This is a genomic window from Acidimicrobiales bacterium (assembly GCA_025455885.1).
In the GTDB taxonomy this organism is placed as follows: domain Bacteria; phylum Actinomycetota; class Acidimicrobiia; order Acidimicrobiales; family Acidimicrobilacustridaceae; genus Rhabdothermincola_A.
In genome coordinates this window covers 1-56,605 of sequence record JALOLR010000014.1, presented here as the reverse complement: position 1 = coordinate 56,605, position 56,605 = coordinate 1, and the positions used below count along the sequence as shown (strand labels likewise).

Annotated in this window: 57 protein-coding genes and 1 tRNA gene (1 of these 58 cut by a window edge); 35 read left to right on the top strand and 23 right to left on the bottom strand. The window is 70.5% G+C overall.

The features are described from left to right. Positions 1 to 237, top strand: the final stretch of a protein-coding gene (locus MUE36_12400; protein MCU0311727.1) for an amidohydrolase. It extends 948 nt beyond the left edge of the window; 237 of the gene's 1,185 nt are visible here — the last part of the coding sequence; the start codon falls outside the window, past its left edge; it ends in the stop codon at positions 235 to 237. 145 nt (positions 238 to 382) lie between these two features. Here MUE36_12400 and MUE36_12395 read toward each other — a convergent pair whose 3' ends face one another. Next, a complete protein-coding gene (locus tag MUE36_12395; protein MCU0311726.1) occupies positions 383 to 1,759 on the bottom strand; it encodes a PKD domain-containing protein in 1,377 nt (458 codons plus the stop codon). A 110-nt stretch (positions 1,760 to 1,869) separates the two neighbouring features. After that, entirely contained in the window at positions 1,870 to 3,444 is a 1,575-nt protein-coding gene (locus MUE36_12390) for an AMP-binding protein (GenBank protein ID MCU0311725.1), read from the bottom strand. A 71-nt stretch (positions 3,445 to 3,515) separates the two neighbouring features. Here MUE36_12390 and MUE36_12385 point away from each other — a divergent pair, with 71 nt between their 5' ends. From MUE36_12385 to MUE36_12375, 3 genes are all read left to right on the top strand, one after another. Continuing rightward, positions 3,516 to 4,331 (top strand): DUF2889 domain-containing protein, encoded by an 816-nt coding sequence (locus MUE36_12385; protein MCU0311724.1) that lies wholly within the window; start codon positions 3,516 to 3,518, stop codon positions 4,329 to 4,331. After that, positions 4,328 to 5,854, top strand: a complete 1,527-nt coding sequence (locus MUE36_12380) for a PQQ-binding-like beta-propeller repeat protein (protein MCU0311723.1) — start codon at positions 4,328 to 4,330, stop codon at positions 5,852 to 5,854. Before MUE36_12385 ends, MUE36_12380 begins: the two co-directional genes overlap by 4 nt. An 83-nt stretch (positions 5,855 to 5,937) precedes the next feature. Further along, positions 5,938 to 7,050 carry an NDMA-dependent alcohol dehydrogenase gene (locus MUE36_12375; protein ID MCU0311722.1) on the top strand — a complete coding sequence of 371 codons (1,113 nt, stop codon included), beginning with the start codon at positions 5,938 to 5,940 and terminating at the stop codon, positions 7,048 to 7,050. Here MUE36_12375 and MUE36_12370 read toward each other — a convergent pair. Beyond that, a complete protein-coding gene (locus tag MUE36_12370) occupies positions 7,037 to 9,484 on the bottom strand; it encodes an MMPL family transporter (GenBank protein MCU0311721.1) in 2,448 nt (815 codons plus the stop codon). The two genes, MUE36_12375 and MUE36_12370, sit on opposite strands and share 14 nt — an antisense overlap. A 128-nt stretch (positions 9,485 to 9,612) precedes the next feature. Here MUE36_12370 and MUE36_12365 point away from each other — a divergent pair, with 128 nt between their 5' ends. Further along, positions 9,613 to 10,584 carry a magnesium and cobalt transport protein CorA gene (locus MUE36_12365; GenBank protein ID MCU0311720.1) on the top strand — a complete coding sequence of 324 codons (972 nt, stop codon included), beginning with the start codon at positions 9,613 to 9,615 and terminating at the stop codon, positions 10,582 to 10,584. A 49-nt stretch (positions 10,585 to 10,633) separates the two neighbouring features. Next, positions 10,634 to 11,536, top strand: coding sequence for an alcohol dehydrogenase catalytic domain-containing protein (locus MUE36_12360; protein MCU0311719.1), 903 nt, complete (start codon positions 10,634 to 10,636; stop codon positions 11,534 to 11,536). Here MUE36_12360 and MUE36_12355 read toward each other — a convergent pair. The 3 genes from MUE36_12355 to MUE36_12345 are packed head-to-tail and all read right to left on the bottom strand — an operon-like array spanning position 11,514 to position 14,404. Beyond that, a complete protein-coding gene (locus tag MUE36_12355; protein ID MCU0311718.1) occupies positions 11,514 to 12,779 on the bottom strand; it encodes a glycosyltransferase family 39 protein in 1,266 nt (421 codons plus the stop codon). The genes MUE36_12360 and MUE36_12355 overlap by 23 nt on opposite strands. A 1-nt stretch (position 12,780) precedes the next feature. Continuing rightward, positions 12,781 to 13,185 (bottom strand): cupin domain-containing protein, encoded by a 405-nt coding sequence (locus MUE36_12350; protein ID MCU0311717.1) that lies wholly within the window; start codon positions 13,183 to 13,185, stop codon positions 12,781 to 12,783. Between the two features lie 40 nt (positions 13,186 to 13,225). Beyond that, entirely contained in the window at positions 13,226 to 14,404 is a 1,179-nt protein-coding gene (locus MUE36_12345) for an RDD family protein (protein ID MCU0311716.1), read from the bottom strand. 105 nt (positions 14,405 to 14,509) lie between these two features. On the opposite strand from MUE36_12345, the gene MUE36_12340 reads away from it, so the two are divergent. Then, complete coding sequence (locus MUE36_12340) at positions 14,510 to 15,757, top strand: phytanoyl-CoA dioxygenase family protein (GenBank protein ID MCU0311715.1); 1,248 nt, start codon at positions 14,510 to 14,512, stop codon at positions 15,755 to 15,757. Positions 15,758 to 15,762: 5 nt separating this feature from the next. Here MUE36_12340 and MUE36_12335 read toward each other — a convergent pair whose 3' ends face one another. Together MUE36_12335 and MUE36_12330 are read right to left on the bottom strand one after the other, a co-directional pair. Then, positions 15,763 to 16,323 (bottom strand): flavodoxin domain-containing protein, encoded by a 561-nt coding sequence (locus MUE36_12335; protein ID MCU0311714.1) that lies wholly within the window; start codon positions 16,321 to 16,323, stop codon positions 15,763 to 15,765. A gap of 74 nt (positions 16,324 to 16,397) precedes the next feature. Further along, positions 16,398 to 17,558, bottom strand: a complete 1,161-nt coding sequence (locus tag MUE36_12330) for an aminotransferase class I/II-fold pyridoxal phosphate-dependent enzyme (GenBank protein ID MCU0311713.1) — start codon at positions 17,556 to 17,558, stop codon at positions 16,398 to 16,400. Positions 17,559 to 17,771: 213 nt separating this feature from the next. On the opposite strand from MUE36_12330, the gene MUE36_12325 reads away from it, so the two are divergent. The 3 genes from MUE36_12325 (at position 17,772) to MUE36_12315 (ending at position 21,319) form a co-directional block, all read left to right on the top strand. Further along, positions 17,772 to 18,200 carry a transcriptional repressor gene (locus MUE36_12325; protein ID MCU0311712.1) on the top strand — a complete coding sequence of 143 codons (429 nt, stop codon included), beginning with the start codon at positions 17,772 to 17,774 and terminating at the stop codon, positions 18,198 to 18,200. Between the two features lie 74 nt (positions 18,201 to 18,274). Continuing rightward, positions 18,275 to 20,506 (top strand): catalase/peroxidase HPI, encoded by a 2,232-nt coding sequence (gene katG / locus MUE36_12320; protein MCU0311711.1) that lies wholly within the window; start codon positions 18,275 to 18,277, stop codon positions 20,504 to 20,506. Between the two features lie 138 nt (positions 20,507 to 20,644). Further along, positions 20,645 to 21,319 (top strand): hypothetical protein, encoded by a 675-nt coding sequence (locus MUE36_12315; protein ID MCU0311710.1) that lies wholly within the window; start codon positions 20,645 to 20,647, stop codon positions 21,317 to 21,319. A gap of 16 nt (positions 21,320 to 21,335) precedes the next feature. Here MUE36_12315 and MUE36_12310 read toward each other — a convergent pair whose 3' ends face one another. Beyond that, positions 21,336 to 21,515, bottom strand: a complete 180-nt coding sequence (locus MUE36_12310; protein ID MCU0311709.1) for a hypothetical protein — start codon at positions 21,513 to 21,515, stop codon at positions 21,336 to 21,338. Positions 21,516 to 21,534: 19 nt separating this feature from the next. Here MUE36_12310 and MUE36_12305 point away from each other — a divergent pair, with 19 nt between their 5' ends. The 4 genes from MUE36_12305 to MUE36_12290 all read left to right on the top strand — a co-directional run bounded on the left by MUE36_12305 (position 21,535) and on the right by MUE36_12290 (position 24,451). After that, positions 21,535 to 22,149 carry a hypothetical protein gene (locus MUE36_12305; GenBank protein MCU0311708.1) on the top strand — a complete coding sequence of 205 codons (615 nt, stop codon included), beginning with the start codon at positions 21,535 to 21,537 and terminating at the stop codon, positions 22,147 to 22,149. A gap of 103 nt (positions 22,150 to 22,252) precedes the next feature. Continuing rightward, complete coding sequence (locus MUE36_12300; protein ID MCU0311707.1) at positions 22,253 to 23,425, top strand: acyl-CoA dehydrogenase family protein; 1,173 nt, start codon at positions 22,253 to 22,255, stop codon at positions 23,423 to 23,425. Positions 23,426 to 23,537: 112 nt separating this feature from the next. After that, positions 23,538 to 23,879: a PadR family transcriptional regulator gene (locus MUE36_12295; protein ID MCU0311706.1), complete on the top strand. Its 342-nt coding sequence runs from the start codon at positions 23,538 to 23,540 to the stop codon at positions 23,877 to 23,879. Continuing rightward, entirely contained in the window at positions 23,876 to 24,451 is a 576-nt protein-coding gene (locus MUE36_12290) for a hypothetical protein (protein MCU0311705.1), read from the top strand. The genes MUE36_12295 and MUE36_12290 overlap by 4 nt, the downstream gene beginning before the upstream one ends. 425 nt (positions 24,452 to 24,876) lie before the next feature. Here the strand turns inward: MUE36_12290 and MUE36_12285 are convergent, their stop codons facing one another. Together MUE36_12285 and MUE36_12280 are read right to left on the bottom strand one after the other, a co-directional pair. Next, entirely contained in the window at positions 24,877 to 25,137 is a 261-nt protein-coding gene (locus tag MUE36_12285; protein ID MCU0311704.1) for a hypothetical protein, read from the bottom strand. Positions 25,138 to 25,243: 106 nt separating this feature from the next. After that, positions 25,244 to 27,670, bottom strand: a complete 2,427-nt coding sequence (locus MUE36_12280; GenBank protein MCU0311703.1) for a hypothetical protein — start codon at positions 27,668 to 27,670, stop codon at positions 25,244 to 25,246. A gap of 294 nt (positions 27,671 to 27,964) precedes the next feature. Here MUE36_12280 and MUE36_12275 point away from each other — a divergent pair, with 294 nt between their 5' ends. Together MUE36_12275 and MUE36_12270 are read left to right on the top strand one after the other, a co-directional pair. After that, a complete protein-coding gene (locus tag MUE36_12275; GenBank protein MCU0311702.1) occupies positions 27,965 to 28,144 on the top strand; it encodes a hypothetical protein in 180 nt (59 codons plus the stop codon). 46 nt (positions 28,145 to 28,190) lie between these two features. After that, entirely contained in the window at positions 28,191 to 28,478 is a 288-nt protein-coding gene (locus MUE36_12270) for a hypothetical protein (protein ID MCU0311701.1), read from the top strand. 741 nt (positions 28,479 to 29,219) lie between these two features. Here the strand turns inward: MUE36_12270 and MUE36_12265 are convergent. Beyond that, the gene (locus MUE36_12265) at positions 29,220 to 29,891 is read right to left on the bottom strand and encodes a hypothetical protein (protein ID MCU0311700.1); all 672 of its coding nucleotides are present in this window, start codon (positions 29,889 to 29,891) and stop codon (positions 29,220 to 29,222) included. A 495-nt stretch (positions 29,892 to 30,386) separates the two neighbouring features. Then, positions 30,387 to 30,839, bottom strand: coding sequence for a hypothetical protein (locus MUE36_12260; protein ID MCU0311699.1), 453 nt, complete (start codon positions 30,837 to 30,839; stop codon positions 30,387 to 30,389). Positions 30,840 to 31,029: 190 nt separating this feature from the next. Here MUE36_12260 and MUE36_12255 point away from each other — a divergent pair, with 190 nt between their 5' ends. The 3 genes from MUE36_12255 (at position 31,030) to MUE36_12245 (ending at position 33,117) form a co-directional block, all read left to right on the top strand. Then, complete coding sequence (locus MUE36_12255; protein ID MCU0311698.1) at positions 31,030 to 31,641, top strand: hypothetical protein; 612 nt, start codon at positions 31,030 to 31,032, stop codon at positions 31,639 to 31,641. 267 nt (positions 31,642 to 31,908) lie between these two features. Beyond that, complete coding sequence (locus MUE36_12250; GenBank protein MCU0311697.1) at positions 31,909 to 32,517, top strand: GNAT family N-acetyltransferase; 609 nt, start codon at positions 31,909 to 31,911, stop codon at positions 32,515 to 32,517. 72 nt (positions 32,518 to 32,589) lie between these two features. Next, a complete protein-coding gene (locus MUE36_12245) occupies positions 32,590 to 33,117 on the top strand; it encodes a hypothetical protein (protein ID MCU0311696.1) in 528 nt (175 codons plus the stop codon). Between the two features lie 24 nt (positions 33,118 to 33,141). On the opposite strand, the gene MUE36_12240 is transcribed toward MUE36_12245, so the two are convergent. Together MUE36_12240 and MUE36_12235 are read right to left on the bottom strand one after the other, a co-directional pair. Beyond that, positions 33,142 to 33,456 (bottom strand): permease-like cell division protein FtsX, encoded by a 315-nt coding sequence (locus tag MUE36_12240; GenBank protein ID MCU0311695.1) that lies wholly within the window; start codon positions 33,454 to 33,456, stop codon positions 33,142 to 33,144. A 300-nt stretch (positions 33,457 to 33,756) separates the two neighbouring features. Further along, complete coding sequence (locus MUE36_12235; GenBank protein MCU0311694.1) at positions 33,757 to 34,059, bottom strand: hypothetical protein; 303 nt, start codon at positions 34,057 to 34,059, stop codon at positions 33,757 to 33,759. 136 nt (positions 34,060 to 34,195) lie between these two features. Here MUE36_12235 and MUE36_12230 point away from each other — a divergent pair, with 136 nt between their 5' ends. After that, entirely contained in the window at positions 34,196 to 34,672 is a 477-nt protein-coding gene (locus MUE36_12230; GenBank protein MCU0311693.1) for a hypothetical protein, read from the top strand. 84 nt (positions 34,673 to 34,756) lie between these two features. After that, on the top strand, positions 34,757 to 35,143 hold the full coding sequence (locus MUE36_12225) for a hypothetical protein (protein MCU0311692.1): 387 nt from the start codon (positions 34,757 to 34,759) through the stop codon (positions 35,141 to 35,143). Positions 35,144 to 35,210: 67 nt separating this feature from the next. Here MUE36_12225 and MUE36_12220 read toward each other — a convergent pair whose 3' ends face one another. Then, positions 35,211 to 35,435, bottom strand: a complete 225-nt coding sequence (locus tag MUE36_12220; GenBank protein ID MCU0311691.1) for a hypothetical protein — start codon at positions 35,433 to 35,435, stop codon at positions 35,211 to 35,213. 97 nt (positions 35,436 to 35,532) lie between these two features. Here MUE36_12220 and MUE36_12215 point away from each other — a divergent pair, with 97 nt between their 5' ends. The 5 genes from MUE36_12215 to MUE36_12195 all read left to right on the top strand — a co-directional run bounded on the left by MUE36_12215 (position 35,533) and on the right by MUE36_12195 (position 40,120). After that, positions 35,533 to 36,054, top strand: a complete 522-nt coding sequence (locus tag MUE36_12215) for a hypothetical protein (GenBank protein ID MCU0311690.1) — start codon at positions 35,533 to 35,535, stop codon at positions 36,052 to 36,054. A gap of 107 nt (positions 36,055 to 36,161) precedes the next feature. After that, entirely contained in the window at positions 36,162 to 37,067 is a 906-nt protein-coding gene (locus tag MUE36_12210; GenBank protein ID MCU0311689.1) for a toll/interleukin-1 receptor domain-containing protein, read from the top strand. Positions 37,068 to 37,497: 430 nt separating this feature from the next. Then, positions 37,498 to 38,028: a hypothetical protein gene (locus tag MUE36_12205; protein ID MCU0311688.1), complete on the top strand. Its 531-nt coding sequence runs from the start codon at positions 37,498 to 37,500 to the stop codon at positions 38,026 to 38,028. Between the two features lie 935 nt (positions 38,029 to 38,963). After that, on the top strand, positions 38,964 to 39,629 hold the full coding sequence (locus tag MUE36_12200) for a hypothetical protein (GenBank protein ID MCU0311687.1): 666 nt from the start codon (positions 38,964 to 38,966) through the stop codon (positions 39,627 to 39,629). A gap of 260 nt (positions 39,630 to 39,889) precedes the next feature. After that, positions 39,890 to 40,120: a helix-turn-helix domain-containing protein gene (locus tag MUE36_12195; GenBank protein ID MCU0311686.1), complete on the top strand. Its 231-nt coding sequence runs from the start codon at positions 39,890 to 39,892 to the stop codon at positions 40,118 to 40,120. Positions 40,121 to 40,128: 8 nt separating this feature from the next. Here the strand turns inward: MUE36_12195 and MUE36_12190 are convergent, their stop codons facing one another. The 4 genes from MUE36_12190 to MUE36_12175 all read right to left on the bottom strand — a co-directional run bounded on the left by MUE36_12190 (position 40,129) and on the right by MUE36_12175 (position 44,022). Further along, positions 40,129 to 41,295, bottom strand: a complete 1,167-nt coding sequence (locus MUE36_12190; GenBank protein ID MCU0311685.1) for a site-specific integrase — start codon at positions 41,293 to 41,295, stop codon at positions 40,129 to 40,131. A 99-nt stretch (positions 41,296 to 41,394) separates the two neighbouring features. Further along, a tRNA-Ala gene (locus MUE36_12185) sits at positions 41,395 to 41,471 on the bottom strand. Positions 41,472 to 41,566: 95 nt separating this feature from the next. Then, on the bottom strand, positions 41,567 to 43,075 hold the full coding sequence (locus MUE36_12180) for an HNH endonuclease (GenBank protein ID MCU0311684.1): 1,509 nt from the start codon (positions 43,073 to 43,075) through the stop codon (positions 41,567 to 41,569). A gap of 119 nt (positions 43,076 to 43,194) precedes the next feature. Beyond that, positions 43,195 to 44,022, bottom strand: coding sequence for a methyltransferase domain-containing protein (locus tag MUE36_12175; protein MCU0311683.1), 828 nt, complete (start codon positions 44,020 to 44,022; stop codon positions 43,195 to 43,197). Between the two features lie 122 nt (positions 44,023 to 44,144). Between MUE36_12175 and MUE36_12170 the strand changes: the two genes are divergently transcribed. From MUE36_12170 to MUE36_12160, 3 genes are read left to right on the top strand one after another with little or no spacing between them, the layout of a single operon-like run. Further along, positions 44,145 to 45,608 (top strand): class II fumarate hydratase, encoded by a 1,464-nt coding sequence (locus tag MUE36_12170; GenBank protein ID MCU0311682.1) that lies wholly within the window; start codon positions 44,145 to 44,147, stop codon positions 45,606 to 45,608. Positions 45,609 to 45,630: 22 nt separating this feature from the next. Next, entirely contained in the window at positions 45,631 to 46,566 is a 936-nt protein-coding gene (locus MUE36_12165; GenBank protein ID MCU0311681.1) for an SDR family NAD(P)-dependent oxidoreductase, read from the top strand. Between the two features lie 21 nt (positions 46,567 to 46,587). Beyond that, on the top strand, positions 46,588 to 47,382 hold the full coding sequence (locus MUE36_12160) for an alpha/beta hydrolase (GenBank protein MCU0311680.1): 795 nt from the start codon (positions 46,588 to 46,590) through the stop codon (positions 47,380 to 47,382). A gap of 37 nt (positions 47,383 to 47,419) precedes the next feature. Here the strand turns inward: MUE36_12160 and MUE36_12155 are convergent, their stop codons facing one another. Continuing rightward, positions 47,420 to 47,812 (bottom strand): nuclear transport factor 2 family protein, encoded by a 393-nt coding sequence (locus MUE36_12155; protein ID MCU0311679.1) that lies wholly within the window; start codon positions 47,810 to 47,812, stop codon positions 47,420 to 47,422. Between the two features lie 148 nt (positions 47,813 to 47,960). Here MUE36_12155 and MUE36_12150 point away from each other — a divergent pair, with 148 nt between their 5' ends. Next, entirely contained in the window at positions 47,961 to 49,082 is a 1,122-nt protein-coding gene (locus tag MUE36_12150; GenBank protein ID MCU0311678.1) for a hypothetical protein, read from the top strand. A gap of 7 nt (positions 49,083 to 49,089) precedes the next feature. Here MUE36_12150 and MUE36_12145 read toward each other — a convergent pair whose 3' ends face one another. Beyond that, the gene (locus tag MUE36_12145; GenBank protein MCU0311677.1) at positions 49,090 to 50,049 is read right to left on the bottom strand and encodes an FKBP-type peptidyl-prolyl cis-trans isomerase; all 960 of its coding nucleotides are present in this window, start codon (positions 50,047 to 50,049) and stop codon (positions 49,090 to 49,092) included. A gap of 88 nt (positions 50,050 to 50,137) precedes the next feature. Between MUE36_12145 and MUE36_12140 the strand changes: the two genes are divergently transcribed. The 5 genes from MUE36_12140 (at position 50,138) to MUE36_12120 (ending at position 54,915) form a co-directional block, all read left to right on the top strand. Next, entirely contained in the window at positions 50,138 to 50,821 is a 684-nt protein-coding gene (locus MUE36_12140) for a response regulator transcription factor (GenBank protein MCU0311676.1), read from the top strand. Then, positions 50,818 to 52,158, top strand: a complete 1,341-nt coding sequence (locus MUE36_12135) for an ATP-binding protein (GenBank protein MCU0311675.1) — start codon at positions 50,818 to 50,820, stop codon at positions 52,156 to 52,158. The genes MUE36_12140 and MUE36_12135 overlap by 4 nt, the downstream gene beginning before the upstream one ends. A gap of 201 nt (positions 52,159 to 52,359) precedes the next feature. After that, positions 52,360 to 52,698: a P-II family nitrogen regulator gene (locus tag MUE36_12130; GenBank protein MCU0311674.1), complete on the top strand. Its 339-nt coding sequence runs from the start codon at positions 52,360 to 52,362 to the stop codon at positions 52,696 to 52,698. Beyond that, positions 52,698 to 54,314 carry an ammonium transporter gene (locus tag MUE36_12125; protein ID MCU0311673.1) on the top strand — a complete coding sequence of 539 codons (1,617 nt, stop codon included), beginning with the start codon at positions 52,698 to 52,700 and terminating at the stop codon, positions 54,312 to 54,314. The genes MUE36_12130 and MUE36_12125 overlap by 1 nt, the downstream gene beginning before the upstream one ends. Before the next feature lie 199 nt (positions 54,315 to 54,513). Further along, positions 54,514 to 54,915 (top strand): hypothetical protein, encoded by a 402-nt coding sequence (locus tag MUE36_12120; protein ID MCU0311672.1) that lies wholly within the window; start codon positions 54,514 to 54,516, stop codon positions 54,913 to 54,915. Here MUE36_12120 and MUE36_12115 read toward each other — a convergent pair. Beyond that, positions 54,881 to 56,605, bottom strand: a 1,725-nt coding sequence (locus MUE36_12115; protein MCU0311671.1) for a sodium/proton-translocating pyrophosphatase, incomplete at its 5' end; no start/stop codon positions are given. The two genes, MUE36_12120 and MUE36_12115, sit on opposite strands and share 35 nt — an antisense overlap.

Sequence of the window (56,605 nt, the reverse complement as noted above, 5' to 3'; positions counted from 1 at the left end):
GAGGTGTTCAAGCGCAACGTCTGGGTGTCGCCGTTCTACGAGAACGACCTCGCCGGCCTTCGCGACATCATGGGCGCCGACCACCTCCTCCTGGGCTCCGACTGGCCCCACACCGAGGGCCTGGTCGACCCGCTGTCGTTCACCGTCGACCTCACCGAGGCGGGCTACACCGAGGACGAGCAGCGGCTGATCATGCACGACAACTGCAAGCTGCTGGTGCAGCGCCAGCCGCACTAGACGAAGCGCCACGGCGGCGCTGAGCGCGCTCGGCTCTTCGGTTCACCGATTCGGGGCGATCCTCGACCGGCGGCTCGCTGGTCGCATCCCGCCGGTCGCGAGACGCCGACCAAAGGGGTTCACTTCAGCGGTTCGGAGGCCGATCTCAACCGGTGAAGGCAGGGATTGCGTTGATGGCGCCCGCCGGAGGCGTCTCGGCGGGTGGCACCGCGACGGCGATCGCGGTCTGGGCCTCAGGGCCTCCGTTTCTGTTCATCGCTCGTCCGGTGAACACCTTGGTGGTCGACGTGCCCGCGGTGTTGGTGACCCGGAGAGTGGCCGTGTAGTCGCCGCCGGCGGCGTAGGTGTGTTCGACGATCGCTGCGGTGGTCGTCATCACCTCGCTCCCGTCACCGAAGTCCCAGGAGTAGCTGGCGATCTCACCGCACGGGGTGGTGGAGCTCGAGGCGTCGAACGTCGTCGGCTGACCGGCAGCGGACGGATCGGCCGAGGCGGCGGCGACCGGCGCCTGGTCAGCGCTCAACGCCCCCACCCCGAGGGGAGTGCTCGGCAGCGAGATGGGCTCAGCCGACGCACCGGTCGTCACGTCGATCGAGGTGAGTGCGTCGGGGCTCTGCGACACCACGAGAGCGGTTCGGCCGCTCGGGGTGAGGACCTGCCAGAGTGGCAGCGACGGCCCTGTCGGACCGGTCACCACGCCCGAGGAGATGTCGAGCTGCAGCATGCCGATCCCAGAACTCATCACCGCAAAGGCGCCGTCGGGGTCCAGCTCGATCCCGTAGGGGCCGAAGGGCAGCGGGATGGGTGCACCAGCCGTCTGGGTGGTCAGGTCGAAGGGCGTCACGATGCGGCCGAGGTTGCTCGTGATGTAGGCAACCCTGCCGTCGGGTGCCACGGCTGAGGTGTAGGCCGGTACGGAGATCGTCGGTCCGAGCGACCCCGTCGGGAGGTCGACCAGGAGGAGTCCGTTGAACTCGGAGGTGAGGAGGGCCGTGCGCCCGTCCGGTGTCAGGGAAGTCCCGTACGCCCCGGGGAACGGGAGGTCGATCGTCCGCTCGACGGTGCTGGTCGTGGGATCGATCACGTCGAGGAACCCGCCGCTGCCCAACAGGAGCCTCGATCCGTCCGGGGTGACGACGGGGCCACTCACCGGGCCGCCCTGCGGAATCCGGTCGAGCGACATCTCCCGCTGGATCTCGCCCGAGGGGAGGGCCAGTGTCGTGAGCGTCCAATAGGGCGCCGCTGCTCGGTTGCCGAGCACGTAGGCCGTCCGCGCATCCGGCGAGATCGTCACCGAGTAGGCGCCCTCCACGGTGATCGGCGTCCCGAACTCCCGCGTCACCACGTCGACGGGGAGGACCTGATCGATGGACGGAAGGGCCACGAGAGCCGTGTTGCAACCGATCTCGAGGCCTGCCGCGCCGACCGGCCCGACCGGAGCGAGGGCGACCGCTGAGCTGGCCCAGAGGAGGGCGGCGGTGGATGCGACGTAGAGGTGCTTCGTCCCGATCCGGCCTCGCATGGTCTCGCCCTCGTTCGTCGCCGCTGACTACAGAGATCGGCTGGAGGTGGTCGGACTTGAGTGGATCGATCCGCCCGGCTTTCGGGGAGGGAGCGCTACGCCGAGCGCGGTCAGATCGCGAGCAGCGACCGCCGCAGGTCCTGGGTGAGCACCTTGCCCATGGCGTTGCGGGGGATCGAGGCCCGCACCTCGACCCGCTCCGGGCAGGCGTAGCGGGCCAGGCCGGCGCCGGTGCAGTGCGCTCCCAGCGCGGCAACGGTGGGCAGGTCCGCACCGGGCGCCATGACCAGGACCGCGCAGACCTGCTCGCCGGTGCGCGGGTGAGGGAGGCCGACGACGGCGGCGTCGACCACCCCGGGGTGGGTGCGGACCACGTCCTCGACCGCCTTGGCCGAGATGTTCTCGGCGTTGCGCACGATCAGGTCCTTCAGCCGCCCGGTGATCTCGACGTGCCCGGTGGGCCACTGCACACCCAGGTCGCCGCTGCGGAACCAGCCCTCGTCGTCGAAGGCGGCGGCGTCGAGCGAGGCATCGGCGTAGCCGAGGAACATCGGCGCGCCCTTGAGGCGCAGCTCGCCCTCCTCGCCGGGCGCGCACACCGAGCCGTCGGCGGCCACGACCCTGATCTCGGTGCCGGGAGCGGGGCGGCCCTCGGTCCGACCGAGCTGTTCGTCGGTGTCGTCGAGCGACGCCTGCGTGGCCAGCGGGAACTCGGTGAGACCCCACGCCGACACCGTCCCGGCCCCACCGAGCGCGGCCTTCACCCGCTCGTGGTGCCCGGCGGGCTTGGCCGCCCCACCGCTCGTGCAGGCCTTCAGGTGGGGGTAGAGCGGCTCCGGGCCGTGGCGCTCCTGGGCCGCCATGTACGCCAGGTGGAAGGGCAGCGCCGAGCCCAACAGGGTGGCGCCGGCCTCGGCCATCACCTCCGGGCTCGTCGCCGGGTCGAAGGCGTCGAGCAGCACGAGGCGGCACCCCGAGTGCAGCGCCATGGCCAGCATCACCGGGCCGCCGATGTGGGCGATGGGGAAGGCGATCGGGTACACGTCGTGGCGGTCCATCCGCAGGCGGGGGACCATCCCGTTGCACCCCGCCATCACGGACGCGTCGCTGTGGCGCACCCCCTTCGGGCCGCCGGTGCTCCCCGAGGTGGAGAAGACCCACCGGGTCTCGTCCGTGGTCGGCGGCACCGCCGGGGGCAGGGTGGCCGGGTCGCCCGTCGCCAGGGCCAGGCCGCCGGTGGAGGCCGCCGACCGGTGGTCGACGATCCGCACCGCGGCCTGCGGGGCCAGGTGTCGGACCATCGCCTCGTGGTCGAAGTCACGCCACACGCCGGGGACGACCACGAGGTCGGGGTGCACCTGGTCGAGGACGCTGGAGACCTCGCGCTCGCGGAGCATCGCGATGATCGGGTTCTGCACCACGCCGAGGCGGGTCAGCGCGACGCTGAGCACCAGCGCCTCCAGGCACGTCGGGAGCTGCCAGCTGACCGAGGAGCCGTCGCCGATCCCGTCGCCGTGGAGTGCGGCCGCCACCGCCAGCGCGGTGTCGCGGAGACCCTCGGCGGTGAGCTCGCGGCCCAGGTCGTCGGCCAGCACCACGTGCTCCGGCGTGCTGGCCGCACGGCGCTCGACGAGCTGCCAGAAGCTGTCGGGGTGCGCCGGGGCCCGGTCGGCGGTGTCGTCCATCGCCTCAGACAACCACGTCGCGGACCCGGAGGCGCTCGTCGTGCCAGGCTGGCGGCCCGGGAGGGGGAGCGGTGGACGAGGGCGCAGGCCACGAGGAGCTGGGGGTCGGGTTCAACGACGGGCCGGCGACGTACCGGCGGCGCATCGAGGTCGTCCCCGGCGCAGGCCGCGTCGTCGCGGCGATGGAGGACTACATCCACCACTTCCGGGTGGCGCTCACCCACGACGGCACGACCATCACGGCCGCGGAGGCCACCCCGGTGCGGGTGCCCTGGTCCACCTGCCCGACCGGCGCCGCCGGCCTCGCCGCGCTGGCGGGGACGTCGCTCGACGCCGCCGTCCGCCCCGACCGCTGGGTCGACGACCGCCGGACGCAGTGCGTCCACACCCTCGACCTGGCGTCGCTGGCCGCCGCCCACGCCCACGACACCGAGCCGACCGTCTACGAGGTCCGCCTCGACCTCGCGTCCTTCACCGAGCGTCGGGGGGTCCTGGAGCGCAACGGTGAGACCGTCCTCGACGTGCGGATGGAGGGCCAGTCCGTCGTGAGCCCCGATCGCTTCGTCGGCTTCGGTCTGGACCGCCCGCGGTTCTCGGCGTGGTTGGCGGCGACGGACCCTCCCGATCGCGAACCGCTCTTCGTCATGCGCCGCGCCTGCTCGATCGGCATCGGTCGCCTCATGGAGATGGATGTCATCGCCGTGGCCGGCGACGTCCGGGGAGCCGACGACTCCTGCCACACCTACCGGGTCGGGATCCCCGAGGTCGCCCACCGCTGCGTCGGCACCGCCCGCGAGACCGAGGTCGACCCGCCCGGCACGCCGATCCCGGGTGGGCCCCTGGAGGCCGTCGGCCCTCCCCCGTCCGGCTCCGTGTCGGCGACGTGAGGGGCCGCTCGACGTTCCTCGTCGCGCTCGCGCTGGTCCTCCTCGGTGCGTCCTGCACCGACGGTGACGACGGGGACCGAGGCGGTGCCGCGACCACCACGACGTTCCCGGCGGGTGCACCGGCGGAGGTGGTCGCCCATCCGGGCGACTGGGTGCTGCCCGGTCGCGACTACGACAACAGCCGCACGGCCGCGTCGTCGAGCATCGACGCGTCCAACGTGCGGCGGCTGGAGGTGGCCTGGCGCCACGAGATGGACGGGGCGCTCTCCACGGTGCCGCTGATCGTCGGCGACTCGGTCTACGTCCAGGACGGGCGGGGCGCCGTCAGCGCCCTCGACCGCGCGACCGGCGAACCCCGCTGGGAGCGGGAGGGGACCGGCTTCAACATCGGGCCCTTCGGAGCGGCGGTGGCCGACGGGCGCGTGTTCGGCCTGCGGGGATCGACGGGAGTCGTGGCCCTCGACGCCGACACCGGGGCGGAGCTCTGGGCTCGCGACATCACCGCCACCCCCACCGCGGGCATCGACATCCAACCTGTCGTCGTCGACGGGAAGGTGCTGGTCAGCACCGTCCCGATCTCCATCGGGGGCATCTACGCCGGAGGGGATCGGGGTGTCATCCACGCCCTGGACGCGGCGACCGGGGCCACCCTCTGGCAGTTCGACACCGTCGTGTCGCCCGACCTGTGGGGCGACCCGACGGTCAACTCCGGCGGTGGGGCCTGGTACCCGCCGGCCGTCGACCCGGGCCGTTCGGTCGTCTACTGGGGCGTGGCCAACCCCGCCCCCTTCCCCGGCACGGCGGAGTTCCCGAACGGGACGAGCCGGCCGGGACCGAACCTGTACACGAACTCGGTGGTGGCCCTCGACCTCGCCACCGGCGCGCTGCGGTGGTACGACCAGGTCCACCCCCACGACCTCTTCGACCGGGACCTCGTCCACACCCTGATCGCCCGCCCCGCCGGCCGCGGCGAGGTGGTCGTCGGCGCCGGGAAGGGGGCGGTGGTCGTCGGGATCGACCCCGAGAGCGGCACCCGGCTCTGGACCACCCCGGTCGGCGTGCACCGCAACGACGACCTCGAGGCACTGCCGGGACCCACCGAGGTCACCCCCGGCACCTTCGGCGGCATCCTCACCCCGCCGGCCACCGCCGACGGGGTCGTCTACGCCGCCGTCCTCCACGCCCCGACCGTGCTGCGACCCGACGAGACGGCGTACTTCGGGGCCGACCTGGGCGTCAACGACGGACAGGTCGTCGCGGTCGACGCCGCCACCGGAGAGCTGCGGTGGTCGACCGACGTGCCCGGCGACCCCCTCGGCGGGGTGACCGTGGTCAACGACCTCGTCCTGACCGCGTTGCTCGACGGCCGGCTGGTGGCGCTGAGCCGGGCCGACGGCGAGATCGTGTGGATCGAGGACACCGGGGGTGGGATCAACGGGTGGATGTCCGTGGCCGGGGATCTCCTCGTCGTGCCCGTCGGCAACGCCCAGCCTCCCCAGCTCGTGGCCTATCGCCTCGGCTAGGGACGCGCCGAGGCGACGGGGTGGCGGCCGCCGCTAGATTGCGGCGGAGCCGGCGCCAGCCCGGCAGGATCGAGGGGGACCCGATGAAGAGCCGCGCGGCCATGCTGTGGAGCAACGAGGACACCGGGTGGTCGGTGGAGGAGATCGAGGTCGACCCGCCGCAGGGCCGCGAGGTCCTCGTGCGCAACGTGGCCTCCGGCCTGTGCCACAGCGACGAGCACTTCATCACCGGCGACTTCCCTCTGGCCGCCGTGCCCTACATCGGGGGCCACGAGGGGGCGGGCATCGTCGAGGCCGTCGGTCCCGACGTCCAGGGCGTCGTCCCCGGCGACCACGTCGTCTACTCCTTCATCGCCGCCTGCGGGCAGTGCCCGAGCTGCGCCGAGGGGCACTCCAACCTCTGCGACAACGGCGCGCTGATCATGGGCGGCAAGATGCTCGACGGGACGTCGCGCATCCACGCCCGAGGCGAGGACGCCTCGGTGATGGCCGGGCTGGGCACCTTCGCCGAGCACTGCGTCGTCCACGAGTGGTCGGTCGTGAAGGTCCTCGACGACCTGCCGCTCGACAAGCTCTGCCTGCTCGGTTGCGGCGCCACCACGGGCTGGGGATCGGCGGTCTACGCCGCCGAGGTGCGTCCCGGCGACAACGTGGCCGTCGTCGGCGTGGGCGGGCTCGGATCGGCCGCCGTGCAGGGTGCGGCGCTGGCCGGCGCCGAGCGGATCTTCGCCATCGACCCCGTCGAGTTCAAGCGGGAGACGGCGCAGAAGTTCGGTGCCACCCACACCGCCACCTCCGTGGAGGAGGCGTTCGAGCTCATCCAGCAGGAGACCTGGGGCCGGATGTGCAACAAGGTGATCCTCACCAAGGGTGTCGGACGCGGCGACGAGATGGCCGCGGTGATGGGCATCACGTCGAAGCGGGGCAAGGTCGTCGTCACCAACATCCATCCGTGGGACGAGGCCACCAACAACATCCCCCTGACCGACCTGACCCTCTCGGAGAAGTCGGTGGTCGGCTCCATCTACGGCTCGGCCAACCCCCGGGCCGACATCCCCCGCCTCGCCGAGCTGTTCCGCAAGGGCCAGCTCGACCTGGAGGGGATGATCACCAAGACCTACACCCTCGACGGCATCAACGACGGCTACCAGGCCATGCGCGACGGGGAGAACATCCGGGGCGTCATCCTCTACTGACGGCCGACGGGGCCTCCTCGCGGCGCTCGGGCGTCGCCACGTCCGGAGCGTCGCGGCCGGTCGGACCCTCGACGTCCAGCTTCGGCAGCCACCCCAGCCACGACGGGAACCACCACGCCCGCCGGCCGAGGAGCTCCATCACCGCGGGGACGAGCACCATGCGCACGATCGTCGAGTCGATGAGCACGGCCACGGCCATGCCGAAGCCGATGAGCTTCACGGTGGGGCTCGGGTTGGTGATGAACGACGCGAACACGGCGATCATGATGAGCGCCGCCGTGGTGATCACCCTCGCCGTCTTGGCGACGCCGAGCACCACCGACGCCCGGGGCTCGCCGCTGCGGTCCCACTCCTCCCGGATGCGGGACATGAGGAAGACCTCGTAGTCCATCGACAGGCCGAAGAGGATCACGAACATCACGAGCGGTACGAACGACACGATCGGGATCGTCTCGGAGAGCCCCACCGCCCCCTTGGCCCAGCCGAGCTGGAAGACCGCCACCACCACCCCGTAGGCGGCACCGATGGACAGCAGGTTCATGACCGCCGCCTTCAGTGGCACCAGGATCGACCGGAACACGAGCGTCAACAGGAGGAACGATCCGGCCACCACGGCCAGGATCACGAGGGGCAGGTACCTCACCACGATGGCGGTGAGGTCGATCACGGTGGCGGTCGCCCCGCCGACGTGGGCGGTGAGCCCGGTCCCGGCGGTGGCCTTCTCGAGGTCGGTGCGCAGGGTCTCGACGAGGGCGCGCGTCGCCGCGCTGTCGGGCCCGCTGGTCGGGGTGATCTGGTAGATCACCGCCGTCGTGGCGTCGGCGTCGTTGGGGATCGGGCCCACGGAGGACTCGATCCCCGGGATCGTGCCCGGAGGCTGCAGCGCCGCCACGGCCGTGCTCACCGGTTCGAGGGTCGTCAGGGCGGACTCGAAGTTCCCCGGGTTCTCGGTCGGCAGGCCGACCGCCACGACGAGCGGCCCGTTCGTGCCGGGCCCGAACGCATCGCTCACCGCGACGAAGGCGTCGCGTTGGGAGAGCCCCGACGGCAGCGACGAGTCGTCGGGGATGCCGAACTGCACCCGCAGGAAGGGCGTCGCCAGGAGGAGCAGGAGCAGCGTCCCGGCGCCTACCGCCAGCCACGGACGGCTCGACATGCGCCGGGCGAAGCGACCCCAGAAGGTGGTGGTGGGGTCGACGGTCGGGTCCTCCCTGCCGAAGGGCAGGCGGATCCGGTCGATCTTGCCCCCTGCGAAGCCGAGCAGCATCGGCAGCATCGTCGTGGCGGCCACGATCATCGTGGCCACGCCGATCGCCGCCGCCAGCCCGAGGGTCTGCACCAGGGGGATCGGCACGAGCACGAGGCCCAGGAGCGCCACGCACACGGTGAGACCGGCGAACAGCGAGGCCTTGCCCGCCGATGCCATGGCCAGGCCGACGGCGTCGTGGGGCTCATGGCCCTCGGCGACGAAGGCCCGGTAGCGGGTGACGATCAACAGCGAGTAGTCGAGGCCCACCCCGATCGAGATCATCAACGTCACCGGGGGCGCCGCCGACGACACGGTGGTCACGTCGGCCAGGAGGTACACGAGCCCGCTGGCGGTCACCGCACCGAGCAGCGCCGTGGCGATGGGGATGGCCATCCCCCAGAGCGAGCCGAAGGCGACCAGCAGGAGGATCGCCCCGATCCCGAGACCGACCTCGTCGGCGTGGTTCGCCCACCACGACACCGGGGCGTTCCACGTGTCGGCGACGGTGCCGCCGATGGCGACGCGCACGTCGCCCGTGTCCACGCTGCGCACCGCGTCGCGCAGCGCCGAGTACGGGTTGGGGTAGGCGTCGCCCTCGTCCTCGGGCTTCGGGGGGAAGGCCTTCATGAGCTCGGGCAGCGCGTCGGTGAACGTGACCGTGGCGTAGGCGGTCCGCCCGTCGGCGGAGATGGACGGGGGGAGGTTCCGGGCGATCTCGCTCGCCGCCTGCGCCTCGTTCGCCGGGAGCTGCCCGGCGATGCGGGCGAGGGCGGTCTCGGGGTTCGAGCTGAGCGGATCGGGGGCGGATGCCACGCCGTCGACCTTCCCGAGGGCGGTGGTGACCGCGTCGACGATCTCGGCGTCGATGGTGTCGGTGAGCTGTCCCTCCTGGACGGTGAAGACCACCGTGGCGGTGGCGCCGTTCTGGGAGTCGAAGCGCTGTTCGAGCAGCTCGTAGGCGGCCTGGGAGTCGGTTCCGGGGATCCGGAAGTTGTCCGAGAGGCTCTTGGCGTAGGCCCCGTTCAGGTAGCCGGCCGCGACGATGGCCACCAGCCACACCAGCGCCACCCACCGGTGGTGCCGGGCGATCCATCGGCCGAGCCGCCCGAGCGCGCCGAGGGCGGGTGTCGAAGGGGAGGGGGCGGGGGTCGAGGAGGAGGGAGTGGGGTTGTCCGGGGCGCGCACGGTGTCCTTCTCGTCGGTTGCGGAGGAGACCGCTACGGGCGCGGTCGGAGGGGTCGGGGGAGGTCGTCGCGCCGGGTGAGGGCCGGGGGGACCTCGGTCCTGCGGGGCTGCCCGGGTACGCTCGGCTCGTGATCGTCGACTGCGCCGCGTACGAGCACGGGAAGCGGGTCACCGATCGCCTGCATCTCTCTGAGATCGGCGAGTGGTTGTCCCGGCCTGAGACATTCGTGTGGCTCGGCCTGCGCATGCCGTCGGTGGAGGAGCTCGCCGAGGGCTTCGCCCAGTGCGGCGTGCAGGACCTCGAGGTCGACGAGGTGCTCGCCCCGCACGAACGGCCCGTCTTCGCGGTGGACGGCGACCAGTCCACGCTGGTGCTGCGCACCGCGCACTACAACACCGCCCTCGGCGAGGTGAAGCTGGGGGAGCTGTCGGTGATCACCGGACCGTCGTTCGTCCTGTCCGTCCGCCACGGCCAGGCCAGCCCCTTGTCGGGCACGCGCCGGGAGCTCGAGAACGACCCCGACCAGCTGGCGCTCGGCCCGCCGGCGGTGCTCGCCGCCATCGTGAGCCGGGTCGTCGAGGACTACCGGCCGGTGCTCGACGCCTTCGAGCGGGCCGCCCTCGAGATCGAGAAGGAGGTGTTCGCCGAATCCCTGCGCCGCCCGGTGCAGCGGGTGTACCAGTTGAAGCGCCAGGTGCGTGAGCTGTCCGTCGCCACCGACGCCCTCGACGAGCCCCTCGACCGTCTCATCCGGCGGCGCCGGGTGTTCTGGCCGCCCGACGCGGTGGCCGAGCTCGAGGAAGCCGCCGACCTGCTCGACCGCAGCGTCAACCGGGCCCGCACGCTCTCCGACCTCCTCGCCAGCGCCCTCGATGCTTCCCTCGCCACCATCTCGGTGCAGCAGAACGAGGACATGCGCAAGATCTCGGCCTGGGTCGCCATCGCCGCCGTGCCCACGATGATCGCCGGCATCTACGGCATGAACTTCGACAACCTCCCTGAGCTCGAGTACGAGTACGGGTACTTCGTCGTGATCGCCTTCATGCTCTTCGTGTGCGGGTTCATGTACCGGCGGTTCCGCAAGGCCGGATGGCTCTGAGCGGCGGCGCGGCGTGAGGGCGGTGCGGTGCCCTGCGGGGGTCCCCACCGTGGTCGACGTCCCCGCGCCGGAGCGGACCGACGACGAGGTGGTCGTCACGGTGGCGTCGGCGGGCATCTGCGGCTCCGACCTGCACATGCTCGGGTTCGGGCTCCCGTTCACCTTCGGCCACGAGCTGGCTGGTGTGCTGAGCGACGGGACGCCCGTCGCCGTCGAGCCGCTCGCCCCGTGCGGTACGTGCCCGGCGTGCCTGGCCGGCGAGCTGCCGCGGTGCGTGCTCGGCCCGTCGATCGTGCTCGGTGTCGGGCGGGACGGCGGGATGGCCGAGCAGTGCCTCGTCCCGGTGGGCTCGCTGGCTCCGTTGCCGGCCGGCGTCGACCCGCGTGACGCCAGCCTGGTCGAGCCCCTCGCGGTCGCCGTGCACGGCGTCCGGCGGGTCGGGATCACCGCCGCCGACCGCGTCGCCGTGGTGGGCGGCGGGAGCATCGGCCAGACCGCGCTCCTGGCCGCCCAGGCCACGGGCGCCCCGGTCGACCTCGAGGCCCGCCACGACCGCCAGCGCGAGGCCGCCCACCGCCTCGGCGCCGGCGAGGTGGCGGGGTCCTACGACGTCGTGGTCGAGGCCGCCGGGACGGCGTCGGCGCTGGCCCGTGCCGTCGACCTGGCCCGCCCCGGCGGGCGGGTCCTGCTGCTCGGCAGCTACTGGGACGGCGACGTCACCATGCCGGGCCTCGCGGTGACGATGAAGGAGGTCACCCTGGTGCCGGCCACCATGTACAGCCGGGTGGGGCCCTCCCGTGACGTCGATGTCGCGGCGGCGCTGCTCGCCGCCCGCCCCGAGTTCGTCGACGCGGTGGTCACCCACCGGTTCCCCCTCGACGCCGCCGTCGAGGCGTTCGCCGTGGCCCAGGATCGCGCCGCCGGTGCCATCAAGGTCGTGCTGGAGCCGTGACCTCCGGGGCGGGGTCGTCGGCCGGCTGCTCCCGTTCCCCTCGTTCCCGCCACCACGCCCACGCCAGGCCCACCCCGATGCAACAGATCAGGTCGAACGGGGCGCGCAGCCGTGGGGGCGCGACGAACACGATGCTCGACAGCATGAAGTACAGAGCCACGCCGATGAGCAGCACCACATCGGGCCGGCGGCGCCGGACGACGAGGCCGAACCAGCCCACGGCGGTCACGAGGTAGAACAGCGGCAGGGTGGCCCGCCGGAACTCGAGGTTCCGCCCGTCGAGCCCCTCGGCGAACTCGTTGTGCCACGGCGTCAGCTCCAGGTAGTGCAGGATGTTGCGCCCCACCACCTTGGCGACGTAGGTCGGGTTGTCGCGGATGCCCTGGAGCCCGCGGTTCCGTAGCTCGTCGGTCCAGACCACCTCGTCGCTGCGCATCAGTCGCAGCTCGTAGGTGTCGAACAGGGGGCTGTTGGCCGGGTCGACGAACCTGTCCGCCTGCTGGGCTTCGCTCGAGTACATCGCCGCGAGGTTGAAGCCGTTGGACGTGACGAGCAGCGGCGAACCCATCACCACCCAGTTGCGGGCGACCCACGGCGTGACGACGAGGACCGTCACCCCCACCAGGCCGAGGGCGCGTCGCCACCCGACCTGCCAGAGCATCCACAGCGCGAACAGCACCACCAGGAACTGCGCGGACGGCCGGGTGAGGATCAACAGCCCGGTGAGCAGCCCGGCGAGGGCCCACCGGTGGTCGGTCAGCGCCAGGAGGGCGCCGAGCAGGGCGGCCAGCGACAGGGGCTCGGTCAACAGCACGACGTCGTTGGCGATCAGCGGGGGGTAGAGCGCGACGGTGAGGCCGGCGGCCGCGGCGGCGCGCGGCCCGCCCAGGCGACGGGCCAGGAGCCAGGCGAGCGCAACGACCACGAGGCCGATGAGCAGGTTGAGGACCTGGCCGACCCTCACCGACTCGCCGAACACGCTCATCGCGCCGGCCAGGAGGTAGGGGTACGCGGGAGGGCGGAACGCGGTGGGGCCAACCGTGACCCACGAGAACGACATCGAGAACCCGAGCCCGTCGCCGATGTTGCGGGCCAGGTCGTAGTACTGGAAGGCGTCGCTGTTCGGTTGGTACGAACGGATCACGAAGGCGCCGTAGGCGGCGCGCGCCACGCCCGCGACGGCGACGACCGCGATCAGGCTCCACCAGCCCTGGAGCCGGCGGGTGACGGAGGCCGCAGTCACCTCAGCGGGGCCGGTGCTCGGTCCCGGCGCCAGGGGTGATGAACAACACGGTGCAGGGGGCGTCGACGTCGGCGGTGTGCCACACCCCGGGCGGGTTCACCACCGCGTCGCCGACGCCCAGGGTCACCGTCTGCGTGCCGCCGTCGATCTCCTGGTGCACGGTGATCGTGCCGGCGGTGCACACCACGAGCTCCTCGCCGTGGGGGTGCATCTCCCACATCGCCCAGGGCTCGTCGAAGCTGGCCATCGACACCAGCCGCCCCTCGTGGCCGTCGTCGACGGTGGCCGCGACGTAGCGGTCGTACCACTCCATCGTCCCGTCGAAGGGCTCCTGGGGGACGGCGGTGGCCCCCAGACCGAGGTGCACCGGGATCTCCGGGAGGGGGAAGGTCGGCGACTCGCTCATGGTGCCATCGTGCCAGGTGCCCCGTTCGGTGCCGCGCCGCTCACGCCGGGACGGCCGACGGGCCCGTCTCCTCCGGCGCGGGGGTGTCCTCGGCGGCCTCGGCGGCGGCCCGCCGGCGCACCCAGTCGGTGAGGGGGGCGGGCAGCTCGGCGGGCCGGTCGCCCCAGTCGTAGAGCACCTTGTCGCGGCCCGCCCAGTCGTGCAGCGCCCGACGGTGGCGACCGACCACGATGGGGAGCAGGCCCAGTCCCAGGATGAAGCTGAACGGGTAGACGAGGCCGCGCACGATCGCCCGACCGGGGCTGATGGGCGAACCGTCGAGGGCCACCACCTTCAGGCCGACGACGCCCTTGCCGACCGAGCGGCCGGTGATGATGAGGCCGACCGCGAAGTACACGAAGCTGAACCCGGCGTAGCCGCCGAGGGCCAGGAGCCCGGGGAGCGACGGGTCGGGTCGTTCGGTGAGGAACAGGGAGAGCAGGTAGCCGATCACGGCCGTGGTGATCGAGAAGCCGGTCGTGATGACGAGCACGTCGATCAGGTAGGCGGCCAGCCGGCTCACGCCTCCGGCGACCTGACCGGTCACCGACTCCCCGGTCACGATGCGGTCCTGCTCGCGGCGGCGCCGGAAGACCCGGGTCACGACACCGATGAGGAGGGCGTCGAGGCCCACGACCTGGCGGCGGATGGCGTCGATGCTCCGGGCGAACACGCCCTTGCTGGCGTCGCGGACGATGGAGTCGATGTTGGCCCTGGCCATGAGGTCCTGGACGTCGACGCGTCGCAGCATGGCGTCGAGGTCGACGCGCTCCATCAGCGCGTTGAGGTCGATGCGCTGGACGAGGGCGTCGGCGTCGATCCGGTCGAGCAGCGCGGCGACGTCCACCTTCGCCAGCAGGGCGTCGAGGTCGACCTTGCCGAGCACCTCGTCGAGGTCCACCCGGGCGAGCACCGCCTGCATGTCGACCCGCTGGATCACCTGGTCGATGTCCACCCTCCCGATCACGGTGTCCACGTCGACGCGGGCGATCACGTCGTCGACGTCGACCCGCTTGACGACCGCGTCGACGTCGACCCGCTCGATCACGGCGTTCACGTCGACCTCGGCGACGAGCTGGTCGACGTCGACCTGGCCGATGACCTCGCCCACGTCGACCGCGCCCACGACGGGGTTGACGATCGCGCCGAGGAGCCGGTCGAGGGGGTTCGGGTTGCTCACCGGCCCATTCTCGCCCGTCGCCGGGGCCGCGTGCGCCGGTTCCCCCTCTCGGCGGTGACCTGCACCCCCCGGCGTTCCGCCGCCGCCGTCGCGTACGCTGCCCGCATGGCTGTGACCGATGTCGCTCTGGGGGCCGATGCGGACTCGTTCCACCGGTTCCACACCGTCGAGCTCCCCCGACGCCTGGCGGCGGGGAACGGGGCGCTGGCGTTCGCCGACCTCGCACCGCTCGGCACGCTCGGGCTGTCCACGCCCGCAGGTTCCTACACCTACGTCCCGGTCGACGGCACCGTCGAGGTGGTCGAGGGGACGGGGCGGGCCGACACGGTGATCTCGATGGAGCTCGACGCCTGGTTCGGGCTCGTCTCCGACCTCGACACCGCGCCGGGGCTCTTCTACAGCGGCCGGGTCGAGGCCACGCACGGCAAGCCGCTGCGGTTCGTGCGCTGGGAGCCGGGCCTGCGGGCCATGTTCCACGGGCTGGCTCCGTTCGACCCGGCGAACGTCGACCTGCGCGATCGCACCGGTGAGCCGCTCGACCCGACCGCGTCCTTCACGCTCGCCGACGTCGCCGACCGACCCGAGGACGTCGCCCACTTCCTGGGGGCCGCCGGCTACGTGGTCGTGCGCGGGGTCTTCTCGCCCGAAGAGGTGGAGGCGCTGCTCGCCGACGCCGCCGTGATGCGGACCGAGGCCACGCCGGGGGACGGCCGCTCGTGGTGGGGTCGCACCGCCGACGGCGAGGAGGTCCTGTGCCGGGTCCTCGACGCCAACCGCTTCGAGCGCTACCGGGCGCTCGGCGAGGACCCTCGGATCCTGGCCCTGCGCGACCTGGTGCCCGAGCCGCTGGTCGGGCGGGACCCCGACGCCCTCGACTCGGGCACGGTGCTCTGGAAGCTCCCGAACGTGACCGAGGGCCTGGCCGACCTGCCCTGGCACCGTGATTGCGGGCTCGGTGGGCACGCCCTCAACTGTCCGACGGTCATCGTGACGACCTGCCTGACCGAGGGCACACCCGAGGCGGGCGAGCTCCGCGTCCTCCCGGGGTCGCACCGCGGCACCTACCCGTTCATCGACGGACGCCGCGACGACGCCCCGCGGGGGGTCTCGCTCGAGGTCCGGGCCGGCGATGTGTCGTTGCACTACTCCGACCTCATGCACGCCTCGCTCCCACCGACCTCGGAGGCGGGTCCCCACCGGATCAGCGTGCTGTTGGCCTTCGTGCCCCCGACCTCGGGTCACCATCTCGGGGGCCGTCACTACAACGACGTGCTCCTCGGCGCCGAGGACGGCCAGGTCGAGCACCTCGGAACGAGGTTCGAGGGATCGAGCGCGTCGCCCGAGAGCGCCTGACCCGGTCAGTCGGTGGCGTGGCGGGTGACGAAGCTCCGGGCCAGGCCGGCTCCCCAGTCACGGGCCCGGTCGAGCTCGCCGTCGAGCAGCTCGTTCTCCCCGTCGACGATGAAGCTCTCGGGCTCGGTGCTCACCGTCCAGCCGTGACGGCGGAGCCGCTTGCGGATGCCGTGCGACGCCTGCCCGGTGATCAGCTTCGAGGCGTCGAAGCGGGTGTCGAAGGCGGCCGCCTCCCCCTCGTGTCGGCCGATGCCGTCGAACCAGTGCCGCAGCGTCTCGCCGTAGGCCTGCTCGTCGACGTCGCTCCCCGCCTTCTCGGCCTGCTCGACGCCGTCGTGCTTGGTCGACGGCCGGGCCATCCCGTGCACGTGGGTGGGCCCGCCCACGACGACCAGGTCGGTGCCCTCGATCGAGGTGTCGGTGACCACGTCGGGCATCAGGACGGTCACGTCACCGATCTCCTGGCGCAGGCCCTCGGCGACGGCCTCGGCGATCCGGTGGGTGTTGCCGAACACCGACTCGTAGACGACCACTGCTCGCATGACGGCCTCCTCGGATCGTGCCATGGCGATCGTGCACTCCCCGGGGCGCGGTGTCCAGGGCCGAAGGCCTTCGCGTCGGGGCGGACCGTGCCGGACCGTCAGCCTCGGGCTCGGACGGCCGCTCCCATCGCGGTCACGATGCGCTCGAGCAGCTCGGTGGAGGTGGCGAAGTTGAGCCGGACGTGTCGTTCGGCGCCCAACCCGAACGAGGCGCCGTCGTTCACCGCCACCGCGGCGTGGTCGAGGAAGAACCGGGCCGGGTCGTCGAGGCCGAGGGCCGCGCAGTCGAGCCACGCCAGGTAGGTGCCCTCGGGGGCCCGGTAGCCGACACCGGGGAGCTCGTTCGCCACGAGGTCGACCAGGTGTCGTCGCCGGGCGTCGAGGTGGACGAGGAGGTCGGAGAGCCAGTCGCGGCCGTCGGTGTACGCGGCCACGGACGCAGCGATCCCGATCGGCGTCGGGGCGGGCACGGCGAAGGACCCGAGCGAGCGCCAGAGGGCGGCGTCGGGATGGTTGGAGGCCACGACCTGCGCGCAGCGCAGGCCGGGGATGTTCCAGGCCTTCGAGGCCGACATGACGGTCGTGGTGTGGGCGGCGGCGGTCTCGGACGTCGACGCGTAGGGCACGTGGCGGTGCCCCGGGTACACGAGTGGGGCGTGCACCTCGTCGGACACGACGCGGGCCCCGTGGCGTTCGACGACGGCGGTGAGCGCCGTCATCTCCTCGCGGGTGAACACTCGGCCGGTGGGGTTGTGGGGGTTGCACAGCACGAGCGCCCGAGCCCCGGCGGCGAAGGCCGCGTCGACGGCGTCGAGGTCGAGGGAGTGGCGACCGTCGTCGACGGCCAGGGGCACCTCGACGACCCGGTGCCCGCTGAGCGCGACGATCTCGAAGAAGGGCGGATAGGCGGGGGTGGGGACGATCACCTCGCTGCCCGGGGTGACCAGCTGCTCGAGCACCGCCCGGATCCCCGCCAGGACGTCGGCGACCGGGAAGACCCGCGTGGGCGGGACCTCCCAGCCGTGGGCATCCTGCAGGTAGCCGCAGCACGCCGTGGTGAGCTCGGAGAGATCGGCCACGAGGTAGCCGAAGTCCTCCCGGTCGATCGCCGCGAGCAGGGCGGCGCGCACCGGTGGCGCGACCCGGAAGTCCATCTCGGCGACCCAGGCCGCCAGCACCTCGTCGCCGTACAGCGTCCACTTGGCCGTGCGTCGGCGGCGCAGCCGTTCGAGGTCGACGTCCTCGAACGGGCTCGTCACGAGCCGCCTCGCGTCGCCGCCGAGGTCGTGGGCGCCGCGACGTGGGGCACGCACCGTTGGTTCAGGGACACGCTCGGCTCCTCGGCGGGCGACGTCGGCCGTGCGGATGGTACCGGCGGCCCGTCGCGCCGGCCGCGGTCGCCCTCCCTCCGAAGATTCTGGATCCTGACGTGATTTTGATCGAATCCAGAATCTTCCGGTAGTGTGACGGCCATGCCCGAACCCGTCGTCCCCGCCGAGCGGCTCCGAGCCCGCGGGCTGCAGGTCACCGCGCAGCGCCTGGCCGTCCTCGACGCCGTCTCGTCGTGCCCGCACGGCACGGCCGACGACATCGCCGACGTCGCTCGCGCCGCCCTCGGCGCCATCTCCCGCCAGGCCGTGTACGACGCGCTGGGTGTGCTCGCCGAGCGCGGCCTCGTCCGGCGCATCGAGCCCGCCGGCTCGCCGGCCCGCTACGAGGACCGCGTCGGTGACAACCACCACCACCTGGTGTGCCGGGTGTGCGGGGCGATGGTCGACGTCGACTGCGCGGTGGGCGCCCGCCCGTGCCTCACCGCCGCCGACGACGCCGGCTACGAGATCGACGAGGCCGAGGTCACCTACTGGGGCCGCTGCCCCACCTGCCTCGCCGCCGACACCTGACCCCCCGACCCGTCTCCCCACCTGACCCCCGATCCCCGACCCCGCACCACCCACGACCCGCCGAGGAGCGAGCCATGAGCAACGAAGAGCACGGCACCACGACCACCAGCGACGAACCGTCCACCGCCACCTGCCCGGTGATGCACGCCACCCACCAGGCGGTCGGCGCGACCGCCAACCAGCACTGGTGGCCCGAACAGCTCAACCTGCGCGTCCTGCGCCAGCACGACGCCGCCTCCGACCCGATGGGGGAGGACTTCGACTACGCGGAGGCGTTCGCGTCGATCGACTTCGACGAGCTGGCCGCTGACGTCGACGCGCTGATGACCCAGTCCCAGGACTGGTGGCCCGCCGACTACGGCCACTACGGCCCGTTCTTCGTGCGCATGACCTGGCACGCCGCCGGCACCTACCGGATCGCCGACGGGCGCGGTGGTGCGGGGACCGGCGCGCAGCGCTTCGCCCCGCTCAACAGCTGGCCCGACAACGCCAACCTCGACAAGGCCCGCCGGCTGCTCTGGCCGGTCAAGCAGAAGTACGGCCGGAAGCTTTCCTGGGCCGATCTGCTCGTGTTCGCCGGCAACCGGGCGATCGAGACGATGGGCCTGACCACCTTCGGCTTCGGCGGTGGGCGCCCCGACATCTGGGCCCCCGAGGACGACGTCTACTGGGGCCCCGAGCGGGTGTGGCTCGAGGACGAGCGCTACAGCGGCGACCGTGAGCTGGCCAACCCGCTCGGTGCGGTCCAGATGGGCCTGATCTACGTGAACCCCGAGGGCCCCAACGGCAACCCCGATCCGCTGGCGGCGGCCCGTGACATCCGCGAGACGTTCGGTCGGATGGCCATGAACGACGAGGAGACCGTGGCGCTGATCGCCGGCGGCCACACCTTCGGCAAGGCCCACGGCGCCGCCGACCCCGACCGCTACGTGGGCCCCGAGCCGGAGGGGGCGCCGCTCGCCGAGCAGGGCTTCGGGTGGAAGGGCACCTACGGCACCGGCAAGGGCGACGACACCATCACCAGCGGGCTGGAGGGGGCCTGGACGACCGACCCGATCCGCTGGGACAACGGCTACTTCGACCTGCTCTTCGGCTACGAGTGGGAGCTCACCCGCAGCCCGGCGGGCGCCCAGCAGTGGACCCCGAAGGACGTGCGCGACGAGGACCTGGCCCCCGACGCCCACGACCCGTCGGTACGGCGGCCCACGATGATGGCCACCACCGACCTCGCCCTCGTCGCCGACCCGGTGTACCGCGAGATCTCAGAGCGCTTCCACGCCGACCCGCAGCGCTTCGCCGACGCGTTCGCCCGGGCCTGGTTCAAGCTCCTGCACCGCGACATGGGCCCGGTCTCGCGCTACCTCGGGCCGTGGGTCCCCGACGAGGAGCTGCTCTGGCAGGACCCGGTCCCGGCGGTCGACCACGAGCTGGTCGACGCCGCCGACATCGCCGACCTCAAGGCCCGGATCCTCGACTCGGGCCTGTCCGTCGCCCAGCTCGTCGGCACCGCCTGGGCGTCGGCGTCGACCTACCGCGACACCGACAAGCGCGGTGGCGCCAACGGCGCCCGCATCCGGCTGGCCCCGCAGGCCGGCTGGGACGCCAACGTCACCGCCGGCACCGCCGAGGTGCTGGCCGTGCTCGAGCGCATCCGACAGGAGTTCGACGACGCGCAGACCGGTGCCACCCGGGTCTCGCTCGCCGACCTCATCGTGCTCGGCGGCGTCGCGGCCGTGGAGCGGGCCGCCGAGGCGGCGGGACACCCGGTGGCGGTGCCCTTCACCCCGGGGCGCACCGACGCCACCCAGGACCAGACCGACGTCGAGTCGTTCTCGGTGCTCGAACCGGTTGCCGACGGCTTCCGCAACTACCTCCAGAAGGGCGGCGGGCTCCCCGCCGAGCACCTGCTCGTCGAGAAGGCGTTCATGCTGTCGCTGTCGGTGCCCGAGATGACGGCGCTGGTGGGCGGGCTGCGGGTGCTCGGGGCCAACGTCGACGGCTCGGCCCACGGCGTGCTCACCGACCGCCCCGGCGCGTTGACGAACGACTTCTTCGTCAACCTGCTCGACATGGGTACCGAGTGGGCGCCGACCTCGGAGGCCGAGGACCTGTTCGAGGGTCGGCGCCGCGACAGCGGCGAGGTGCGCTGGACGGGCACCCGGGTCGACCTGGTCTTCGGCTCGAACTCCGAGTTGCGGGCCGTGGCCGAGGTCTACGGGAGCGCCGACGCCGAGGCGACGTTCGTGGCCGACTTCGTGTCGGCGTTCGCCAAGGTGATGGAGCTGGACCGCTTCGACCTGCGCTGAGGTCCCGTCCGGCGGCCCGGTCCCACCCGGTCCGGGCCGCCGGACGTGCTCCCCCGGGGATCGGGGACGTTCAGCCCTGGCGGGTCGGCGCCCGGGCGCCGACCATCGGGGCGTCCCTGACGACGAGGGAGGACAGCCATGAGGCGTCTCGTCACCGTTGGTCTCCTCGCCGCGGCGCTGGCGGCGGCGTGGCACCGGTTCGTGACCCCCTGGCAGCAGCGGTGGGGGGCGACCGACGACGAGGTGCACATGGCGCTGCCCGGCGACGACCTGGTGGCCGAGCCGGCCGACCAGGTGACCCGGGCGGTGACCGTCGACGCCTCGCCCGGCGACGTCTGGCCGTGGCTGCTCCAGCTCGGTGCCGACCGCGGCGGCTTCTACTCGTACGAGGCACTCGAGAACCTCTTCGGCCTGGGCATCCACAACCGCGACGTGATCGTGCCCGAGTGGCAGGAGCGGGCGGTGGGGGACCTCGTCCTCGCCGACGCCAAGGGGTCGGGCGGCTGGTACGTCGTGGAGGTGGTGCCCCGGGAGGCGCTGGTCCTGAAGGTCGCCGACGTGAAGGCCGGACGGCCGGTGCGACGCGACGAACAGCTCCGGTGGGAGTTCCAGTGGACCTTCGTCGTGCGGCCCGCGCCCGGCGGGCGGTCGCGGCTGATCGTGCGGGAGCGCACGGGCTTCGACAGCCGGCTGACCAGGGCGCTCATGGCGCCGATCGGCGTCGTGAGCTTCGTGATGACCCAGCGGATGCTGCGGGGCATCAAGACGTGCGCCGAACGGTCCCGCACCGCCGAGGGGGATCCGACGGGCTGACGCCCACCGCCGACCCTCAGTCGTCCGGCGGGTCGAGGGCGGCGAAGCGGGCCTGGAGGCGCTCGCGGATCTCGTCCGTGTCGTAGTCCCGCCAACGGCGGCGGCGCCGTTGCTGCCGGCCGACGGCGATCGCCGACCCGGCCGCGATGGCGGCGAGGGCGCCGAGCCCGATCCACTTCCATCCTCGGGATCCCAAGGCTCGTACGCTAGCGACGATGGCTCCTGCGATGACGGCTTCCGAGGCGCTCGCCACCGCGGGCACCGGCGACGTGTGGTTGTTCCGCGGGCCGTCCGGCGCCGACCGGGCCATCCGGGTGTTCACCAACGCCCCGGTGAACCACGTGGCCATGGTGGTGGCGTTGGACGACCTGCCGCCGCTGCTCTGGCACACCGAGCTGGGCCAGTCGCTCGAGAGCGTGTGGAGCGGCGACCGCCACCGCGGGGCGCAGCTCAACCGCCTCGACGAGGCGCTCGACGTGTGGACCGGCCGGTACTCGCAGTCGGCGTTCGTCCGGCACCTCGACGCCGAGATCACTCCTCGCATGGAGGACGACGTGTTGCGGGTGGTGGCGGAGTACGAGGGTCGACCGTTCCCCCGCACCCGTCGCCTGGTGGGCAAGTGGCTGTCGGGACGGCTGCGGCGCGACGCCTCCGAGCAGGCGGTGTACTGCGCGGAGCTGCTGGCCATCACCTACACCCGCATGGGACTGCTCGACGGGCGGGCGCCGGCCAACTGGTTCGATCCGGGCCGGTTCTGGAGCGGCGATCGTCTCGATCTCGTCGGGGGGGCCGTGCTGGGCCCCGAGGTCCCGGTGGCGGCTCCGACCTGACGGGTCGGAGGGGCGATCCCGATCCGTCGGCGTCTGTCGGCGTGTGCGACGCTGCGGGTCGGGCGCCTCGAGGGGAGCGCGCCCGGTCCGGAGGTGTGGCGCGATGGAGATCAGTTACTCGCCCGATCAGGAGGCGCTGCGCACGGAGCTGCGCGACTACTACGACCGCCTGCTCGACGACGAGACGATGCGCGAGATCCGCCACGGCAACAGCATCGGCCCCACCAGCAAGCGGGTGTGGAAGCAGATGTGCGCCGACGGCTGGGCGGGGCTGAGCTGGCCCAAGGAGTACGGCGGGCGGGAGCTCGACCCGATCGAGCAGTTCATCTTCTTCGACGAGTCGATGCGGGCGGGTGCGCCGGTGCCCACCCTCACCCTCAACACGGTCGGCCCGACGATCATGAACTACGGCACGGAGTGGCAGAAGGACTTCTTCCTGCCCCGGATCCTGGCGGGCGACATCCACTTCGCCATCGGCTACTCCGAGCCCGAGGCGGGGACCGACCTCGCCGCCCTCCAGACGAGGGCGGTGCGCGACGGCGACGAGTACGTCGTCAACGGCCAGAAGATGTGGACGTCGCTGGCCGGCGGGTCCGACTACATCTGGCTGGCGGTGCGCACCGATCCGGAGGTCAAGAAGCACAAGGGGATCTCGGTGCTGATCGTTCCCCTCGACACGCCGGGGATCACCCTCCAGCCGCTGACGCTGATGGCCTCCCACGACATCAACGCCACGTTCTTCGACGACGTGAGGGTGCCGGCGAAGTACCTCGTCGGCGAGGAGAACGGCGGGTGGGGGCTCATCACCAACCAGCTCAACCACGAGCGGGTCACCCTGTGCGCCAGCGGGAGCCCGGAGCGCAACCTGACCGACGTGCGCCGCTGGGCGCAGGAGACCCTGCTGGCGGACGGGCGGCGGGTGATCGACCAGGAGTGGGTGCAGCTCAACCTGGCCCGGGTCCACGCCCGCCTCGAGTTCCTCCGCCTGGCCAACTGGAAGGTGGCGTGGTCGGCCAAGGAGCACTCGCTCGACCCGGCCGACGCGTCGACGGTCAAGGTGTTCGGCACCGAGTTCTACCTGGAGTGCTACCGGCTCCTGATGGAGGTGCTCGGCCCGAGGGCCTACGTCAAGGAGGACTCGCCGGCGGCGGTGTTGGCCGGTCGCCTGGAGGCGATGGTGCGCGGCGTCGTGATCCTCACCTTCGGTGGCGGCACCAACGAGCTGCAGCGCGACCTCATCGCCATGTTCGGCCTCGGCTTCCCCCGCTCGCGCTGACGGCGTCACTCTCGGACGGGCGCCCGGGCGGCTGCCCGCCCGACGTCGGGGGCGGCGCCCAGCGTCGGGGGCGGCGCTTGACTATCGGTTTCCGATACATCATACTTCGACTATGGCTGCCGGTCGGAAACCGCTCCCCTCTGCGTCACTCCATCTCACCCTGGCCCTGCTCGGCGGAGAGCTGCACGGCTACGCGCTGATGAAGCGAGTCGCCGAACTCAGCGACGGCGCCGTGCGAATGGGCCCGGGCACCCTCTACGGGACACTCAATCGACTCGTCGACGAGGGGCTCATCATCGAGACCAGCGACCGCGTCGAGCGCGACGAGACCGAACGCCGCCGCTACTACGAGCTCACCGCGGCAGGCAGGAGCGTCGCACTCGACGAGCTCAGCCGACTGGCCACGCTCGTCGAGAGAGTGCGACACGACTTCCCCGGGGGGGCGATCGCATGATCGCGTCGGTCGTCGCCCGGCTCTACGGGATGGCGCTCCACCTCTATCCCCGAGGGTTCCGTCAGGAGTACGGCGAAGACATGGAACAGCTGTTGACGGATCAGCTCCGGGACGAGTCCACCGCCGCGGTCGCCGCCCGGGCGACCCTCGACCTCGCTCTCACGCTCCCTCACCAACACCTGGAGGCCCACATGCGCACCCCCGACCGTCTCATCCCGACCGTCCTCCTCGCCCTCGCGGTCGCAGGACTTGCGGTAGCCGTCGTGGGAGGCAGCGAACCAGCTGCGCTCGGGGCGGGCGTGCTGATCGCCGTCGTCGCGGGTGCGATCGGCATCATCGCCTGGCGGCGCTCGAGTCCGGTCACCGAACCGGGCTCCGCCGCCGTGTGGTGGAAGTTCCTGGTGGCCGGGCCGTGCCTCGTCGTCGGTGTGATCGGAGCTGCGGCACTGGGAGTCAACGCCTGGTTCCTCGGGATCGCGGTCGTCCTCACCGGGATCGGCTCGTTCGCCGTCGGCATCGTGTTGGGCATCACGCACCTGGTCAAGGCACACGTGCACGGCGCCACGGCCTAGCAAGATCCGAGGAGCGTCGTCAGAACTGCGGGATCGCCGGCGCGACAGGGTGGGCGGGGTCGCGCGCAGGGTCGTTCTCCGGAAGGGTGCCCTCGAACCAGGGATCGCGCTTCCAGTCGCTGGTGCTGCATTGGCCCCCTCGCTCCACATCGTGAGCGAACCCGCCAAGGCGAGCATACGCCGCAGCGCCACTCCGGTGCGGGCGATGTGCGCCGGATCGGCATGGTCACAGGTGTGATGTTCCTGCCGGGTGCCTCTGGGTAGAGCTGATGGGACTGCTCTCGAACCCGCGCACGCGGTTCTTCGAGGGCATGGCCACGCCGATCGGTGTTCCGGATCGCTGACCGGGGCCCATCTCTGGAACGGTCCCCGGTCAGCGGATCCACACGGGCCGCAGGCGCCCGGCCGGCGTGCGTTGGCGGTCGTTACGCGAAGCTCGGGGTGAGCCCGTCGACCTGCATCTCGTAGTACTCGTTGTCGGCCCAAGCCCCGACGGCGCCCTCGACCACTTCACGGACCGCCTCGACCGACTCGCCCTCCCAGATGCAGACCCCGAGGCCGTGGTCGTTCGTCGCCGCATGGATCGGAAGTGCGACGTGGGTGGGCAGCCCGGCCTCGAGCGCCTTCGCCTCGGCGGCCTGGAAGCCTTCGGGATCGTGGATTCGATGGATGACCGTCACGAACATCTCGTACCGTCCTTCTCTCGTGGGCGGCCGTGGTGCCACCCACAGGAAAGGCGTTCGTTCGGGCCTGATCGGTGGTTCGTTCCGAACGAACCAGGCTGCGAAGTGATCAGGTCGACCACGAGACCGGGGTTCGCGGCTCGTAGCAGCACGAGACCCCCGTCACGATCGACTCATCGAGATGTGCGCCCAGATCGGGCGCCTTCGCCGAGAGCTCGGCGATCGCGTGGCGGATCGTCCTCGTGACGTTGAGGCGGGCCCTCTCCGCCGGTGAGCCCGACCGGCGCGGCCTGCCCTGCAGCCCTGTCGCCCGTTTCAGCTCTCTGATCAGGGCGTCTCGCTCGGCGGCCCATTCCTCCTGCCGCCGGGCATCTCCCCGCAGAGCCGCATCGTCCAGCCGGTCGTCCAGTTCGGCCAGCCGGCGCCGGTACTGCCTCAGGGCTTCGCGATCGAGCAGTGGACCGGTGTCCCCTCGGTGCATCGCCTCGTCCGCCGATGCACCGACCAAGGCCAGGGCCGATACCGGCTCACCGGGTCGGCAGACGAGCTCGCGGAGATGCCAGAGCCCCTTCAGGTCGGGCACGTGGACCTCGGTGCCGTTGAACTCGATGCGCCAGACTCCGTCCTCCGGTCGGAGGATCGCCCGCTCCACCGGCGCCGACCGTGATGTCCTCGCCAGGAGCTCGGTCATCTTCGCGGCCGTGTCGGCGTCTCGGATCTCCTCCGCGAGGGGCAGACCTTCGCGCAGGAGGCTCGCCGCGGTCTCCAGGTCGCCCTGCTCGACGGCGACCCGCGCCACTGCGAGGAGCCCGGTCGCCATGGAGCCGTGCACGTACCCGGTGCGGAGCGCACCGAGCTCCCGCCGATGGCGGAGCGCCTCCTCCCAGAAGAACCGGGCCTTGTCGAGCTCGCCGCGCGCCTCCCAGATCTCGCCCAGCGACTGCTCGCAGACCAAACCCGGCATCGCGTAGCCGCCGGCGGTCGTCACGTCGAGCATCTGCATCAGCAACTCGAGAGCGGCGTCGTCGTCGCCGACGTTGAGGCGGGCGAACGCGGCGTTCCAGAGGCAGAAGCCGTGCCCCCACGAGTCGGGGTACCGGGACGAGATCGCGATCCCCGTCTCGGTGCGGACCACCGCCGCCGGCGCGTCGCCGGCGAAGACGTCGCACTCGCCGCGCAGGCAGTGCAGCATGCCGAGGATGAGCGGGGGATCGGCAGCATCGCCGATGGCTGCGATCCCGAGGTCGAGCAGGGCTGCCGCGGCCTGCCAGTCGTCGGTGTCGTGGGCGATGAGGAAGGCCTCGCAGAAGAGGCTCGTGGCGCGCAGCTCGGCCGGTGCGTCCGGCACCGCCGCGCGCCCCCGCTCGAGCCAGGTGATGCCCTCGCGGAGCTTGCCCTGGGTCCACCAGTAGCTGTTCAGGGTCGCGGCCAGCTCCAGTGCTGCCGTCGGATCGATCGAGAGGAGGCGTTCGAGCGCGACACGGGTGTTGTCGTCGATGCGGCGGAGCACCTCCAGGTGCGGACGTTCCGGGCCGGCGAGCGTCGCCGCTCCTTCCTGCATGGCGAGGTCGAGGTAGTAGCGAGCGTGGCGGTCACGGATGATGCCGAGCTCTCCCGCGGCGTCGAGGTGTTCGGTCGCGTACTGGCGGATCGTTTCGAGCAGCTGGTACGGGCCGCCGCCTTCCTGCTTCATGAGGAGTGACTTCTCGACGAGGCGCGCGGTCAGGTCCGCGACCTGTGCTGCGGTCTGGCCGTCGTCGGCGCACACCGCCTCGATCGCAGTGAGGTCGAACCCTCCAGCGAACACCCCCATCCGGTGCAGCAGGCGCCGTTCGTCGTCCCGGAGCAGCGCGTCACTCCACTCCACCGTGGCGCGAAGCGACCGCTGGGCGCCGTCGACCCGGCGGGCCGACTGGGGGAGCAACTCGAACAGTTCATCGAGGTGACGTTCGATGTCCACCAGCTCGAGTCCTGCCACCCGTGCCGCGGCGAGCTCGATCGCGAGCGGAAGGCCGTCGACCCGACGGCAGATATCAGCGATGAGACGACCGGCGTCGTCCGTCTCGAGCGAGGCCTGCATCCGGGCGCCGGCGCGTTCCCGGAAGAGGCGCACTGCCGGGCTCGAGTCGATCTCTTCGCCGGTCGCCTCACGCTCCGCGACCGTCAGCGGCGCCAGCCGGTAGGTCATCTCGTCGACGACCCAGAGCGGCTCTCTGCTCGTCGCCAGCACATTCAGACCCGGAAGCCGGGCGGTCAGGTCCTCGACGAGTTCGGCGACGGCGGAGGTGACGTGTTCGCAGTTGTCGAGCACGAGGAGCACGTCACGCTCGGCCAGCCAGCGGACGAGTGCGTCCTCGTAGGACTCACCGCCCGACCGCGGCATCCCGACCTGCGCGGCCACCTCGCTGCTGATGTGGTCGGCCGACCGTAACGACGCGAGCCAGACGACGAACACACCGTCGGGGAAGCGCTCCTCCGTGGCGTCGGCGACGGCGAGGGCGATCGCCGTCTTTCCGACCCCACCGGGGCCGGTCACGGTGGTCAACGGTGTCGATTCGACGACCTTGGTCAGTTCGGCGATCTCGGCGTCTCGCCCGACGAGCCGGGGCGGTCGGAAGGCCGTCCTGCGCGCGACCGCGCGCCGGGGACGAGCGTGGTCGTCGTCAGGTCCATCCACCCCGTTGCCCCCGCTGCCTGACACGCACGCATCCTCCCAGGCCCCATTCCGATCGGGCAAGGAACGGTCCTCCCGCTGCTGGATCCATTCGCGGCGACGTCAGAGTGCGGTGGTGGCCTGTTCGCTGTCGGACCGCCCGGGTAGGGTGACCGGATGGCACGCAAGGTCTGGACCGCCGCCGAGATGGAGAACCTCAGCCGCCGCCAGCAGCAGGCCATCTTCGACGAGAGCGTGGTCACCGACCTCGACTCGGTTCCTTCCGAGTTCCTCGACCAGGTCCGGGCCGACGCCGACCGTCTCATCGAGTCTCACGAGTCCCAGCCCACCGATTGACCGCTCGGTGAGCGAGGAGCGGCGCTCAGTTCGCGTCTCGCACGCGGTGTTCGACGAGCTGGACCGGGTCCTCGGCACCGATCGCGGCCCCGGTGGCGAGCCCTCGGTCAACGACTTCCTGACCATCGACCTGCTCCCGATCGTCGACGCCTTCGCCACCCGCTTCGACGAACTGCCGGAGGCCGTGAGCGGTCGTCCGGACTACCGACTGCTGATCTCGGCCGGCGTCCTAGTGCGCGGTGTCGCGGTGATCGGGCAGAGGACCTCTGACGGGTCGATCGAACTCCTCTACATCCGGCTCGATCTCGACAGCGAATGGGACGACTCCGAGTAGCTCGACCGCGTGCCGACACGGATCGCCGGTCGGGATGAGCGAGGCGGTCCTCTGAACCGTGGGGAGATGGAGTGGAGCTGATGGGACTCGAACCCACGACCCCCTGCTTGCAAAGCCGCCTAAGTTTCGCAAGGACGGCTCTACCAGCACATATTGCTCACCGATGAGCGCCGAGAGCCGGAAGATGACACCGGATCCGCCAAGTCCGGTGTCAATCCGGTGTCAGGTCACGCCGCGTTGGGGTCGCGTCGCAGAGCCGTCTCGGCGACGTCGAGGGACTCGACTGGTGAGGACGGGGTACGTCGCCTCCGTGCGACGCGAGAAGGACGGGCTCAGGAGTGGATTGCTATCGCTCGCCTATGGCGTACGCGCCATCGCCGTAGTTCTCGGGTTTGCGCTGCTCGTCGCCTCTGCGTTCATCGGTCCGGCGTGGCTCAGGAACGCGGGATTGCTCATGGCGGTGGCCGGGTGCGGGGCCATGGTCATCTGGTTCCCGGACGCATTCGGTCTGGATCCAGTCCGAAGGCGTAACGAGCGTAAGCGGCCCCCGCGGTAGGCCCGGAGCAAGGTCGACGGTCTCATGCGCTGAGCCGTTCTGGGATGGTGGTCGCGCCGTCACCCGTATGACCGGTGGTCTGGGACACTGATCCGCCTTCACCCCTGAGCCTTCCCCGCGGTGCTGGGCCGAGCCGAGGTCGGGACCCGGGGCCCGGACTGGCAGGATCGTCCGGCGATCTCCGGTCAGCCGGTGAAGGCGGGAACGACTTCGCCACCCGCCGAGACACTCACGTCGAGGGTCGTGACCGACGAATCGGCCGTGGAGGTGGTCGGTGGGGTCGACGTTGTCGTTGTCGGATCAGGGGTCGTGTAGGTGATGGTCAGAAACGGAGGGTTGAAGAACTCAGGACTGTCCCAGAGGGTGTAGGTGCTGCCCACGGGCGATTGGCGCAACGAGAACCCGACAAATCCGGCTGAGCGGGCCCCGGCCGTGATCAATGTGGTCACGTCCACCGCTTGGTAGGCGGGGACTGTGGGGGTGAACAGCACCTGTGGGCCCATGACATCGGCATCGCCGAGCGTCACTGCGCCGTCGCCTGCGTACCCCACCAGAGCGGTTTGGCCGGCTAGGTCGGGATTAGCCGTGCGCAGTTGCAGGATCGCGCTGGTGATGGTCGCGTCGGTCGGCAGGGCCGCGAGCGGGAGCTCGAACGCCCAGCGAAACTCCTCCACGAGGAGGGACGAACTGGTGTCGCGGCCGGTCTGCATGAACTGGTAGTAGCTCGACCAGGTCGTGCCGGAGTCCGTGCTACTGAAACCGCCATAGATGGAGCTGGTGTTGCTGTTGATCACGAGCGTCGCGCCTGAAGCACCGGCCGAACCCGGTGCGACCACGACAACGGCCACAGCGAGCACAAAGGATGTGAGCGTCGCGACGAATCGCCTCCGTGCCAAAGGGTTTCGCATGTGCCACTTCCCTCATTCACCCTGTGGAATTCGGGAATCGTAGCACCACCGATGAAGCCGGCTGGCAGCCCGGCGCCGTGCCGTTGCAGGCCGCGTAGGCGTCATCGGCTACACCGGCGACGTCAGCCCAACCCATGGTGTCAACCGCCGCATGGGCAACCCAGCGGCACCGAGAAATACCAGCAAGTACTGAGTGGAGCTGATGGGACTCGAACCCACGACCCCCTGCTTGCAAAGCCGCTCAAGTCGCGCAGCAGCGGCTCTAGCAGCACATATGGCTCACCAATGAGCGCCGAGAGCCGGAAAATGACACCGGAACCGCCAAGTCCGGTGTCAATCCGGTGTCAGATCAGGCCGCGTTGGGAGTCGCGTAGCTGAGCCGTCTCGGCGATGTCGAGGAACTGGACTGGGCCACCCGAAGCTCAGGATGCAGCGCTCGTTGAGCTACGCGCGGAGTGTCTCCTCGTCGGACAGGCTCGCCAGCATGATTGAGACGCGCACGAACCGCACCACACTCAACACGAGGAGCACGTAGACAACGGAACGAATCAGGCTCACGGGTCCATCCCGGTAATCGAGCAGTAGCCCCGCGAGCCCGGCCGCAGCGAGCCCGCCAAAAGAGCGAGACGCAAGCAGGCCGGCGCTTCTCCATCCGGGCCCGGCAATCGTGATCAGAAGGCCACCCATGGCAAGCACAGCGCCGACGATGGCCAGCGCTCCGTAGAACGTCACCCGCCCACCTTCGGTGATCCCGGCGGTTGTGGGGCCGGCCGACAACCCCGCACCGTCCAGTGGGCCGCCCTGGTCAGTGACGTTCAGCGCATAGAGGGCAATCCCCGCCACGACCGCAACAGCCCAGTCCGCAGCCGCCGGGACTCGTCGCCAGATCGTCGCCACGTGCAGGAGCTTCCCACAGTCCTCCGCCGACCAGGAGTGAGCAAGCAGCTGAGCTCTGGGCGGTGAAAACTGAGTCGCTCCGGTGCAGAACCAAGCACCGTGTCACGAGTGCCACCTGGTGCGACCAGTGCCCGGCGTTAGGGGCACCGGGGGCCACGATTGCGGTAGAGGAGCTGAATAGGGTGTCGTGATGAGCATCCGCCGCGCCCGACTCGTGGCCTGGCCGTGGCTCCTGGCGGGCCTTGCGGCGGTGGTCTTGGCAGGCGCCGCCTGCACGCAGCCTCGACTCGATGCGTGCGGTCACGACATCTCCGGAGCACAGAGTCGCCTGGTCGCGGTGGACGCTGCGTCCGGGCAGGTTCGCTGGTCGACGAACGTCCCGTTGGACGCGGCCTACCTGATGCCTGTGGGCGGAGACCGCGCCCGGGTGCCGGCGAGAGAGCCCCTCGAACTCGATGACACGGTGGTTAACGTCGCAACAGGCGCCATCGTCGGAACCGTTGCGGACTCCAATGACCGTCTCGTCATCGATGCGTCCGGCGAGACCGGCCCGATCGGGACACAGTCCATCAACGGTGAGGTACGTCCCGATGTCGTCGAGTTCGGTGGGTTGAAGATCGCCGCCGATCGCGTATCGACGCCCGATGACCTCCACCTCATCGCGACGAGTGCTCAGGACGGCGCCGTGAAGTGGACAACCACCCTCCATGAAGGGAACGACTGGGGTGGAGTGACGAGACCCCTCTTGGTCGACAGCACCGTGTTGATCTCGATCGCCGATCGAACTCCGACCTGCTACTAGATCCCCAGGGGCCCCGCGCGGAAAGACCCGTCCCCAATGAGCCCTTCCGGCTGACCAACACGACCGTGAGATTCGATGATCCATCGGCCTCTCCTTTCGCCTGAGAGGAATCTCGGTGCCAACGGGACCGAGGCACGCCGATGTCGCACCAGCTACCTGATGATGGATCGATCCGGGCTTCGGGGGGTGTCCAACCAGTTGCCGCTGCACGTCTCCGGCGGATTGGGACTCTTCGATCAGACGACCGGGAATCCGTAGGCTGCGTGGATGCGAAGGACCCGCAAACCCGAGGTCCCGTCACGCGAGATCTGGGAGCAGACCCATACCCTCGTCACCGACTCCTTCACGATCGCACCGCTACCGCTCGATCCAGCGGCCTTTGAGGCCACGATCGATGACGAGGTAATCCGTGCGCAGGGGTGGCCCGACCCCCGCGCAGCGGCAAGCCGGATGAAGGCGACCTCCACTCGAACGCCCAAGCAGCCAGCTCCAGAGGCTTCGTGCCCGACCATGCTCGGCGTGTACCGGCCCGACGGAGAACTGGTCGGCGTTTACATCCTCACACTTGGCCCTCCGAAGACAGGTTCGAGCCTCGGCTACTGGTTCGGGCCAACCGGTCGTGGGAAGGGGCTCGCGACCGCCACACTGCCCCTGATCATCGACTACGGGCACAACCATCTCGGCACGAGCCGAGTTCGGATCCACACCGCCGTGAACAACACTGCCAACCGGCGAGTGGTCGAGCGCGCCGGCGCTACCTATCGAGGCTCGGCACCCCACCGACTACCCGAGGGCTCCAAGATCGACAGCGTCTGGTACAGCTTCGAACGCGCCAACGACACGACCGGCCCAACCTTGTGGCCCCCACCCTGCTGATCCAGCTGGCCTTGTGAGACGGCGTCGACGAACGCACTTGGCGCCGCCGCCCGGATCCACGAACCTGTTCCGGTGGCGGATGACAACGGCAGTGCGTTTGAGCGGTGGCTCAATGACATCGATGCTGGGTCATCGATCGACGGGCCCGACTCCGGCACCCTCGATCCCGCATCGCGCCGTTGGCTCGAGGACTACTTCGAGCAGGAGGGGCCGGTATCGAGCGACATCGTGAAGGCTGCGGCGACGGCGCACCAGTTGTCCCTGGCCCGGGAGGCCACTGCGGCGGTGGTAGCTGATCTTCGTCGAACGACCCCGCTTCGCCCCGAGGTCGTGGTCGATTTCTGGGACGGGGACCGGGTACGGATCTCCATCAACCGCGGCTACAGAACCCCATCGATGGACACCATGGACCGGGCCGAGGCCTACGCGCAGGTGGCGGACTACTTCCAAGGCGAGCTCGCTCAGGAGAGCGGGATGTGGCCGACGTGCGACCGACACGACACCGGTGCTCATCCGGAGGTGCGTGACGACAGCGGAGTGTGGTGGTGTCGAAAGGGCGAGCATCCCATCGCACCTATCGGCGAACTTGCACCCGACTGACCAATCTGAACGGGAGCGGGCCCTCTATTTCGTCGGCGGAACCTCCTGTGGTTGGCACGGATTGAGGGTCGTGGAGTCGACGCCGGGTATCGAGGACCAGTTGTCCACCGTCCCGATCGGAAGGGGCGCAGTGGTCACGACTCTGAAGCTTGCGGGCAGATCCGCCGGCTTGACCGAAGCAAGCATCTCCGGGGAATCCGGGAAGAGCTCGCGAAACTCCGCGTAGGCCGCGTCCTTGTCGATGTAGATGACCTGGTCGACGCCGCTGGTCGCGATGAGGCTCGCTTTGACCGCATCCACCTGTGTTGAGGTCGCATCTATCGCGAGCCAGACAACCACTGAGGGTTGGGGATCGCGGCAACTGCTCGCAGACAGGGCGGGAGAGCTTCCGTCGACCACGGAGGTCGGAGCGGCAGTGGCGGGAACGGTCGGCGGAGCCGTGGAAGCCGATGGGCTCCCGCAGCTCGCACAGGCCGCACCCACAAACACAACCCCCGCAATGAACCGCACCGCCCTCATCGAGCCGACGGTAGCCGAGCGTGTGGTCCTGTTCGACGGCGATTGGCCCCGCGTGCTCCCGGCGTTCAGGGATAGGTAACGGAGGCCCTTAGGGGCAGCGACGGTGCGTGGCGTGCCGCTTCAGCTCTCGGATAGGAGGCGCTTCAAGTCCGACATTTCCTCGCTGAGAGAGCGACGGCCCTCTTCGGTGCGGCGTCCGTGCTGCATGTCCAGCACGTGCTCTGCCTGCACCTCATCGAACGAGAACGGAGTGTCCGTCAACCGGCGACGAGCCTCCGATCGATCGGGGGAGTTCTCGATCGTTTCGAGTACCGGCCAGCCAAGATCGATGGCCCTGAGCAGAGCTTCGACGATCGAGAGGCGGTGCTCGGCGATGCTCCGCCGGTGCTCACGTAGCTCCTCAGGCGTCATTTCGCCGTACACCACAGTCTCCTCTGGGCCAGGTCTCTAGTGCAGCACATCTCCCAGGCGTCACTCTGCCGGCGTTTGGGACGTGCGCGTTGGAGGACAGTTGGTCGCTCCCTCGCCGAGGCCGCCCACCTGCATAGGGTCGATCCTCATGAGTTCGGAGATGGAGCCCCCGCCGACCGAGGCGGAGTTGCCTGGTCTTGCGAGGCATGTGGCCTACGAGATCGCCATGGCGAACCTGGGCGCCTCACGTCTCCTCGCTCTCGGACAACCGCAAGAGAACGGCGACTTCGTCTGGAGCGCGTGGGTCGAGGTCCTGCTCCTCCACAGCCGAGTACTCACCGACTTCTTCTGCCGACCACCGACGCGGGATGACCTCTCTGCGTTGCACTACCTCCCCGGGTGGGACCCGAACTCCGAAGATCTCGCCTGGCTCGACGGACACGTGCCAGAGATCAACAAGCGGGTCATGCATCTAACCGCCTACCGAGAACGTCGAGAGAGCGATGGGCGAGATGTTACGGAGACGATCCGCCGGCTCAACGTCGTAATGATCAGGTTCCTCGAGGCCCTGCCGCCCGACCGAAGGGGATGGTTCCCCATCGCCACTCCTGCGCCTCCGAACTGAGGAGTGGGTAACTCACGCAGTTGCCGGAACGACACTCAGACCCGGCGATAGGAGACGGTCGAAGCGCATGCCAGGCTTGCTCTCATGCGGATGCACGCACTGGTGGGAGCGATAGCTCTTGTGGCGGTCGGCGGAGCGTGTAGCGGGGGAAACGGAACCACGTCGAGCGTCCCGTGGGAGTTGCGAAGTGCTGTGGACTCAAGCACGTCGGTGATACCGATCACGGTCTACGTCGGCTCGTCGTCCTGCGACCGGTTCGAGACCGCCGACGTGGACGAATCGGCCGACGCAGTCACGATCACAGCGACGATCCACTCCTCCGGGGCGGAGGCTTGCACCAGCGACATGCGGCTGCGGCAGGTCGAGGTCGAGTTGAGCTCACCATTGAGCGACCGTGCGCTGCTGGGGTGCGGTGAGCGACCGGGCTACCAGGGTGAGAGCAGGGACTGCCGGATGTTCCCCAACCCTTGAGCCCGTCAGGGGCTGCGTCGAGCGGAGCGGACTGGACCCGTCACCTCGACCCGGCGGTCTGGGATACCTACGTTGTGCTGCCCCGCACGATTCCCTCCACCACGTCGAGGTCCGCGCCTGGGAACCGCTCGTGAACGATGGCCAAGAAGTCATCCGTGGTCCCAGGCAACACCCAGACGAGGACTCGTTCGCCTTCGTTCCAGCTGACTGCTTGCAGGCCAGCGTCCGTCAGGCGACCGCCGACGCCGAACTCTCTGATAAGCCATCGATGGATCTCGCCAGCATCGGTCACCCCCTAAGCTGACCACATGGAAGCAGCCAGCGTCTCCCCCAGGGCGTTTCGGGACGTTTTGGGAACTGAGAGACGAATACGATCGTCAGACCAACCTATGGACCGCATGATCCGCTTGGCGTCGCTCGTCCTTTTCGCCCTTGCAGCGGCGGTCTTGGCTAGCGGCTGTGGCGATCGGGGCGACGACGAGGTAGCCGGCCTACCGCAGCCTGCGTCACCTAGCTCAATGCCCGCAGGGTCAGTCAGCCAGACAGAGGTCCTCGGCGGCCTCACCGTCGAGCTGATCGTTCCGCCCTCTGTCCGATCCGGAGGCAGCCTTCAGACGACGATGCGTGCGGAGAACAAGTCGGAGCAGCCCGTCACCGACCCAGGGTGCCAGCTGGGTGCCGCCCGATTCGGGCTCTTGCCTGTCGAGGACCCCGACGGTGGGCTCTGGCAGGGCTACACCGTCGACTGCGGCGGTCCTTTCACCTATGAACCTGGCGCCAGCGAGGAGTACACCGGGTTCGCATTCAGAGCGACTGATGCCTACGGCACACCGCTAACCCCGGGCGACTACCTCGCAGCTTGGGAGGTCGATGGCAAGCGACTGCTGTACTCGGTGACTGTCGAGTCATAGCGCCTCCCACCTCCGGCGTTCTGGGACACTCCTGCAGGATGAGGCTTGAACCCACGATGAACATGTTGTTCCAAGGCCACGAGGTCGCTGGGACCTAGCGTGGCGTCATGGACTTTGGGACGAGAGTTGAGCTGATCAAGAAGGTCAGTCGCTCTCTCGCCGCACAAGGGTGGGCCGACGCAGGGCTGATAGCGCGCCAGGCGAATCTCCGCCATCTCAACGAGGAGGGCGAGCTCTACGAGAGCTGTCTTTGGTCGGTGGAGGATGCCAGCGACGAGACCCTCTTGCTTCTCGACGCGTATCTCCACAGCGCCACCAGCACGGCACCGGAGGATGAACCCTGGCAGGACGCGGACAGGCTTCGTCTATTTCTGAGCCACCTGGCCGCGCACAGGGCAACGGCCACTGAGCTCGCACAGACTCTCAGCCGCTGGGGTATCGAGGGCTTCGTTGCCCACGTGTCGATCGAGCCCAACCGCGAATGGCAGAGGGTCATCGAGGCATCGCTCGCGACCTGCGACGCGCTCGCTGCACTGCTTCATGCTGACTTTCTGGAGAGTCGGTGGTGCGACCAGGAGGTTGGCTTCGTCTTCGGCCGACATCAACCGGTGATCTCGCTGTCCTACGAAGTCGACCCCCACGGGTTCCTTGGGAACAAGCAGGCGATCAATGCCCGTCAGCGTCCGGAGCAGGTGGCCCCAGAGATCGTGAAGCTCCTGCTCACTGACCGTCGGAGTGGCGCAGCTATGTCTGCGGCGCTGGTTCAAGCGATCGCGAGGTCGCCGTCATGGAGGTTTTCAAATGAAGCCCTGCCGCTGTTACGCGACCACGGATCCCACCTGACGACCGTAGACGCTGCGACTTTGCGACGAGCGCAGAAGACCAATGTCGAGGTGGGCGATGCCGCCGTCGTGAATACCGGGATCCTCGATGAGATTGAGACTCGACACAGCATCCAGCCGACGGTGGCGGCAAATCCGGCGGGGTACGACCCTGATGAGGAACCTTTCTGATCCACCGGTCGGGGTTCGTCAGGGTCCGTGCGCTAAGCGACGCCGCATCCCGGCGGTCGGGGATGCCGATGGCGGAAATGCTCACCTCGCAGCGACAACGTCGAGCGGGACAGAGATTGTCGCTGCGAGGTGAGCAACACCGTGCTCTCGAGCCGCCTTTGGCCGCCAAACCTGCGCCCTGCTCTTGGCGTTAGGAGATCCCTGCCCAGTCGTGACCGCTCACAACCCCGTATCCTCCGGGGCGGAGGGCAGCGTGGGACTTTTCGGCCCGGGTGGAGGTGCGAGCCACCGCTGTCATGATCGGAGCGTCGCCATGTCATTCTTCGGGTCACCACCGGATTCCCCGGCAGGGATGCCGATGGAGCCCCCGAAGTGGGGTCCTCCTGTGTGGGACCGCGCCGCCGAGGACACTCTCGGTGTCTCGGTCGGCATGTCAGTGCTGCTGGCGGTCACGGATGAGCACGCCGTCATCTTCGACAACGTGCACGCCTTCGCCAACGGCTTCACTTTTGACCTGGTGCAGATCCACAACCCGAACATCCCCCTCGATGTGACGCACATGCGCCAACGGCGGATGTTTATGAACGGTCCCCGACTCGGTCTTGAGTTCGCTGACGGCTCGATCGCCAGCACCGAGCAGACCGGAACTCCAGCGGCACCATTCGGCGGCGGTCCCGGCCGCTCGTCGTCGATCACGCTCACATCAAACGCTCTCCCCCCGGAGGGGCCGGGCTTCGACGACGACGGTGTACCGACCGGACACGTGCTCCGAATGCAAGGGGGAGGCGGGTCCCAAAACCGGTATGCCAGCCAGTTTTGGTGCTTCGGTCTCCCGTCGCCGGGAAGCATGACGATCCATGCCGACTGGCCCGACCACTTCGACGAAGTTGCGATCGATCTCGACGCCACTCCGATCCTCGACGCAGCGAGCCGTTCGAAGATCCTGTGGGCAAGAACCTGACCGCTTAGCCGACGTTTGAGAGCACCTGCCACACCACTCGGCGCAGCCTCCAAACCGAACCGAGATGGGTATCCCCGAGGTGCCGGTTGGGGACGGTAGGTAACTACGCGCCTACCCCCCTGACCAGGGGCTGGGACCGATTCCGGGACCGCCCTCGGGACCGATTCCGGGACCGTCTCCCGACGCGGCAGCGGCTCTGCTTCGGGCTGGATGACGTGGGCTGGCAACTGGCCTCGGGTGCGTCCGTCGTGTCGTCGATGGTGCGCCACCGCGATGGCCGGCGGCGGTGGCCGCCGTCTGCTGACCGCCAGGCGCAGGGACGGAGGCCATCCGCTGTCGCCGGCTCGAGCGGGGGCGACGCGACGCAACCCAACCCCCGAGGGGTTGCAATCGTGTTCGCCTTGGTCTGCGGTCAGTTCCGGGACCGTGCGATGTCGTCATCGCCGGGCACCGTGGTGACGGACCTGCGCTGACTGGGTCCCGGGACAATGGGTGCAAGTTCGTGAGTCTGCTTCTGGTGTCGAGCGCGGGGTCTCGTGGCGGATGGCGGAGGGGGCCTCAGCGCGTGCACACCGCCCGGTGATGATCTGTGTGGTGAGTCGTGTTTGGTCCGATGCAGGACCGGGACCGAGCGGCCGGCGGGGTGCGTGGCCTGCCAGTTCCCGCTGGCGGCGGCGGGCCGCTGGGCAGGTCGGGTGCTCGATCCTGCCGAGCTCGCGACCTGGGTGCTTGTGCTCCAGCCTTCGTCCATTGCGAGCGTCCTGCACCCCATCGCACGAGACTCGGACCTGGGGGCAGGATCGAGGAAGGCTCTATCGGCTGAAATGGGTACGCGGCGCCATGCGGCTGATGCGAGCATCCAAATCTCGACCCCCGCGGAACCTGACGACACCCTCGGTCGTCGAACAGCACAACCGAGACAGGAGGGGCGGGCCATGGAATCCGACTCGAAGCAACCAGCATCCACGAGAACTCGGACGCGTCGGGTCGGCTTCCTCCTTGCTGCCGTCACGATTGCGGCGACCGCCGCCTGCTCGCAGGACTCGACCGACACAGCGGCGGGACCACTGGACACGGCGTCCCAACCATCAGCGACAGAGAGCGTGTCCTGTGAACGCCCGCCCATCACCGGCACAGGCGACGCCGGCCGCTATCCAGCGAGCCTCGATGAGATGATCACGGATTCGGACGTCGTCGTCGAAGGCCGCATCGTGGGTGATGTGGGCGAAGCAACCGAGGTCAGTCAGCCGATGGAGGTCGCCGTCGTGGAGACCTACCGAGGCAGCCTCGGCGACAACCTGACGGTCCAGCGATTGCAGACGCAGTCCACCGTGACCGGGACGCCAGGGACATCCGTTGGATCGTGGAGTGGCGAACCCTGGTACTGCCCGGGCGAGGTCTACATGCTGTTCCTCCAGCGCCAGCCCGATGGCACCTTCTATGCACTTCCACGTCTAGGTGCGATCCCCATCGAGCCACGCCCTGACGATCAGACCTTGGCGTCCTGGCAGGCACCAGAACCTTTCCGTTCGCTCACCTCGCTTGACGCGGACGCACTCCGATCACAGGTCAAGACCGCGGCGGACCGCGCGACCAGCTGAGACCGGCGAAGCTCCGCCGCCCGCACCCGAAGGACGACACTTCCGGCCACGGGCACCCACCAGTGCCTTCTGCTCGTCGTGTGCAGTCCGTGGGTCCCGAATGGCATCGCGCTCCGCACTCGTGACCGGGGGAGGTCCCCGGTCCGACTCGAAGGAAATCCGCGAACGCGCGCGACGCGAGGGCAGGTTGGGAGTGGGTCTGAAGGGTGAGGATTCCATCGCGACGGGGCCGGACCCGTGCCTCGCCCTCTTCTTCACCCGTGCCGGAGGAGCTCATGGCCGAGATCACCAGACTTCCGAGGCTGACCTACTCGACTCGTGAGGTCGCCGTCATGCTCGGCGTGTCGCGACCGACCGTCGACCGCCTGGTGCGTGATGGCGTGCTCCCGTCCGTTGACCTCGGTGTCACCCGACGGACACTGATCCCGGCGTGGGCCGTGGAGCGTCTCGTCGGCGAGTCCTCGGCCGAGCACGGCGGCGAGGCGGCCTAGCTGTCGTGTCAGCCGTCGAGCAGGTCGTCCAGGAAGTCAGCGGCCGCTCGGTCCTTCTCGGGGAGGAAGTGGCCGTAGACGGTCATGGTGACCGCCGGGTTGGCATGGCCCAGCCGGCCGGCGACCGTGCGGGGATCGACCCCCGCACCGAGAAGCTGGGTGGCCACGTAGTGGCGGAGGTCGTGCAGGCGCACGCCGTCGAGATCGGCCGCCTTCCGGATTCGACGCCAGCGTGCCGAGACGTTGTCCGGTCGCCACGATGCGCTGCCGTCGGGCTCGGCCGCGAACACGTAGCCGTCACGATCGAGTTTCACGCCGACTGCGGCTGCACGTTCCTCGCAGACCGACTGAAACGCCCTGACCCGCTCGGCCGTTGCCGGGGCGAGGGCCACCTTCCACTTGCGGCCGGTCTTCGTGCCTCGCTCGACCAGGCCGACATCGGGGCCGCCGTCGATGATCGCCCGGCAGAACGTCACAGTGCCGACCTCGAGGTCGATGTCCGACCAGTGGAGGGCCACCAGCTGCGAGCGGCGGGCGCCCGTAGTGGCCGCGAGCCGCAGGTAGGTCGCGTAGTCGATATCGCCCTCGTCGACGAGGCGCATCGCTCTGGCCAGCGCGTCGGGTTCGGGCGGCGTGATCCGACTCGGGGGCAACGATGGTGCCGTCGCTGCGTCGGCGGGGTTGTTCGCGATCAGTCCCCACTTCACGGCCTGGCCGAGTGCGGCGTGCATGATCACGTGGATGCGTCGCACCGATGCGGGCGAGAGGGGCCCACCAGTCTCGCCACCCCCGTTGCGGAGCTGGGCGTAGAGCAGATCGAGGTCGGCAGCTCGGACCTTCGATACGCGCCGGTTGCCGATGTTCGGGACGATCTTCAACCGGATCTGCCGACGGTTCTCCAGCGTCGTCTTCGGCGACCACTCGGGCTCACGAGCTCGCACCCAACGATCCAGCAGCTCGGTGACCGTCGGATCGTCGCCGGCGCCGATTCGGCCATGCTCGACATCGAGGATCAGCGTGGCGAGGGCCTGGTCGACGGCCTTCTGCCCGGCCTTGGTGTGAGGCGCCACGATCGTGCGCGTCACGCGCCGTTCGCGACCCGTGCCCGGATCGACACCGGCGTAGACCTGGATCTGCCACCGGTCAGTGCCGCGCTTACGTGCTGTGCCCTTCATCGAGGGACACGGTAGCGAGGAAACGCCGATTCGGTGTCAAACCCGGTGTCAACCGCAGACCCAGCAACCTCGCTGAACCCAGAAACACCAGTAAATACTTGGTGGAGCTGATGGGAATCGAACCCACGACCCCCTGCTTGCAAAGCAGGTGCTCTAGCCAGCTGAGCTACAGCCCCGAGTGAGCGGCCGCCTGGGGGCGACCACCGGGACCATCACGGTAGCCGGGTCGGGCGATCGCCCGGCCGGGCCGTGCCTGCGCTCGCCCGCCGGTTCAGGCGGCGGAGGCGAGGGCGGCGACCCGCTGTCGCACGAGCCGCTCGGCGGTGCGCTCCTCGGCGACCGACTCCGCGGAGATCCGCAGGTGCCAGCGGTGGCCCCCGACGACGCCGGTGCGATCGAGCGGCGCCACGGCGGGTTCGCCAGGTAGCGCCGCGGCGTCGACGGGTTCGGGCAGCAACTCGTCGAGGGGTGGGAGCCGGAGGGGCAGGCGGAGCGTGGGCCGGGCCCGTGGCGGTGGGGACGTGAGGGTGGTGCCGTCGGGGCGGGTGATGACCAGGGTTCCGTCGGGTTCGGCGACGAGCCCCCAGCCCTCCCGGTGCACCACACCGTGGTGCGACCCGCACAGCCCGGCGAGGTTGGCGAGCGCGGTGGCGCCGCCCTCGTTCCAGTGCCGGACGTGGTGGGCGTCGATCCACTCGGCCCGGGCGTCGCAGTCCGGGAACCGACACCCCTGGTCGCGGACCATCAGGGCGTCACGGAGCGGGGCGTCGGCGAGGCGGATGCTGCGCCCGTGGTCGAGCACCCGCCCCCGGGCGGTGACGAGGCGCTCGATGGTGGTGCCGGCCCCGAAAAGCTCGCGCACCGCTGCCGGAGGAAGCCGGTGCCCGTCGAGCGTGGTCGCCGCACCAGTGGCGTTGGCGAGCGCGTGGCGCAGCAGCCCCTCCTCGACCAGTGACGCCCCACGCGCCGCCAGCAACAGCTCGAGGTCGGCGGCGGTGCGAACGCCGAGGGCGGCGAGCATCGCCGCATAGATGTCCGGGAGGTCCATCACCGCCACGACGTGGGGGTGTCGACGGCCCGGCCTCGCCCCGTCCGGCGAGAAGTGGTCCAGCGCGAAGCGGGCCATGGTACGCAGCGCCTCGGCCCGGCGCTCAGCGGCGGTGCGGAACCGGCCGGGCACGTCGGGCGCCTCGACCACCCGGAGGGCGCTGTCGAGCAGCTCGGCAGTGAGCGGGTCGAGGTCGCCGTCGAGGACCCCCCGGCCGCCCATGGTCCGTGACAGGTGCACCCGCCCGTCGACCTCCGCCGTCCCGTCGATCTGGCCCGGGTCGTCGGCGAGGGCCGCCTCGGCGCGCAGCACCCACTCGCGGACCGCCACCCGGGTCTGCGCCGGGGTCAACCCCGCCAGGCAGGGCGACACCTCGGCGTCGTGGGCGGCGTAGAGCTCGACGAGCTCGTTCGGGACCGACGCCACGACCGTCTCCACCTGGGCACCGGTCACGTCGCCGGCGCCCCACCGGTGCGCCAGCTCCGGCCACCGGATCATGCGGAGGGCCCTGACCGCCAGGCGTCGGGCATCACGGTCGGTGAGACCGCCGTTGGCCTTCAGCCACCCGACCGGGGACCGCCATCCCTCGACGTCGTGCCGCCCCGCCTGGAGGAACTCGGCGAGTGCGACGCACAGGCGGGCCTCCAGGCGATCCCGCTCGACGAGCAGCGAGCGCACGAGGTCACCGGCGGCCGGGCTGTCGTCGGTGCTCCTGGTCGGTGCGGCGGGCATACTGGAAGTCTACCGAACATGAGTTCGTTGTGCAAGAGATTTCTCAATGTCTTGTTGGACTTTTCGTCGTACTTCTCGACGACGGGACCGGGGGCGGCGGAGGCGGCCGACCGCGCTGGTCAGCCCTTCGAGCCGAGCGTGTAGCGGATCCCCTGCTCGAAGCCGAGCCGCCCGTCCGGACGGGGGGACCCCAGGAGGATCTCGGCGGCGCGCGCCCGCACCGCGTCGACCTCGTCGTCGGGCACGGCGTCCCACATCTGGCGCTGGCCGTGCGACATCGTCCAGCGGTACCAGTCGTCGGGGCCCTCGAAGCGCACCGGCACCGTGGTGGTGACCGTCCGCACCGATTCGAACCCAGCGATCGTCAAGAGCTCCTCCATGGCGGCGTCGGAGGCGAACGGTCCGCCGGTGTTGACCCGGGCGTCGCGCATCTCGGCCGGGAGGTACGGACGGAAGACGGCCTCGACTTCGCGCCACTCGTCGTTGAACGGCCCGAACGTGGAGACGCCGATGCGGCCCCCGTCGACCAGCAGCCCGTGCCAGGCCAGCACCGCCACCAGCGGATCGGCGAGGAAGAACAGCACGAGCGACGACGCCACGAGATCGAACGACGCCGGCGGCAGTTCGGGGGCCATGGCATCGCCGATGCGGACGTCCACCCACCCGTCGAGCCCGGCGGCCGCGACATCGGCCGACGCGCGCGACACCATCCCCGCTGCGACGTCGATCCCGGTGACCCGCCCCTCGGGACCGACCCGGGAGGCCACGTCGAGCAGCACGGCCCCCGGCCCGCACCCGACGTCCAAGGCCCGCTCGCCCGGCCGGGGGGCAAGCTCGTCGACCAGTCCGGCGGCGATCGGGCCGAAGAAGTCGACCCCCACCGAGTCGTAGGTCGCCGACGCCCGTTCGAACACCTCGGTCACCCGCGCCGCAGCTGTGTCGTCCACGGGGGCGACCGTACCCCGGGGTGCCCGCCGCCGACCTCGCCCCGGGGTCGGGGAGGCGGACGCCGGGCAGGGGCGTCACAGTGGTGGGTCCGAGGGCGCCCGCCCCGGGACCGGAGGAGACCATGGCCCACGACCCCACCCCGCCCACGGTCCTCGACCTCGCCGTGGGCCTCGCCGCCACCGGGACCCGCACGGAGTCCGACTCCCTCGGCACGATCGACGTGCCCGCCGACCGCTACTGGGGGGCGCAGACCCAGCGGTCCCTCGAGCACTTCGCCATCGGCGGGGGCCACGACCCGATGCCCACGGAGATCCACCGGGCGTTCGGGCACGTGAAGAAGGCCGCTGCCCAGGTCAACACCCGGTCCGGGCGCATGCCCCCGTGGATGGGCGCGCTGATCGAACGGGTCGCCGACGAGGTCGTGACCGGCCAGCTCGACGACCACTTCCCGCTGGCCGTCTGGCAGTCCGGGTCGGGCACGCACTCGAACATGAACGTCAACGAGGTCATCTCCAACCGGTGCATCCAGCTCGTCGGCGGCGAGCTCGGCTCCAAGCGGCCGGTGCACCCCAACGACCACGTGAACATGGCCCAGTCGTCCAACGACACCTTCCCGACGGCCATGCACATCGCCGCCCGCCTCATGATCGACGACCACCTCCTCCCCGCCCTCGACCGGCTCCGCGACGCACTCGACGCCAAGGCCCGGGCCTGGGCGGACGTGGTCAAGATCGGCCGCACCCACCTCCAGGACGCCACCCCCCTCACCGTCGGTCAGGAGTGGTCCGGGTGGGTGGCCATGCTCGACGACGCCCGCCGAGGGCTGCTCGCCGACAGCGAGGACCTCTGGCGCCTGGCCGCCGGGGGCACCGCGGTCGGCACCGGGCTCAACACGTCGCCGGGGTTCGACGTCGAGATCGCCGCGGCGATCGCCGAGGCGACCGGCCGCCCGTTCGTGACCGCCCCCAACAAGTTCGCCGCCCAAGCATCCCTCGACACGATGGTCCGGTGCTCCGGGGGGCTGCGAAACCTCGCCGTCTCGCTGTTCAAGATCGGCAACGACCTGCGCTGGCTGGCCTCCGGGCCCCGGGCCGGCCTCGACGAGCTGCGCCTGCCCGCCAACGAGCCCGGCTCGTCGATCATGCCCGGGAAGGTCAACCCCTCCCAGGCCGAGGCCCTGCTCATGGTGGCCACCCAGGTCATGGGGAACGACGCCACCATCGCCATGGCCGCCCGGGAGGGGAACCTCGAGCTCAACACCTTCCGACCGGTCGTCATCGCCGCCCTCCTGCACTCGGTGCAGCTCCTCGGCGACACCTGCGACCACGCCCGCCGGCTCATGGTCGAGGGCATCGAGCTGAATCGGGACCGCATCGCCCGCTACGTCGAGGAGTCGGTCATGCCCGTCACCGCCCTCGCCCCGGTGATCGGCTACGACCGGGCGGCGGGCATCGCCCACCTCGCCGTCGAGGAGGGCCTCACCCTCAAGCAGGCGGCCCTGCGCTCCGGGGTCGACGAGGACCTCTTCGACCGGATCGTGGTGCCGCTCGACCTCACCCGACCCGGCACCGCCGACCGACCCTGATCCGGTCGGCCAGACTCGCCCCATGGACGAGCTGCGATTCGACGACACGACTGTGGTCATCACCGGCGCCGGGCGGGGCCTCGGCCGCGAGTACGCCCTTCTCCTCGCCGCACGCGGCGCCCGAGTGGTGGTCAACGACCTGGGGGTGGCCATCACCGACACCGGCGAGGGAGGGGAGGCGCCGGTCACCAACCCCGCCGACGACGTCGTGGCCGAGATCGTCGCGGCCGGCGGCAGCGCGGTCGCCAACCACGACACCATCGCCACCCCGGAGGGCGGCGAGGCCATCGTGGCCGCCGCCGTCGAGACCTTCGGCGGGGTCGACGTCGTCGTGAACAACGCCGGCCAGGTGCGCCTCCACCCCTTCGCCGACTTCCCCGAGGAGCACGTCGACACCGTGATCGGCACCCAGCTCCGCGGCACGCTCAACGTCAGCCGGCCCGCCTGGCGCCACATGCAGGCCGCCGGGGGCGGTCGGATCGTCAACGTCGCGTCCGGGGCGGCGTTCAATTCCGTGCCCGGCGGGCTGGTCTACGGGATGGCCAAGATGGGCGTCGTGGGCCTCACCCGCCAGATGGCCGGCGAGGGCGCCGCGGTCGGCATCTCCGCCAACGTCGTCGCCCCGTACGCGAAGACGCGCGCCGGCACGGGCTTCGGTCCGATCCCGTGGAGCGACGAGCTGGGCGAGTGGCTGCACCCCCGCCTCGTGGCCCCGCTCGTCGCCTGGCTGGCCCACCCGTCGTGTCCCGTCAGCGGCGAATGCTTCAGCGTCGGGGGCGGGCACGTCGCCCGGGTGTCGCTCGTCGTCAACGACGGCTACGTCGACCGGGAGGCCACCATCGAGTCGATCGCCGAGCACCTCGACGCCGTGATGGACGGCCCGACCACCGAGGTGACCCCCACCGCGTCGCCGGTGATGGCGGCCATGCTCGGCGGCTTCCGCGGCCCCACGACGTGACGCACCGGTAGCGTCGCTCCTGTGCCCACCGCCCACCTCAACGGGATCGACGTCCACTTCGAGCGGGCCGGCGAAGGTTCCCGTGTCCTCTTCTGCAACGGCTCGGGCCAGAGCCTCGACACCAGCCGTCCGCTGGTGGAGGCCTTCACCGCCCGCTTCGACACCGTCGCCCACGACCAACGCGGCCTGGGCCGGACCGCCGTGCCCCCCGGCCCGTACACGATGGCCGACTACGCCGCCGACGCCCTCGCCGTCGCCGACCATGTCGGGTGGGACACCTTCGCCCTCGTGGGCATCAGCTTCGGCGGGATGGTCGCCCAGGAGGTGGCCGTCACCGCCCCGGAGCGGATCGAGCGCCTCGCCCTGTTGTGCACCTCTCCGGGAGGTGCCGGGGGGAGCAGCTACCCGCTGCACGAGCTGCGCGACCTCGACCCCGACGAACGCGCCCGGACCGCCATGCAGGTGATGGACACCCGGTTCGACGAGCAGTGGTTGGCCGACCACCCCGGCGACCGGCTGTTCGTCCAGGCGATCGCCGACCGCCCCGCGCCGGCCCCGGGCAGCGACGCCGAACGCGGCATGGTCGAGCAGATGGAGGCCCGCCGGGGCCACGACGTGTGGGACCGGCTCGATCGCATCACCTGCCCCACCCTGGTGTGCGCGGGGCGCTTCGACGGCATCGCCCCGCCGGCCAACGCCGAGGCGATCGCCTCGCGCGTCCCCGGTGCCGAGCTGCGCCTCTACGAGGGCGGGCACGCCTTCTTCGCCCAGGACCCGGCCGCTTTCCCGGACCTGTTCGCCTTCCTGGCCTCCTGACGCCTTCGGGACGCGGCGGCGGTGGCCTCCGGCGTCGTCAGCCCATCGCGTCGGCGGCCTGGGACATGAACTGGTTGAGGTCGAAGTACTCGCGCCAGTCGGCCAGCTTGTCGCCGCGCCACTCGAGGATCCCCATCACCGGCAGCTCCACCAGCCCGCCGTCGTCCTTGCGGAACACGTCGACGCGCTCGGTGACGACCGTCGAGCCCCGTGAGAGCATCTCGAGGATCCGGAACTCCACCACGGTGAGGCCGGTGGTGAACATGTCGACCATCCCGGCGATGGCCTCGTGGCCGACGAGCGGGTCGACCGGGATGTTGTGGTAGGTGGCGTCCTCGGTGAACCACGCCACCACCGCCGCGGTGTCGCCCTGCGCCCAGGTCTTCATGAACTCGCGGGTCAGCGCCTCGTAGTCGTGGTCGTCGCTCATCGGGGTCCCCCTCGCCGGCCACAGGCCGTTGCTGTGGCGCACTGGACGCCATGATGGCACCGCTCGGCCAGGGACGGCGCCGGTCCCCGCCTCGCTAGGGTCGGCCTTCCTGCGCCCGGACCGCCCGGGGGCCGACGAGGGGGACCCCATGCCGATCAGCCGACTCGACGACTACCTGGGTCACCAGATCCCCGAGCCGATCGGCACGGTGTCCGACGCCGACCCGAACTTCTACGACCGCTACTACTTCAACCTCCACGGCAGCACCGACGAGCTCTTCCTCGTCACCGGTCTCGGCCAGTACCCGAACCTCGGGGTCACGGACGCCTTCGTGTCCGTCGCCGTCGACGGGACCCAGCACACCGTGCGGGCGTCACGCCACCTCACCGAGGACCGCATGGACGCCTCGGTCGGGCCCCTGCGCGTCGAGGTGCTCGACGGGTTGCGTTCGCTGCGGGTGGTCTGCGAGCCGAACGAGTGGGGAGTGGCCTTCGACCTGGTCTACGAGGGGTCGGTGCGGGCGCTGGAGGAGCCGAAGACCATCAGCGAGTCCGGCGGGGTGCGCACCCAGGAGACGTGCCGCTTCGCCCAGGTGGGCACGTGGACCGGCACCCTCGAGGTGGCGGGACGCTCGTTCGCCGTCACGCCGGACCGCTGGAAGGGTGCCCGCGACCACTCGTGGGGGATCCGGCCGGTCGGTCGTCCGGCGCCGGTCGACCCCGATGCCCCGAGGCCGGCCGGCGCGCCGATGGGGTTCTTCCACAACTGGCTGCCCATGCAGTTCGACGACCACATGGTGAAGGTCACCATCGACGAGATCCACGACGGCACCCGGGTCCAGCAGGAGGCGGTCCGCGTCTGGGGCATCGACGCCGACCGGCCCGACGAGCACCTCGGCCGGCCCGAGATCGCCATCGAGTACGTCCCCGGCACCCGCGAGGTGGCCGCGGCCGAGGTGTGGTTCAGCGGCGCCGGGGCGTCGGACCTGCGGGTGCGCGTCACGCCCCTGCGCACCGTCTACCTCAAGGCGGGCTCGGGCTACATGTACGACGGCTCCTGGGGTCACGGCGTCGACCAGGGCGGTCTCGTCGTCGAGGGCCTGACCCACGACGTCGCCTCGCCCGAGGGCCGGGCGGCGGCGTCGTGGCTCAACGAGACCCTCAGCCGCTACGAGACCGACGACGGACGCGTCGGCTACGGGATGTTCGAGAACCTGTGCGCGGGGCTCTACCTGCCCGCCGGCTTCGACGGGCCCGACGCCGTGGCCTGAGGCCTCGCTACGAGGCGGCGAGGATGTCGATCACGAAGACCAGGGTCTCCGTGCCGGAGATGCCGGCTTGCGGGTTGCCCTGCTCGCCGTAGCCCTTGTCGGGCGGGATGATCAGCATCACCCGGGAGCCGACGGGCTGGCCGATCAGACCCTCCTCGAACCCGGCGATCACGTTGCCGGTCCCGACGGCGAAGTCGGCGGGGGCGCCGCGGTCCCACGACGAGTCGAAGATCGAGCCGTCCGACCACTTCACGCCGACGTACTGCACGGTGACGGTCTGTCCCGACTCGACCGCCGGTCCGTTGCCGACGATGAGGGGCTGGACCACGAGCTCGGCGGGCGGCGGGGTGCCGGGGAGGGTGACGGTCGGGACGCCCTCCACGAGGGCGACGGTGGGGAGGCCCTCGACCGGGGCCACGTCGGTGCCCGAGGCGCTGGTGGGCACGGTGACCGTGTCGCGGATGTCGAACACGAAGATCACCCACTGCCCCTGTGCGTAGGACGCGGCGGCGATGCGGGCGCCGACCTGCTGGCCGACGAGCGCGCTCTTGATGCCCTCCTGCAGCGTCGCGTCGAGGGGCACCGTCTCGGGTCCCTGGCCCCAGGTCGACTCGAGCTCCGCCCCGTCGATGCCGCTGATCACCACGTAGTCGAGGCTCAGCCGCTGGCCGTCCTCCACGGTGGCGCCCTCGCCGGGGACGACGACCTCGGTGTCCACGGTGGTGGTGTCGGCCAGCGCGAAGGACGGGTCGAACGTGACCGTGGGCGCCACGGCGACGTCGGTCGAGATCTCGACGTCGGCCAGTGACGAGGTGTTCACGATCGTGGTCGTCGTGGCCTGGTCGGTGGTCGTCGACGAGGACTCGCCGTCGTCGGAGCAGGCGCCGAGCAGCAGCGCGGTGAGGGCGAGCGTCGATCCGGCGAGCACGAGGCGCCGGCGACGGGGACGGGGGGAGATGGAAGGCACCCGGACACGCTACGACCTCCCGGGGCAACGTGAGGTAAGGGGGGCGTTCTCACCCTCCTCTCACCCCGCTCGGCCAGACTCCGTCCCCATGGGTCCGCATCTCGTGATCGCCGAGGACGACCGTGCGGTGCGCGAGTCGCTCACGAGGGTGCTCGAGCTCGAGGGCTACCGGGTCACCGCGGTGCCCGACGGCGCGGCGGCTCTCGAGGCCGCCGGGGCGGACGACGTCGACCTGTTGCTCCTCGACCTCGGCCTGCCCCACCTCGACGGCCTCACGGTCTGCCGCCGCCTCCGGTCGGCGGGGTCACGGTTGCCGATCCTGGTCCTCACCGCCCGCACCGAGGTGTCCGACCGGGTCTCGGGGCTCGACGCCGGCGCCGACGACTACCTGCCCAAGCCGTTCTCCCTCGACGAGCTCCTGGCCCGGCTGCGGGCCCTGCTGCGCCGCACCCTGTCGCCCGAGCAGGAGAGCCGGGAGGTGCGCGCCGCCGACGTCGTCGTGGACGAGGCCGCCCGCCGCGCGTGGCGCGGCGGTCGCGAGCTCGAGCTCACCAAGACCGAGTTCGATCTGCTCCTGCTCCTCGTCGAGAACGTCGACGTCGTCCTCACCCACTCCGTCATCTACGACCGGATCTGGGGCTACGACTTCGGCCCCGACTCCAAGGCCCTCGCCGTCTACATCGGGTACCTCCGGCGCAAGACCGAGGAGGACGGCGAGGCCCGCCTCATCCAGACCGTCCGCGGCGTGGGGTACACGCTGCGCTCGTCGTGACCCTGCGTTCGCGGATCGCGCTGGCGCTGGCTGTCCTGGCCGGTCTCGCAGTCCTGGCCGTGTCGGTGGCCGGCTACGTGGCCACCGACAACCGCCTCCGCGAGGTGGTGGACGACGATCTCGGCGAGACCGCCCGGCGGCTCCTCGACGGCGACGGGCGCGCCCTGACAGCGCTGTGCATCCCCGACGGACCTCGCGGGAGGGGCCCGGTCGAGGATCTCGTGGCGCGGGACGTCGTCGTGCAGTGCGTGAGCCCGAGCGGCGAGGTCGTGAGCACGGTCGGCGAGGTGGTGCTCCCCGTCGATCCCGACGGAGGGGACGCCGACCGACGGCGCGAGACGACCACCGTCGAGGTCGACGGCGAGCCGTTCCGGGTGGAGACCGTGTCCCTCACCGGTGGCGGGGTCGTGCAGATCGCCCGCCGTTACGGCGAGACCCAGGAGGTGCTCGACGGGCTGCGTCGCCAGATGGTCCTCATCGGGATCGTCGTCATCGGCGCCGGCGCGCTCGCCGGTTGGCTCATCGCCCGCCGCTCGACGCGACCGCTCGTGCAGCTGACCGACGCCGCCGAGGAGGTGGCCGAGACCGGTCGGCTCGACGTCGACCTCCCTCCGCCCGGTGACGACGAGCCCGGCCGGCTGGCCCGCTCCTTCGGGGCCATGCTGGTCGCGCTCCGGCGGTCACGCGACCAGCAACAGCAGCTCGTCCAGGACGCGGGCCACGAGTTGCGCACCCCGCTCACGAGCCTGCGCACCAACGTCGAGACCCTCCAGCGCCACGACGACCTCCCTGCCGAGACCCGGGTGGCGATCCTGCGCGACCTCGACAGCGAGAGCCGCGAGCTGGCGGCCCTGGTCGACGAGCTGGTCGAGCTGGCCACCGACACCCGCGACGACGAACCCATGACCGAGGTCGCGCTGGACGAGGTCGTCCGTGAGGTGGCCGACCGGGCCGAGCGGCGCACGGGCCGGCCGGTGCCGGTCTCGGTGGAGGACGGCCCGATCCGGGTGCTCGGACGGCGGCGGGAGCTGGCCCGCGCCCTCGGCAACCTGATCGACAACGCCGCCAAGTTCAGCCCACCCGGCCGTCCGATCGAGATCACCGTCGGACCCGGTCGCGTCGTCGTGCGCGATCACGGGCCGGGCGTCGCCGAGGAGGACCGCAGCCGGATCTTCGACCGCTTCTACCGCGCCGCCGACGCCCGGTCGCTCCCCGGCTCGGGGCTGGGGCTCGCCATCGTCGAGCAGGCGGCGCGGGACCACGGGGGCTCGGTGAGCGTGGGGGATGCCCCCGGGGGGGGCGCCGTCTTCACCCTCGCGATCCCGACTTCCCGATAGCGGTTTCCGGACTCCCTGCCCGTCGGTCAGTTTTCTTTCAGTGAACTGACCAGGGTCGGTAACGCTCATCACACGCTGGGGAAACCGATGCTGCGTACGGTCAGCCTTGCGTCAGACAGAGCCGGCTCCTGACGCCTGCCCGTGACATCGAGGTCCCGGCAGCCACCCGGGATGTCGACCACGAGCAAAGGAGCAGCCGTGATCCGAATGGTCACCGCGGTCATCAAGCCGCACAAACTTGAGGACGTCAAGGACGCCCTCCGAGGGGCGGGGGTCCAAGGGATCACCGTCGACGAGGTCAAGGGGGTGGGGCGCCAGGGTGGTCACACCGAGACCTACCGAGGTGCCGAGTACACCGTCGACCTCCTGCCCAAGATCAAGATCGAGATCCTCGCCGACGAGTCGACCACCGGGGCCATCACCGACGCCATCGTCGCCGCCGCGGCGACCGGGAAGATCGGCGACGGGAAGATCTGGATCACCAACGTCGAAGAGGTCATCCGCATCCGAACCGGCGAACGAGACGTGGAGGCCATCTGATGACGACGTCACCTCACGCGACGGTCGCGGCGTCGCGACCCTTCCTCACCCCTTCACGGGTGCTCCTCGCCCTCGGCGCAGTGCTCCTCACACTCCTGGCCACGGCGGGCACCGCCTTCGCCCAGGACGCCGAGGAGGCGCCCACCCTGGAGGCGGTCGCCACGACCGCCGACACCGCCATCCAGTCGGGCAACCTCGTCTGGATCGTCATCGGCGCCGCGCTGGTGATCTTCATGCAGGCCGGCTTCGCCATGGTCGAGGTCGGCTTCTGCCGGGCCAAGCACGCCGCGCACGTGGTGAGCACCAACCTGGGCATCTTCTTCATCGGGTTCGTCGCCTTCTTCCTGGTCGGCTACCCGCTCATGTTCGGTGGCTACAGCTACGTGCTCCCGGGCTTCGACTACGGCTTCACCGATGCCGCGGGCTCGGCCCTCATCGGCAGCGGCGAGTGGGTCTTCCTCTGGCAGGGAGGCTGGGCCGGGAGCTGGTTCGACGGCGCGGCGCTGCTGAACACGGGCGCCACGGCGGCGTTCTTCCTCTACATGGTGGCCTTCATGGACACCACCGCCACCATCCCGACCGGCTCCATGGCCGAGCGCTGGAAGTTCAAGTCGTTCGTCTTCTGGGGTCTGTTCTGCGGGGCGCTCTACTACCCGCTGTTCGGCGCGTGGACGTGGGGTGGCGGCTGGCTCTCCCAGCTGGGCAACTCCCTCGAGTGGGGCAACGGCTACACCGACTTCGCCGGTTCCGGGATCGTGCACGCCACGGGTGGCGTGGCCGCCCTGGCCGGCGCCATCGTGCTCGGCCCCCGGCTCGGCAAGTTCACCAAGGACGGCAAGCCCCGAGGCCTCCCCGGCCACAACATCCCCATGGCGATGCTCGGGACGTTCATCCTGCTGTTCGGATGGTTCGGCTTCAACGCCGCCTCCACGTTCGCCTCGAGCGATCCGCAGATCGGCCTGATCGCAGCCAACACCGCGATCGCCGGGGCCTTCGGCGGCTTCACCACGATGTTGTGGATCTGGAAGCGGACCGGCAAGCCGGACCCCGCCATGATGGCCAACGGCCTCCTCGGCGGCCTGGTGATCATCACCGCCCCCTGCGCCTTCGTCGATCCCTGGATCGCCATGGTCCTCGGCATCGTCGCCGGTGTGATCGTGGTCGAGTCGGTGTTCTTCATCGAGCGGCGTCTGAAGGTGGACGACCCGGTCGGTGCGATCTCCGTCCACGGCGTGTGCGGCACCCTCGGCGTCCTCGCCGTCGGCCTGGTGGCCAACGGCAAGTACGGCGCCGGCTGGAACCTCACCACCACCAACGTCGACGCCGAGGGCACGGCGCTCGGGGTCGAGGGGCTGTTCTACGGGGGCGGAGCCGGCCAGCTCCTCTCCCAGCTGGCGGGGGCCGTCGTGATCTGGACCGTGATGTTCGGTCTGGCCTTCGCCTTCTTCAAGATCCAGAACGCCCTCACCAAGGGCGGGATCCGCTCCGACGTCGGTGAGGAGGAAGCCGGTCTGGACCTCCCGGAGATGGGCGTGCTCGCCTACCCGGACTTCGCCGGCACCCATGAGGGCTACAGCGACGGCGGGGCCGTCACGACGAGGACCCCCGGGACCTAGGCAACCCGCAGCACCCCGTCGCTCCGCGAGGGGCCCGGCGCCACGTCCGCCGGGCCCCTCCCGCGTCCGGGGATCGGTCGTGATCCGACGGGACGGGCCCGACGTCCGGGAGCGGGAGGGAGTGGCGGAATGTGAACGGTCCGTGACCTCCGCCGCGGATGTCTTGTCGCCGGCAGGGGGTTCGATCAGGCTGGCGGTCATGGCCCGTACGACCCCGTCCTCCTCCCTGCCCACCCCCGCGTTCGCCGATCGGTGGAACGCCACCGACAAGGTGCGCCGCAAGCAGATCCGCCGTCTCGTGCGCAACGGTCAGGCGCAGGCGTCGTCGGCCGACGCCGCGCTGGCCGTGGGGTTCGCGACCTACCAGCGGGCCCGTCCCTGGTACCGGTTCTTCTGGTTCTGGCTCCCCCTGGTGACGGTGGGGGCGCTGTTCGCCGCCTCCCTGGTGCACCCCATCGTGGTGGGCATGGTCCTGGCCGCCGCGGGGAACGCCGTGTTCGTGCGTCGCAACTTCCGACGCGTCGAGGTGGTCAACGCCGACTTCGTCGAGGCGTCGCCCGCCGGCGTCAGTCCTGCGGGAGTGAAGACTTCACCTCGATGAGCCGCTCGCGCAGCTCGTGGTCGCGGTGGCCGAGGTCGTCGACCCACAGGTCGATGGCCTGGCGCAGCGTGGCGTTGCGGTCGCCGGCCATGACGGCGATGGCCTGGGCGTCGTCCTCGGCGTTGGCCTCGGCGTCGACCAGGTTCGAGCCCTGGCGCTTCGAGTAGAAGACCGCGCCCAGCACCACCACCAGTGCGGCACCGGCGATCGCGAAGCGCCAGTTGTCGTCCTCGAGGCTGAGCATCGCCGGCAGCATCAGCAGCGAGACCAGGTTCATCACCTTGATGAGCGGGTTCAGCGCCGGTCCGGCGGTGTCCTTGAAGGGATCGCCGACGGTGTCGCCGATGACCGCCGCCTTGTGCGCCTCCGAGCCCTTGCCACCCTGGTTGCCGTCCTCGATGTACTTCTTGGCGTTGTCCCAGGCCCCACCGGAGTTGGACAGGAAGTTCGCCATCAGCTGGCCCGTCACGATGGCCGCGGCGAGGAACGCACCGAGGGCGAGGTAGCCGATCCCGAACCCGATGATCACCGGTGTGAGCACGGCCAGCAGCGCCGGCGTCGCCAGCTCGCGCAGCGATGCCGAGGTGCAGATGTCGATGACTGCGCCGTAGTCGGGCTTCTCGGTGCGGTCCATGATCCCGGGCTTGGTGCGGAACTGCTTGCGCACCTCCTGCACGACGGTGCCGGCGGTGCGTGACACCGCACGGATGGCCAGCGACGAGAAGAGGAAGGCCACGGACCCGCCGATGAGCAGGCCGATGAAGGTCTTGGGGTCGGCCACGTTGATCTGGACGAGGCTGGCCAGTGTGCCGCTGATCTCGGCGGCCGCGACCTGGGCCGCGTCGAGGGTGCCCTTGGCGATCGTCTCGGAGAACGACGCGAACAGTGCCACGGCGGCGATGACCGCCGACCCGATGGCGAAGCCCTTGGTCACGGCCTTCGTGGTGTTGCCCACGGCGTCGAGGCTCACCATGATCCGCTCCGGCTCGCCCTCGAACTCGCCGGACATCTCCGCGATCCCGGCGGCGTTGTCGGCGACCGGTCCGAAGGTGTCCTCGGCCACGACGATGCCGGTGGTGGCCAGCATGCCGATGCCGGTGAGCGCCACGAGGTACAGGGCGAAGCCGATGTTGCCGCCGCCGAGCGCGATGGCCGTGCCGATGGCGACGGCGATGGCGATGATCGCCCAGACCGCCGACTCGAGGCCCGACGAGATGCCCTCGAGCACCGTGGTGGCGGGGCCGGTGCGGGCGGCCTTGGCGATCTCCTGGACCGGCTCGGTCTCCGTGGAGGTGAAGTACTGGGTGATCTTCGACGCCGCGAAGCCGAGGATGACGCCGGCGAGGATCGCCCCGAACACCCGCGCCCCCGGGTTGGACACCGTGGCGCCGTCGGGGTTCCCGACGTAGAAGAAGGCGACGACGCCGGCCCCGACGATGGCCAGCGCCTGGGCGATGTAGATCCCCCGGTTGATCGCCTTGAGCGCACTGGTCTCGCCGGGGCGCGCCCGCACGAGGAAGATGCCGACCATCGAGGCCAACAGGCCGATCCCCATCACGATCAAGGGGAACATGAGGCCCTTGGCGGCGTCCTCCGGGCCGAGCCCGATGCCCCGGAAGCCCGAGACGCCGAGGATGATGGAGGCGACGAGGGTGACGGCGAAGCTCTCGAAGAGGTCGGAGGCCATGCC

Coding starts and splice junctions, on each gene's coding strand:
- MUE36_12200 (MCU0311687.1), top strand. CDS start 38,964: ATGGAATCCGACTCGAAGCAACCAGCATCCACGAGAACTCGGACGCGT.
- MUE36_12390 (MCU0311725.1), bottom strand. CDS start 3,444: ATGGACGACACCGCCGACCGGGCCCCGGCGCACCCCGACAGCTTCTGG.
- MUE36_12215 (MCU0311690.1), top strand. CDS start 35,533: ATGGACCGCATGATCCGCTTGGCGTCGCTCGTCCTTTTCGCCCTTGCA.
- MUE36_12140 (MCU0311676.1), top strand. CDS start 50,138: ATGGGTCCGCATCTCGTGATCGCCGAGGACGACCGTGCGGTGCGCGAG.
- MUE36_12120 (MCU0311672.1), top strand. CDS start 54,514: ATGGCCCGTACGACCCCGTCCTCCTCCCTGCCCACCCCCGCGTTCGCC.
- MUE36_12225 (MCU0311692.1), top strand. CDS start 34,757: ATGCGGATGCACGCACTGGTGGGAGCGATAGCTCTTGTGGCGGTCGGC.
- MUE36_12315 (MCU0311710.1), top strand. CDS start 20,645: ATGAGGCGTCTCGTCACCGTTGGTCTCCTCGCCGCGGCGCTGGCGGCG.
- MUE36_12190 (MCU0311685.1), bottom strand. CDS start 41,295: ATGAAGGGCACAGCACGTAAGCGCGGCACTGACCGGTGGCAGATCCAG.
- MUE36_12290 (MCU0311705.1), top strand. CDS start 23,876: ATGATCGCGTCGGTCGTCGCCCGGCTCTACGGGATGGCGCTCCACCTC.
- MUE36_12165 (MCU0311681.1), top strand. CDS start 45,631: ATGGACGAGCTGCGATTCGACGACACGACTGTGGTCATCACCGGCGCC.
- MUE36_12170 (MCU0311682.1), top strand. CDS start 44,145: ATGGCCCACGACCCCACCCCGCCCACGGTCCTCGACCTCGCCGTGGGC.
- MUE36_12250 (MCU0311697.1), top strand. CDS start 31,909: ATGCGAAGGACCCGCAAACCCGAGGTCCCGTCACGCGAGATCTGGGAG.
- MUE36_12395 (MCU0311726.1), bottom strand. CDS start 1,759: ATGCGAGGCCGGATCGGGACGAAGCACCTCTACGTCGCATCCACCGCC.
- MUE36_12375 (MCU0311722.1), top strand. CDS start 5,938: ATGAAGAGCCGCGCGGCCATGCTGTGGAGCAACGAGGACACCGGGTGG.
- MUE36_12150 (MCU0311678.1), top strand. CDS start 47,961: ATGCCGATCAGCCGACTCGACGACTACCTGGGTCACCAGATCCCCGAG.
- MUE36_12335 (MCU0311714.1), bottom strand. CDS start 16,323: ATGGCACGATCCGAGGAGGCCGTCATGCGAGCAGTGGTCGTCTACGAG.
- katG (MCU0311711.1), top strand. CDS start 18,275: ATGAGCAACGAAGAGCACGGCACCACGACCACCAGCGACGAACCGTCC.
- MUE36_12285 (MCU0311704.1), bottom strand. CDS start 25,137: ATGTTCGTGACGGTCATCCATCGAATCCACGATCCCGAAGGCTTCCAG.
- MUE36_12295 (MCU0311706.1), top strand. CDS start 23,538: ATGGCTGCCGGTCGGAAACCGCTCCCCTCTGCGTCACTCCATCTCACC.
- MUE36_12205 (MCU0311688.1), top strand. CDS start 37,498: ATGTCAGTGCTGCTGGCGGTCACGGATGAGCACGCCGTCATCTTCGAC.
- MUE36_12230 (MCU0311693.1), top strand. CDS start 34,196: ATGAGTTCGGAGATGGAGCCCCCGCCGACCGAGGCGGAGTTGCCTGGT.
- MUE36_12305 (MCU0311708.1), top strand. CDS start 21,535: ATGGCTCCTGCGATGACGGCTTCCGAGGCGCTCGCCACCGCGGGCACC.
- MUE36_12325 (MCU0311712.1), top strand. CDS start 17,772: ATGCCCGAACCCGTCGTCCCCGCCGAGCGGCTCCGAGCCCGCGGGCTG.
- MUE36_12255 (MCU0311698.1), top strand. CDS start 31,030: ATGAGCATCCGCCGCGCCCGACTCGTGGCCTGGCCGTGGCTCCTGGCG.
- MUE36_12300 (MCU0311707.1), top strand. CDS start 22,253: ATGGAGATCAGTTACTCGCCCGATCAGGAGGCGCTGCGCACGGAGCTG.
- MUE36_12125 (MCU0311673.1), top strand. CDS start 52,698: ATGACGACGTCACCTCACGCGACGGTCGCGGCGTCGCGACCCTTCCTC.
- MUE36_12210 (MCU0311689.1), top strand. CDS start 36,162: ATGGACTTTGGGACGAGAGTTGAGCTGATCAAGAAGGTCAGTCGCTCT.
- MUE36_12340 (MCU0311715.1), top strand. CDS start 14,510: ATGGCTGTGACCGATGTCGCTCTGGGGGCCGATGCGGACTCGTTCCAC.
- MUE36_12180 (MCU0311684.1), bottom strand. CDS start 43,075: ATGCCCGCCGCACCGACCAGGAGCACCGACGACAGCCCGGCCGCCGGT.
- MUE36_12275 (MCU0311702.1), top strand. CDS start 27,965: ATGGCACGCAAGGTCTGGACCGCCGCCGAGATGGAGAACCTCAGCCGC.
- MUE36_12350 (MCU0311717.1), bottom strand. CDS start 13,185: ATGAGCGAGTCGCCGACCTTCCCCCTCCCGGAGATCCCGGTGCACCTC.
- MUE36_12155 (MCU0311679.1), bottom strand. CDS start 47,812: ATGAGCGACGACCACGACTACGAGGCGCTGACCCGCGAGTTCATGAAG.